This is a genomic window from Sporosarcina sp. ACRSL (assembly GCF_022346605.1).
In the GTDB taxonomy this organism is placed as follows: Bacteria; Bacillota; Bacilli; order Bacillales_A; family Planococcaceae; genus Sporosarcina.
This window is the reverse complement of the sequence record NZ_JAKRNT010000013.1, coordinates 1-57,671: the sequence shown is the minus strand read 5'-3', so window position 1 is coordinate 57,671 and position 57,671 is coordinate 1. Positions and strand designations below refer to the sequence as shown.

Below are 57,671 nucleotides of genomic sequence, written 5' to 3'. Positions count from 1 at the left end.
AAAAACTGAAGGAGCCGTGTCGTTATGAGTAAGGTAATTTTACATGTAGTAGGAACGGCTCAAGACGCCGGTCTGCCACATCCAAATTGCTATTGCGAAAACTGTACGGAGGCCATTAGAAATCCTGCATTTCGGCGCTCTGCAGCGTCTTTAGCAATTGTTTTGCCTGAAGAGAAGGCTTGGCATTTAATAGATGCAACCCCGGATTTTAAAGAGCAGATGGTAAGGGTGCAGATGAAGTACGATCTGCAGGGGCAACTCATGTCGAGCATCTTTTTGACACATGCTCATTTAGGCCATTATCCCGGAATATTATTTTTAGGAAGAGAAGCGATCGGTGCAAACAAGGTGCCGGTCATGGCAGGAACGAAAATGAAGAAGCTGTTGGAAGAACAAGCGCCCTGGAGCCAATTAACAAAGCTTCACAATATTGAGCTTCAAAAATGCGTGATGGCGAAAGGATTGCTGTTTCACAGAATGTCACCGTTACACCTGTTGAGGTCCCTCACAGAAATGAATTTTCTGAGACGTTCGCTTTTTGGATTACAGGGACGAAGAAGAAAGTTTTATACATTCCGGATATTGATCGATGGGAGCAGTGGGACAAGGACATTTATGAAGCATGTAAGGAAGCGGATATTTGCTTACTTGACGGCACATTTCATTCCGCTGAAGATCTAAAAAACATTGGCCGGGATTATCGGGAGATTCCTCATCCACTCATGACAGAAACAATGGATCGATTACAAGATCTGGTGGAACAAACCGAGATTTATTTCATTCATCTTAATCACTCGAATCCCGTGATTGATAGGGAGGGAACGGTTCGGAATGAGCTTGAAATGAAGGGCTTTCATATTGCGGAGGAAGGTATGGAGTTTGTTCTGTGACATTCTGGGTGCCGGAGAAGATTGAAGGGAGTTCAATTCATAGGTGAATTGAACTCCCTTTTATTTAGCTTTTTCTCGCCTGTTTTTTACCGTTCTTTATCATCGTCCCGTTCATTTCGAGCATTCCCCTGAAACTCCTGCGCAAACTCCTCAGTCCGGTTTTCGCCCGGGTTATTCGTGTTGCTGTTCGTGTTCTGGCCTTCTTTGTAAACATCAAAACTATTATGCGTTCTTTCATTCATCGTTTTCTTATTGTTTTTATTCACAGATCCTCACCTCCTACACGTACTATGCACTGCACCGGAAGAAGTATACGCGACTCACCGTAATGAAAAGAAGGGATTTGAATTACATCTGACGAAACATGGATTGTGGGATTTATTGACATTGGGGGAAGCGATATGAATTACGACGTCATTGTAGTGGGAGCTGGACTCGCCGGTTTGGTGGCGACTTCAGAGATTATCAAAAAAGGGAAAAAGGTGCTGTTATTGGATCAGGAGCCGGAATCGTCTATGGGCGGACAGGCATGGTGGTCGTTCGGGGGATTGTTTTTAGTTGATTCGCCGGAGCAGCGGCGACTGGGCATTAAAGATTCGAAGGAGTTGGCTTGGCAGGATTGGCTTGGGAGTGCTGGGTTCGACAGGTTGGATGATGAAGATTATTGGGCGTTGAAATGGGCGGAAGCATATGTGGAGTTTGCTGCAACCGAAAAGAGGGAGTGGCTCAATTCACTTGGCGTCCGATTTTTCCCTGTTGTCGGCTGGGCGGAGAGAGGGGGCTATTTAGCCGAGGGGCATGGAAATTCAGTACCGCGATTCCATATAACATGGGGGACGGGTCCTGGGCTCGTGCAACCGTTCGAGAAGATGGTCCGTGAAGGGATGAGCAAAGGGCTTGTCGATTACAAGCCACGGCATCGGGTGGATGAATTGCTCGTTGAAAATGGAGCGGTTGTCGGCGTTAAAGGATCTGAATTGGAACCGAGTAACGTCGAAAGAGGGGAAACAAGCTCAAGGACCGTCATCGGAGAATTTACATATGAGGCTTCTGCAGTTGTCGTGACGAGCGGTGGGATTGGAGCAAATTTTGATCTTGTCCGGGAAAACTGGCCCACTCGTTTAGGGGAACCCCCGAAACAGATGATTTCAGGAGTGCCAGCGCACGTTGACGGACGGATGCTCGCAATAACAGAAAACGCAGGAGGCCGGATTGTCAATAAAGATCGGATGTGGCATTACACGGAAGGCATACGGAATTGGAGCCCGATTTGGCCCTCCCATGGTATCCGTATTTTGCCTGGCCCTTCATCCATCTGGTTGGATGCAGAAGGGAACCGTTTCCCGGCACCGAATTTTCCTGGGTTCGACACATTAGGTACGTTACAGGCGATCAAGGAAACGGGCTATGACTATTCGTGGTTTATTCTCACCGAAAAGATCATTGAAAAAGAGTTCGCATTATCAGGATCTGAACAGAATCCTGATTTGACAGGGAAAAGCATTAAGAAGGTGCTATCAAGAGTCCTTCCTGGTCCGCCTGCTCCTGTGAAAGCGTTCTTGGATAAAGGTGAAGATTTCATTGTGGCGGATACGTTAGCGGAATTAGCGGAGGGAATGAACCGAGTCGCGGGAAATGAATTAATCGATGCTGAAAAAATCGAGCGACAGCTGCTTGCAAGGGACCGGGAGATGGAGAATACGTTCACGAAGGATTTACAAATTACCGCGCTCCGAGGGGCAAGGAATTATATTGGCGACAAGCTTATTCGGGTTGCAAAACCGCATAAAATCTTAGATCCGAAAAACGGTCCATTAATAGCGGTAAAGCTCAATATTTTGACCCGAAAAACGTTAGGCGGGCTTCAGACGGACTTGTCCGGCCGTGTGTTGAATGAAGCGGGAAATCCTGTACCTGGATTGTATGCGGCAGGGGAAGTTGCTGGTTTCGGTGGCGGCGGTGTACATGGATATCGCGCATTGGAAGGTACCTTTTTAGGAGGTTGCCTTTTCGGCGGTAGGATCGTCGGGCGAACTCTGTCGGAATAAAAGGAGATTTGCTGCATTGTACCGAATAAAAGAGTATGACAGAAAAAAGGGGTAGAGACCATGACAGTTGAACAGTTTTTGGAGGAGCAAAATAAAACGATCCGGGATTTGCATGTAACGAGCGCGAACAGTTCTTGGATGGCGGCGACGACAGGAGAAGACGAATGGAATAAGAAGACCGCAGAGGCGAAGACGGCATTTAATATGTATCTTTCTAATCCGGAACGTTTCGAGCAAGTGAAAAAGTATCTCGCTCAAGATGATTTAACGGCAATGCAACGACGCCAACTTGAAAGTCTCCATACCGGCATGGCGGGTAGTCAAATTCCTGAAGAGGATCTAAAGGAAATGGTCGAGCTCTCGACGGAATTGATTGGCGTCTTCAATACGTTCCGAGCGACGATTGACGGAAAGCAAGTGTCCGAAAATGATGTCCGGGACATTTTGATTAAAAGCAATAATTTGGCTGAACGTGAAGAGGCGTGGCACGCGAGCAAGCAGATCGGAAAGGAAGTCGAGGAAAAGCTTTTGATCCTCGTCAAAAAACGGAACGAAGTCGCGCGGTCATTGGGCTTTGAAAACTATCACCAAATGAGCTTCGAGCACCAGGAACTCGACCGGGATGAAGTCTTTTCCATCTTCCATAAGTTGAAGGAGCTTTCCGATGAGCCGTTCCGTGAAATGAAACACGAGCTGGATAGCGAATTGGCAGAGCGCTTCGGTATTTCAACCGATGAGCTCCGACCATGGCATTACGCAGATCCGTTTTTCCAGGAGGCACCGCCTTCCAAGGAACTGGACTTGGATCCTTACTATGAAGGGAAGGATCTTGAGCAATTGGCAATTGCAACGTTCGACAGCATGGGCATGGACATTACAGATATGCTGGTAAAAAGCGATCTATATCCGCGCGATAAGAAAAATCAGCATGCGTTTTGCACGGATCTCGACCGGGAAGGTGACGTCCGCGTGCTCTGCAATAATGTGCCTTCCGATTATTGGTCCGTCACGACATTGCATGAGTTTGGCCATGCGGTTTATTTCAAATATGTCGACCGTACACTTCCGTTCCTACTCAGAACATGCGCGCATACATTGACGACGGAAGCGATCGCGATGCTTTACGGCCGTTTCGGGAAAGATCCCGCTTGGCTCGAGAAGTATTTAGGGTTGGATAAAGCCGAAGTGGAGGAATTGACACCGCTCATCGAGAAATCATTGCGCCGACAAATGCTCATCGCAGGTCGATGGATCATGGCTTTCACGTTCTTTGAGCGCGAGCTGTACGAAAATCCGGATCAGGATTTGAATAAGCTTTGGTGGAAAATTGTGAAGGACGTCCAATTTGTGAATCCGCCAGAAAACGTTGACTACCCGCATTGGGCAGCGAAAATCCATTTCACGCTCGTCCCGGTTTATTATCAAAACTATTTATTGGGCGAGTTGACGACGTCTCAATTGCACTCCTACATTGAGAACAACATCTCAAAGGACATGTTCACGCCTGAAGTGGGCACGTATTTAATAGACGAGTATTTCAAGCCAGGTGCACTTTATCAGTGGAATGAAAAGATTGAAAAAGCGACAGGCGAAAAGCTGAATCCACAATATTTTATTGATCAATTCGTTATGAAAGCACTCGTGTAAAATCGCCGTTTTGACAATGGGAGGGGTTTGGAATGAAGCTAGCAGAGGCATTGATTGCAAGGGCGGATTATCAAAAGCGAGTCGAGCAGCTGAAAAGGCGGATTAGCCTTAACTTGAAGATCCAAGAGGGTGAAAAGCCTGCAGAGGATCCGAATACGATGTTGGCGGAACTCGACGGCATTATGAAAGAATTGACGACCTTGATTCAGCGGATCAATAAAACGAATTGTTCCGTCCAATTCGATGAAACACGGACGCTTGCGGATGCTTTGGTCGAACGTGACCAGAAGTGGGACAAGCGGTTGACGCTCGCAAAAATTGCAGAGGAAGGATCTATCCGGAACGACCGATATAGCCGCTCCGAGATCAAATTCGTCAGCACCGTGGATGTCGCTGCCATTCAGAAGCAGGTCGACCAATTATCGAAAGAGTTCAGGGAGCTCGACACGAAGATTCAAGGCTTGAATTGGAACATTGATCTGATCTGAAAAGCAAGTCGGTAGCTGCATCGCAAAGGTGAGTACAAACCCCCGCCAACGGGGTAAGTTGGAACTTAATGGTAGGTAGATGGGGCTATACCAATCGGTGTCGAAGCCGTCATGAACAACTGAAGCCCAGTACCGTGACATGTGTACAAGTAGAATGTAATTGTAACGACCATGTGCTAATTTGCGAACGCAGTGAGGGTGGGGTTGGGGGCTTTTTTGAAATGGAAGGGAGTGGGATATTTTGACGGAAGACTTTTATTGTGATGAAGTGTTAAGCGGCAAAACTCCAGTGAACAAAGTGCTAGAGACAGAAAACGTATTAGCCTATTATCATACGAGACCTTTCTATCCCGTACATATTGTTGCCATACCGAAAAAACATATCTCTTCGTTGATAACGTTGGAAGAAAGTGATGATGGATTAATGCTCGATTTGATGGGCGTAATTAAGAAAGTGGCAGCTATGGTGACAGAGGAAAACGGAGCTTGTCGAGTTATTACAAACTTAGGAAATTATCAAGAGTCAAAGCATCTTCATTGGCATATTGTTTCAGGAAAGCCTTTGAGGTGAACCAATTCGGGTATCCCCCGCATGATTGAGTTTTACTATTGAGCTAGTTGGAAAAGGCAGATCAATCTTTCGAAGACCTAAGGGATGTGAATTAAAGTGGATACAACGAAGGGGAAGTTTGCGTTTTACTTCTGGGGAATTCTATTTTTCTTGTTATATTTTAAAATTTTTGCTTATCTATGGGATCGGTGGATTTACATAAGCACTATACCTTACGCGCTTGCAATCTTCGGGATCATTTTGATTGTCATCCCTGCAGCGTTGTTGACCGCAAGATTGCTTGTGCTAAGAATACCGTTGAAGTATCACATGATCGGAATCATCGGTGTCGTGCTGTTTTTTTCGTGGACTATCTATGACGATCATAGGGAAAAAGGTTTGGACGACTTACTCACTTACAACGCTTCAAATTTTGAGGCAATGGATTTCCGTTTCTCCAAATGGCGAACGGAAGAGACGGAACCTGTTGAAGAATTGATAGAATTTCTAAGCCAGTATCGGGTGAAAAAGATGAAGGACTCCGAGTGGGATAGCAATGTCTCAGGGGAAAAAGGATTTCAAGTCATGATTTACTTAAAGGGGAAGACGACAGGCGCCTCCATTTATGAGAATCGAATCATGTCCTTTAACGATCCCGTTTATTATAAAGTTCTTAATGGGCCGATTGATATGGGCTGGATCGATGCGTTCGAGGACAAATATGGGTGCGGACAGTGCAACTAGATGCCCACCCCTCTTTACTCATTTCCTTCATTCACAATCGATCGGTTAATATGGATTGAATTCCATTCCCCAAATGAAAAATAGGTGATAGGGTACTTCTTCGGGAAAAGTTGCGAATGGATTTCACGCACTCCGTACCCTTTTTTATGCAAAGCAAGTGTATTCCCCCGGAGTTCCTGTAAATATAAAAGTTTCTTCTGAAGTGCCACGCGTCCGTCCTTCACATACCCCGCATGGCAGCAAAATAATTCCCCGAAATCATACGACAATGTCTTTTCAATAGAACTGATAATGGTAGGAATGCTCTCATCCCGTAAAATGACTTTCGTTTTTGGGTGCACATATAAGTCTCCGGAAAACAGTTGTCCCGTTTCGTTATTCAGAAAAGCGAGATGATCCTTTGCATGTCCTGGCGTCGGAATGACAGTCCAATCTGCGTTTCTCGATTTGAATGTTTCTCCGATTGGACGAGCCTCAAAAGGGCGACGCGCTCCCCAAAAATATTTCCGGTATAGGGGATAGTATGCTTTTTGGGCACATTCTTCAATCGCCATTTCATTCATGAAAATAGGAAGCCCATATTCTGTTTGCAAGAACTGTGCGCCGCCCGTATGATCTTCATGGGCGTGGGTGATGACGACTTGGTCAATATCTGCCTGGGCAAAAAATGGTTTAAATTCCTCTGCTACTGATTGTGACCCGGTGTCAATTAACACCCCATCCGTTTCAAAACAATATACATTTAATTTGACGCTGTTCAATTGAACAACTCCATTTACAAATCGAACGTTGCTAACTTCATCTTGGGTTGACTTTGTTTTCAGGAACAAGAGCTTCCCTCCTTATCGTTACGTTTACTTACTAGTAGACTATCATAATATGAATGATTATTCATTCACATTTAGCTTAATTAAGGATATTTTCTAGCTTGAATCGAATACAGTATCAAAAGGGGGCATGGGTTATGTCGATTGGAAAAGAGTATTTACGTGTTGTACGGGAACGGTTCGCCATAATGAAAGGGCAAGGCGAAAGGACATTTGCCCAATTGAATGAGGAAGACTTTTATTGGACGATGAACAACGCTTCGAACAGCATTGCTATCCTTATTCAACATGTAAGCGGAAATATGATTTCAAGGTGGACTGATTTTATGACGACAGACGGTGAAAAGCCGGACCGGAATCGGGATGAAGAATTTGAATCGAAACGGATGTCCAAGGAACAGTTGATGGATTGTTGGGAACGCGGCTGGCGCATATTTTTGGATACCCTCGATAACTTGAGCGAATCGGATTTGGAAAAGACTATCTATATTCGCGGGGAAGCCCATTCCGTCATCGACGCGATTGAAAGGCAAATGGCGCATTACGCTGCCCATATCGGACAAATCATGTTCATCGGGAAACAGATTAAAGGAGAGCAGTGGGAAAATCTCAGCATTCCAAAGGGAGGCTCTGACGCGTATTTGGCACAGAAGCTGAAGGGGCAATGAAAAGAGGCGAAACTTCATGAGAGCACTATTGATTCTCATTTTTATGGTTTTACTACTAGGTGCTTGTAATACCGGGCGGACTGCTAACGAAGAGATGCCACTCGTTGGTATTTATAGCTTGGCTCTTGACTCGTTAATGGAAGAAGACACGGCGCTAAATGACAGCATGACATTCATTGCAGTCGATTTGAGTAATTTTGAGGATTTGAATGATATAGATAAACAGGGGATTCTAGACTACTTTTCCAGAAAATATGATGTGGATGTAATGGATGCGACTTTCGAGGAGCTTCGGGAGCAAGGGTATTTTGATGAAGAAATTATGAGGTTGGACGGCGTTCTGTTAAGAATGGAGAAGGTTGACATCTCTACATCTAAAGTTGTTTTCACCGGTTCCAAATACCGCTCCGCTAAGGGTGCAATTGGAATGGAAGTGCTGCTAAGGAAAAAGGGTGACGAATGGAGAGTCACGAAATCAAAAATGATATGGATCAGCTAGTAACAATGCCTGTGAGATGGTGGACTGCCGCTGTTTCATAGGCGTTTTTCTATTGGCTCCTTTATTGCGAAGAGGTCACTCCTTCTAGCGTTTAAAAAACATCCATAATGTTTAGGTCACAAACCATTGGGAATCCTACCATTAGTACATAGTACAGGAGGATAAGATCATGACCAGTCAAAGCAATGGAAAACTGCCGGAGAATCCGGAACCGTTTTGGAGGACAAATGTTGATTTTCCGTCCTTTCCAAGTTTGCAGGAAAACCTTGAAGTGGATGTAATCGTCGTTGGTGCTGGCATTACCGGGATTACATCTGCGTATTTATTGGTGAATGAAGGGTTAAAGGTAGCGGTTATTGAAGCGGATAAAGTGTTGAACGGGACGACGGGACATACAACGGCGAAAATTACAGCGCAGCATGATTTGATTTACGATGAGTTCATTCGAAATATGGGAAGAAATACGGCGAGAATGTATTATGAAGCAAATATTGAGGCTTTGGATTTCGTTAGAAAAACAGTGGAGGAGCATCACATTGACTGTGACCTGACGAACGAAGATGCGTATATTTACTCTGTTTCCGAAAAATATGCCCGCAAAATTGAGAAGGAAGCGCAAGCCTATGAAAAGCTTCATATTGATGGTGGATTAGTCGACGGCATTCCTTTTGACATTGACAATGTACAAAATGTCCTCGTTATGAGGAACCAAGCCCAGTTCCACGTGACCAAATATTTAGTTCACTTGATTGATTTATTCACACAAAAGGGTGGGCGGATCTTTGAGGGTACCGTCGCTGTCAATATAGAAACGGGCGACCGACCTGTTGTGCTGACGCGTGAGGAGAAGCGGATCACGGCGAAGCATGTGTTGATTTGTACGCATTTTCCGTTTTATGAGGGAACGGGTCTATATTCGACAAGGATGTATGCAGACCGTTCATATGCGCTTGCTGTGAAAGCGAAAAAAGAATTTCCTTCTGGCATGTACCTCAGTGCAGATGAACCGACCCGTTCGTTACGTTCCGTTAAGGACAACAATGGCGAGGAATTGGTTCTCATCATTGGGCAGAACCATAAAACCGGTCAAAGCAAAGTGGAGACGATGGAGCATTATAAAACGCTTGAACAATTCGGCGAAGAAGTTTTGGGTCTAGAAAAAGTTGTACACAGATGGTCGGCGCAAGACTTGGTCACATTGGACAAACTGCCTTATATCGGTGAAATAACGGCAGGGAATCTAAATATCCTCATCGCAACAGGATTCCGGAAATGGGGAATGTCCAATGGCACTGCCGCTGCATTGCTAATGCGAGATATGGTCATCGGGAAAGAAAACAAGTTTGAAAAATTGTACACACCATCAAGATTCTATGCGCATCCAAGCTTGAAAAATTTCCTCGTCCAAAACGCAAACGTTGTCGGACAATTAATCAAAGGGAAGCTTGAATCACCGGATACAAGCCCGGATGATCTTGCCAAAGGGGAAGGTAAGGTCGTGACGCTCGACGGGCACCGCAAAGGCGCATATCGAGATGATGAAGGCAAGATTCATATCGTCGATACGACGTGTACCCATATGGGATGCGAAGTTTCATGGAATAGCGGCGACAGGACGTGGGACTGCCCATGCCACGGATCCAGGTTTAAACCGACAGGCGAAGTGGTTGAAGGTCCCGCGGAAAAACCGCTGCAACGATATGATTATCGATTGATTGACAATTTGACGTCTGAGGACTCCGGATATTGAATGAACAACAACCCATCTTGGCCTAGAGCCGGATGGGTTGTTTCTATTAGGTATCTCTTCGATAGACGCAAGGTGTGAACTTCTTCCACTCCTCCTCGAGCTCTTGCCAATGAACAATCTTCCAAGGATTGAAAAACGTCTGGCCGTTTTTATTGAAAAATAACTGTCCATCGATGCAATAGGCGGCGTGTTGAATGATTGCTTCCTCGTTCACCCATACGACGACATCTCCGCCTTTTATAGAATCGTCGACATTGAAATAGCCAGCTTGTGTTAGCTTCCGTGCAAAGGTTTCGCCGTGCACCCACTCGTGGATGATCCACTCTTCCTCCTCGGGATGGAAACTGATGGCATACAATGTGGCTGCGAGACAATTTGCTCCGGGATTCGTCGAGAACGAATTCGCGTACTTTTCCAAGTGGGAAGGCAATTCGGCAGGCGCTGGGGTTGACGTCCATTCATCGTAAAGCTGAGCTGTTCTGCAAATGATCTCCTCTTTAAGTGTATACGGCAGCGCAAGCCACATCATCCTTTGAAGAATGCCAAACCGCTCACCGTCCACTTCAATGATATATTCCTCAGGGAATAAATTATCGTCGGTCAAGTAGGACAGCGGGCCAGCCAACCCTCTTCCCATTACAACTTGCAATTTGAAAAGCGCTTCTTTTTTGTTCCGCGGCATTGAATCGACCCAATTAGGATGCGCGACGATGACATAGTCTATATTTTTCGAGAGGTTCCAATACATATAGCTATTTACCATCTGAATGCTGTTGTAGGATGAATGCTTGAAAAACTCGTTTTTGGGAAACACCAACGTTCCCGATAACTCATTTTCATAGGCGGCCATATCGCTTTCTTTCATGAAAAATAAATCTTTTTCCGGTACATATTTGTCGATCCAGTGATGCAACTGTTCTTGAGTAGGGCGTATTGTCATTTCCATTTGTAAGCACCTTCGTCTATAATTTTCTTATAGTTTACTATAATGCAAGTTATCGATTTATTGAAGGGTTTTCTTCGTTGGGGAACGAATACATACAGGTGGTAACAATTGGGGGTGGAGGTTTGACGTTTGAGGACTTGGTGAATGAGACTGGCTATTTGATTTCATTTGAACAGGTGGGTGTCCCAAGAAATGAAGGGCTCAACTTGCGATTCATTGTGAATAAAGCGAAGAGTGGTTGGCATCTGCGGGTGCACCCACACCCTGATGTGGCCGTGACGACTTACCAAATCGATTTTCCTTATTATGTCACCTTTTTAGTGGCGGTAGATGATCATACACGCTGGAATGACCGGGATTCGTTTAGGGGAGACGCGTTTCGTATTTATACGGAATCGTCATTTATGGCGTATTTGAAGAAAGATTTCTTGTCGCCTAATTTGTCGGTCTTTGATTACCCGGACAAAAAGCCTACCCTATATGGCTTAGCATGCCTTGATCATATCGTTTACGTAGTGTCTTATGTCGAACCAATGGTTAAGGAAATTACATCCAAAATTACGGAAAGGAAGTTATCTAAAATGAATACTGACATTACAACAAAAATGAAAATTAATAAACCGGCAAGTGACGTGTTTGAGGCGATTGCGGATCCTGAGAAAATGGGCGGGTACTGGTTTTCTTCAGGTACGAGCAGAGTAGAACAAGGCAAGACGATCACTTGGCGGTACGAGGAATATGGAGCCGAAGGGGATATCCATGTCTTGAAGGTTGAGGAAAACAAAGAAATTGTCTTCGAATGGGGAGAGACGACAGTCACATTGACATTTGAGGAGACGGAAGGCGCTACTATTATTGTAGTGACCGAATCCGGATTGAAAGCTGATGACCCTGATATCGTTGCTAAAATGTTGGGGCAAAAAGAAGGTTGGGTGTATATGCTCACTTGCATGAAAGGGTACTTGGAAAATGGCATTACGACATTGCGAGCATCCTTGGTTCATTAAATGAATAGATTGCAAGAGAGTATCGAAGCCTGTTTAAAGAACGCGAAGGGGACATGGTCGGTAGCAGTGAAAGATCTACGTGACGACTCCTCGTTTTCGTTGAATGGAAATGAAGCCTTTTACGCAGCAAGCATCATCAAAGTCCCCATCATGGCGGCGGTATTTGCAACGGCGGAAGAAGGAGACATCTGCTTAGGAGACCGTCTGCCGTTGCGAAGGGAAGATATAGTCGGTGGCAGTGGTGTATTGCAGTTCATGTCACCAGGCATCGAATTGCCGATTTATGATTTAGTGACATTGATGATTATCCAAAGTGATAATACCGCAACAAATATGTTGATTGAGTTAATCGGGATGGAAAAGATTCAGGCTTTCATGAACGAACTCGGGATGGAGCAAAGTAAACTTCATCATAAATTAATGATTGTCCAAGCAAATCGGATCCATAGCAATGAAATTACAGCATCTGACATAACTTCTTTATTGACACTTATGGCTCGCGGGGAGTGTGTGTCGCGGCATGCTTCTGAACAGATGGTCCGCATTATGAAGCAACAGCAGCTTTCAAATGGCTTGAAGGACAATTTGCCTGCTACTAATAATCCAATTGTTGGTGCCATTCCAGATTGGGAGATTGCCGGGAAAACGGGCTATGTCGAAGGAATTATGCATGAGTGTGGGCTACTTTATGTGCGTGGCCTTTGCATGGCCGTTACCGTGCTGTCCAAAGGATGTCGGGAAGATGAGGCGCGTGATATGATTGCGCAAATAGGCAGCGATGTGTATTCGTATGCCAGGTGAGGATGCTTCCTCATCTGGTTTTTTCAGTTCTAATCATCGAGATTCGTTCGAATCGGTGATAAACCCTCGAGGGTCGGTGATAAACTGCGTCAAGTCGGTGATAACGCCCGCCAAAGCGGTGATAACATACTTCAAGCCATTATCAAGGACAGTTGCACAGCAGTATATCCTTAAAAGATAAGGCTTATGCGTAATTATGCGAGTTTATGCGTATGTACGGCAATTTATTCGCGTATTCGCGGAGTTATGCGTCAATATCGCGGTTTATGGACTTTTAAAACGTTTTATGCGTGAAATTAAAGATTTATGCGTTTCTTGTAGACGCACGACTAGAAAAGAGGGAAATTAGCGATTTCGGCGAATAACTTTAGTAATAAACATACGAACTGGGGGATTTACATGGGAGAGACAATAGCATTAAAGCCGTTTGAGGCATATGCGCAAGAGTATGTTGGGAAGCATTTGATTCCGGGGGCGATGATCGGCATTGCTGAGGACGGGCAGAGCGTGTATGAAAAGGGATTCGGGTATCGGAATGTGGAGAAGCAGCTGCCGGTAACGGGGGATACGGTTTTTGGGATCGCATCGATGACGAAGTCGTTCACGAGTGCTGGCATCATGAAGTTGCAAGAGGCCGGGAAGTTGTCGGTGCATGATAAAATTGTCGACTATTTACCGGAGTTGAAGGCGTCGGGCGGGCAAGTGGAGCAGATTACACTCCATCATCTCATGACCCATACGGCGGGTTATCCGCCGCTTGCGACGCATGTCTATGCGCGCAAAAATAGCATTGAGCAAGATCCTTCTGCGAAAGATTATGGATTGGATTTGTTGAATAATCCAGGGCCGCATATCGAGACGTATGACGAAATGCTTGCCTTCATGGCGACCGATGATTTTGAATGGCTCGGCGAACCGGGGCGCTTTTACAGTTATTCGAATGACTCGTATGGACTGCTCGGTGTCATTATTAGCAGGGTTTCCGGACAGCCTTATGAGGAGTTCATTGAGGAAAACATAGTAAAGCCAGCAGGCATGACCAACAGCTTTTTCGATATGCGGCTGTTGGAAGAAAAAGAAGACGTGACGACTCTTTACATGAAAGCGAAAGACGGTTCGCATGTATACGAAGCACCTCTTTGGTGGGATGCGCCGTCGATGCGCGCGGTCGGCTATTTGAAATCAACGGCAAATGACATTCTCCGATACTTGGAACTGTATTGGAATGAAGGCGTCGTCGATGGCGTCCAGATATTATCGAAAGAAAGTGTCGCGCAAATGATTCACCCTCATATTGAGTATGAGCCTGGCAGATGCTATGGCTACGGGCTAAGGATCGTTCCAGATTATTTTGGATCGACGTTGATCAGTCATGGGGGCGGATTAAAAGGGGTTTCTTCCTATATGTGCGCCATTATCGAGAAGAAAAAAGCGGGCGTCATTTTGACGAATGTATCGGATGTGCCAGCAGGCGATTTGTTGATGAGTGCCATGAATGTGATTGAGGGAAGGGACTTTCATGCTTCTTATGTGACTTTCGAAAAGAAAGAAATTGCGGAAGAGGAATTGCTGAAATTTGAAGGGATTTATACGTCCGTCGAAGGAATGCACGTAAAAGTTACGCGTCAAGGGAACGCGTTATGCGTTGAATCGAATGAAGTTGTGAGAAAGCTGACTTATATCGGAAACAATGTATTTACAGAGGAAAATGAAGGCATCTTGCAGTTCATTGAAAATAAAAACAGGGACATTGAGCGGATTGTTTACGGCGGAAGACATATTATGAAAGTGGCCAATTCAACGCTCGCATAACGAAACACGTCAGAGAGTGGGGAGTTTACCCACTCTCGTTCATTTTAAAAATAAATAGAGCCACGAGGGAAGCGTAACATTCAACTAGGGCAATGTCATGGGCAGAGGCGTTTCGATTACATAGTATAACATCATCAAAGTATTTTGGAGGTGTGGAAGAATGTCGGATAAAGTCGTCGGTGTTGGATATGGTGGAGGTTTTACGCTGATCGTCGTGTTGTTCATTCTTTTAATAATTGTCGGCGTTGCATATGTAGATGGAGGATTCTACTATTAGAATGAATTGTTTGTAAATAAATAAAACGGGAACACATATGAAGTGCGATTTTATTCCAAAAAGTAAGAAAAGTGGAGGCCGATGTAGTCGTGGCCTCTCTTTTTTTTATGTACTAATTTTGTCAATTGCCTTCGATGGATTTTATGTTATTATGGTCAAGTCGGGAAAAAAACCATGACATTTTCGTACTTATTTGACAATGTGGGAGAATATCAAGATTTTTTTGTTTCGTATATAAACAACCGAATTGTCGAATAACTAAAGTGATTACGAAAATAATTTTCGGGAAGATATAAGAAAATGGTATTTATTTGCTCCGCGCACTAGTTTATGCATCCAGAGAGGGGGAAAACCGCTTTGAAATTCTTGATATTCATTGCGGCGTTACTTGTTATTCTTTTCCTTGCGTACATCGTAAGCAACGGTAAAAAGAAGATTAAAATTAGACCAATATTGACGATGATCGTCTTGCAGCTCATTTTTGCATTCGTCTTATTAAATACGGAAGCCGGGCTATTTGTCATTAAAGGCGTGACGTACGTATTCGATAAGCTTTTAGCATATGCCGCTGAGGGAATTAACTTCGTGTTTGGCGGAATGGTTAACGAAGGCGCAAGTACATTTTTCCTAAATGTCTTATTGCCGATTGTATTTATTTCAGCGTTAATCGGGATTTTTCAATACTTTAAAATCCTCCCGATCATTGTTCGATTCATCGGGTCGTTGTTAAGTAAAGTGAATGGCCTCGGGAAATTGGAATCCTTCAACGGAGTTGCTTCCGCAATTTTTGGACAATCCGAAGTGTTCATCTCCTTCAAAAAACAGCTTCCGCACATTCCGCAACATCGGTTGTATACGATGTGTACGTCTGCAATGTCGACGGTATCCGCTTCGATTTTAGGGGCTTATATGACGATGATCGAACCAAAATACGTCATAACGGCACTTGTTTTGAATTTATTCGGTGGATTCATTATTGCAAATCTGATTAACCCTTATGAAGTGTCGCCCGAAGAGGATATTATTGAAGACACGAATGAAAGAAAGCAGTCCTTCTTTGAAATGTTAGGCGAATATATTATGGATGGATTTAAAGTGGCGGTCGTTGTCGGCGCGATGCTGATCGGTTTCGTTGCTTTGATCGGCATGGTGAACAGTATATTCGAAGGGGCAGTTGGGGTTAGCTTCCAGACAGCACTCGGATATGTCTTTGCACCATTCGCTTTCTTAGTCGGTGTACCAGCATCGGAAATGGTACAAGCTGGTGCAATCATGTCTACGAAGTTATTGACGAATGAGTTCGTCGCAATGATTAACTTAGGTGAAATTAGCGGTACTCTGTCTGACAGAACAGTCGGCATCATTTCCGTATTTCTCGTGTCATTCGCCAACTTCGCTTCAATCGGAATTATTTCCGGTGCGGTGAAAGGCTTGAATGAAGAGAAAGGGAATACCGTTGCTAAATTCGGTCTTAAGTTGCTTTACGGAGCCACGCTAGTTAGCTTATTGACAGCAGCAGTTACGGGAATCATGCTGTAATACAAACCATATGAATGACTACAATGCCAGACTCCGATGTAATGGGGTCTGGCTTTTCTATTGAGTTGGGTTAATGGAAGTGGGTTCTCCAAAACGGTATCATGGAAGTGTAATCGAATGGGCGATATCAATGAAATTTAGGGGAGTGAGTCTTTTGATACATGATCGTGCGAAGAAATTTAACGGCATCCCGCTATCAGTCCTTGACCTTGCGCTGATCAACGAAGGAAGCAGTGCTGCACAATCGTTTAAAAACAGTGTCGATTTAGCCCGGCATGCCGAAAATTGGGGATTTAATCGTTTTTGGTTCGCCGAACACCATAATATGCCCGGCGTCGCTAGTTCTGCAACATCCGTCATTATTGGGCATGTGGCGGGTGCAACGGAAACGATCCGCTTAGGGGCCGGGGGTGTCATGCTTCCAAACCATGCTCCGCTCGTCATCGCAGAGCAATTCGGTACGCTTGATGCGCTGTATCCTGGCAGGATTGATCTCGGGCTTGGGAGGGCTCCGGGAAGCGATCAGGCAACCGCTTATGCGTTACGGCGTACATTGCATAGCAGCGGCAACGAATTCCCGCAGCAACTGGCAGAGCTGCGCGCGTATTTCGAATATGATCCTTCGGCCCGTGTCCGTGCGTTTCCGGGAGAAGGGCAGGATATTCCAATCTGGCTTCTCGGATCAAGCGATTTCAGTGCGCGACTTGCGGCGGAGCTAGGACTTCCATTTTCATTCGCCAGCCATTTTGCACCTACCTATATGATGCAAGCGCTCAGCCTGTACCATCGTAATTTCAAGCCTTCGAAGGACCTTGAAAAACCATATACAATGCTTGGTGTCACTCTTATTGCAGCCGATACCGACGAAAAGGCACATAATATTGCCACGTCTCAGCAACAGCAATTCCTTGACATTCGAAGAGGAGTTACGACGCAGTTCAAGCCGCCTATCGATGATGTGGATTCGGTATGGTCCGATTTTGAAAAAGCAACCGTTGCAGAGTTATTGGAATGGCCTTCAATGATTGTCGGCAGCCCTGAAACGGTCAAGCAAAAGTTGGAAGCCTTCGTGGAAATGACGAAAGCGGATGAATGCATTATTAGTTCTGGAATCTACAACCATGAAGACCGTCTCCGTTCCTATGAGATTCTTGCTGACATGATGGAATGAAGCAGTAGTCAAATGAATAAAATAAGCCAAGGTTTACCCGACGCTTGGCTTTTTTCGTTTCTCTAGCTGATCGATTATTTTCGTTCCGACGAGGTCGCCAGTAACATTCACCATAGTTGCTCCCATCCCGACGAGGGCGTCGATGGCGGTTAGCAATGCGACTGCTTCCATCGGTAAGCCGAGTTGGACGAAAACCGTTGCAATCATGACGATGCCTGCGCCTGGAACACCTGCTGTGCCGATGGAGGCGAGCGTTCCGATTAACACGACCATAACCATGTCTGAGAACGTTAGCGGGGTGCCTACGACATTGGCGGCAAAGACGGCGGAAACGGCGATACGGATTGCGGCTCCGTCCATATTGATTGTTGCACCGAGCGGTATGCTGAAGCCGTATAAACTTCTCGAAATACCCATGTTTTTCGCAGCTTCCAATGTAAGGGGCAAAGTGCCCGTGCTGCTTTGGGTTACAAAAGCCGTGAGCATTGGCGTTCGTGCAAATTTGAAAAACGATCCCGGCTTGACTCCGACGAGAAGCAGGAAAATGATGTACAACCCGATGTGTACGAGCAACGCTAAATAAAAGACAACAATCATGCCGCCTAAGGAAAGGAGCGTATCGATTCCCTGGCTTCCGACTGTATTCGCAATGATTGCGAAAATACCGATTGGCACATATTGAAGAATCACCTTCAAAATGATGAGAGACGCTTCATTCAAAGCTGTAATTATCGTCAATAAGGAGTCGCCTAATGCGCTATGCTTCTCGGAGGAACGCATGGCAGTAATTGCAATTCCAAAAGCGAGTGCAGTGAAAATGATGCCGAGCAAATTCATTTCCGTAAAGGCAGTGAAAATATTGGACGGTACAATATCGAGCAGGACTTTCATGATGCCTGGATTCTCCGGGACGTCGAATGTTTCATTCCCAGTAAGTTGCATTCCGCTTCCTGGCCGAAAAATACTAGCGACGATGAGCCCGACAACGATTGCAAGCGCTGAAGTCAAAGTGTAATAGATGAACACTTTACTGCCCATCCGACCTAAATTGGCAATATTCGTCTGATTCACGCCGACGATGAGCGTAAAAAGGATAAGAGGGATAATTAGAAAGGTGAGCAATCGGAGAAGCAGATCGCCGAGAGGTACTAATACGGCCGCTTGTTCTCCTAATAGAAAACCTACTACAATCCCAAGAACTAGGGCGACCGATATTTTTAAGATTAACGAAGCACGGAAATAGGCTCTAAATATGTTTCTCATCACGAAGTCTCCTTTTCGGAATCGGGTGTAATGAATGAATTCCGAATGCTATGTATACAGTGTGGACTGTGTGTCTCGTCAAAATACATGCTTTTGAAAAGGGAAGTCGCTGCAAGACGTCGAAAGAATAGGTGGAAAGGGGGATATGCAATGGTACAAGTACAACAAACTGAAAATGTAAATCGGAAGGAATTTAGGGAGGCTCCTGTGACGACGGTGTTTAAGAAGTTTGGAAATCGTAAGGACGTCTCACTCGTCTTCGGTGACCCGATCGAAGCCGGTTTAACGAAAGTGGTACCTGTAGCGAAGTTGCGTTATGCACTCGGAGGCGGAGGAGATGGCAACGGCGCTGACGGCGGTGGGGGAGCATTTTTAGTTCAGCCTCTTGGTGTCTATGAAATTACTCCAGAACAAGTGAAATTTAAACCGATCCGTAACAATTGGCTAGTCGCCGGTTTGCTATTGGTCTTAGGCCTTTTCTTCTTTTTAGGAAGGACTACGAAGAAGAAAAGGTAAAAGGAAGGGCTCTTGTCAGTGGATAAGAGTCTTTTTTTTCGTCACTCCGGCTGCGCCCTACGCTTTTGTTTTATTCGACGATAAATTCTGATAATACACTTCCAACAAGTTCTGAAGTATGTTAACATTCAGAAGAGAATACTATTTTTAGTAGAATAATGGGAATGAGGAGGAGAAGGGATGTTGAATGTAACAGAAAATCGATTTGCCAACTACCCTCAACAACCGCATGGGGGAAAACTGGTCGACAAAGTGTTAACGGGGCAGGAAAGGGAGGACGAGCTGCAACGTGCTAGGACGCTTCCTACAATCATGGTCGACTTGGAGGCGGTCATTACGCTTGAAATGATTGCGACAGGCGTCTTGTCTCCGAATGAAGGATTCATGAATGAAGTCGACTATAAGTCCGTGCTGAATGAAGGTCGTTTGGCGAATGGTACGGTTTGGCCGGTTCCGCTCAGCTTTGCGCCGATCGGCAACCGCAATAAGGAAGTCATCCAAACGCTATCCGTGGGGGACGAAGTAGCGCTTTCGGATGAACAGAACGAACCAGTGGCAATTTTGAAGATTGACGATATTTTTGCGTACGATAAAGAATATCGGGCATCCCACCTTTTCGGCACGACCGATCGGAATCATCCTGGTGTGGACGCGATTTACAGACGGATGGGGGATGTCGCACTCGGAGGGCCGATCAAGTTATTGCGGCGAGTCGATTGGGGGCCATTTGAAAAACTCCGTTTGGAACCGAAAGATACGTGGCATGAGTTTTATGAAGTAAAGAAATTTAAATCTGCTGCTGGTTTTATTACCGGGGCAAATCCATTGCATCGAGGCCATGAATATATCCATAAAAATGCACTGGAAGAAATCGACGGATTGCTCCTGCAACCGTTAGTCGAAATGGCAAAACGCGAATATACGCGTCATGAATTCCGGATGCTCTCATACCGGAGCGTACTCGATACGTATTATCCGAAAGGACGGTCAATCCTCGCTCCACTTAGGGTGACGTATATATTTGCCGGCCCGCGGGAGACAGTGCTACATGCATTAATTATGAAAAACTACGGCTGTACGCATGCATTGATCGGGCGAGATCACGCAGGAATCGATGATTATTACGATAAGTATGCGAGCCATAGTATTTTTGATCAGTTCAAACCGGAAGAGCTTGGTATTGACGTGCGGTTGTTCCATGAAGTCTTCTACTGCACACGTTGCGATGCTCCTGCGACAGAGCAGTCTTGTCCGCATGACAACCAATACCGGATCAATATTTCCGGTACTGGCATCCGTGAAATGCTGCGCCACGGCATTATGCCACCAAAAGAAATTGTCCGTCCGGAGTCTGCACGGATTGCCATCCAAGGCGTTCAGCCAAAAGGCCTTGATGAATTTGGAAGCGCTATCTCACCGGCAGGGAAGGTCATCAAGAGCATGTTCCCATTCTATTTGGAACGGACGAGGCTCGGAGGAAAGAAGCGGAGCAAGCCGTTAACAGTGGAGGAATTGACGAACGACGACCTAGAAATGGTCAATTTAGACGTCCGTGCGAATGCCGACCGAATCTATCGGGAAATCTTCGATGAATATACGAGTGTGGGTGACACGAATCGTGGCATGCAGCCTGAATGGGTAATGGATGCGAGGGAATCATTGCAAACACAGCAGCGGATGGTCATCCAAGACTTGGAGGAAAAAGTGAAACAGGCGCCAGAGACCGCTTCGGATGAATTTATGTATCAGGACAAAGAAGAAGCACAACGCGAATTGGAAGTGGCGAAGAAAATCCTTGACGACATTCCGAAAGTGCTCCGCGCAGCTGATTTCGACTATCGTACGTGGAATGTCCTGCCGTATAAACGATACCGCGGTAGTGACGAGCCGAATGAATAACATATATGATTAATGTAAGCTTCCCGTTTGTATAGCGGGAAGTTTTTTTACGTAAATATGGAGGTTTCTGTGTCAATGTTGGTGATTTATTATCACTTGCCGCGGTTTATGATCACTTACCAGGGTTTATGATCACCTGCACGGTTTTATGATCACTTGCCGCGGTTTATGGTCACTTGCACGGTTTTATGATCACTTACCGCGGTTTATGATCATTTGCCCGGTTTTATGATCACTTACGCTGGGGAACCGACTTTTTTATGTGGAAACCTTTCCCTTTTACATTGCAACACGATGTACCTCGTGTTACGATGTTGGTAAAGAGGTGAATGATGTGGATCAAGAAATGATGAAAGGAAGCATTGATTTAATTCTGCTGACGCTCATTGCGCAGCGGGATATGTATGGGTATGAAATCGTCAAGGTGTTGAAAAGAGTCAGTGATGATACGTATGAAATGAGTGAAGGGACGCTCTATTCTGCATTGAAACGACTGGAGAAAAAGCAATGGGTCGACTCTTATTGGCAGGAAACGGATGCGGGCAGGAGAAAGTATTACCGTTTAACCGATGAAGGCGGCGTCGCTTTGGAAAGCAAGCGTGAAAACTGGGAGTGGATGAACGCACTCGTCCGGAAAAGCTCGGAAGGTTTGTTATGAGACACGCATTCGAACGTTTTGTCGAAGGGATTGTTCGGGAAACCGACAGCAATCGAGAGGAACGGAAAGATTTGTATGAGGAATTACTCTCTCATTTGGAGTGTTCATTTATAGATTACCAAAAACAAGGATTTTCGGAAGAGGAGGCTATGCGAACCGCCATGACAAACTTCGGAGAAGAACGGGAGATTGGCAAACAACTCCAACAGGCGATGTACCCATATCGGAGGGAAATGATGCTCTCGCTTTCGGTTGCATCGCTGCTATTTGCGTATGTCGTTTACATATGTCAGTTATTTGTCATGGGGGATGCGCATATTCCTTGGTTGATTGTCGCGGTCCTCATTAGCACTGCTTTACTTGTTACGACTGTGCGACCGGTTTCATCATTGAATCGCCGGTTATGGGTGAACAGCTTGCTCCTGACTCATATATTGACCTACTTTTATGGCTTGTTATTGGCGACCGATGTGTATCATCCCATTTCCATCGGGTTGACGATCATTGCTGGGCTCATTCTCATCCTAGCAATCGTACTCGTTTACCGGACGACGATTTACGATTATTCCTCGAAACGCCAACCGTTGGTGAAAGATGCGAAACGAGTTCATTTCGTCAATATAACAACGGGCATTTTCATTGTTCTCGTTACACTGTTTTTCTTATGGTCGTTTCTATTGTTTAGTGTGGGAATGTCGCCAAGAGTATTTATACTCTTCATTCCTCTTGTCATCTGGATTATCTCGTATGCAAGCCAAATGCATTTACTCTCGAGACAAAAGAAAAAGTGGGCGTATACGATTCTGTTTATCCAAACCGCGGTTATATTATGGGCCGTCGGATTTTTGCTATTGGGAGCTCTAGGAGGGTTGGCATGAATAAATCATTCAAATTCCTGATCGGAGGTATTGGCTTCGTTACGATCGTTTTCATCGCACTAGGATTCATGTTTGCTAAAGATGAGCATGAAAAGCAAAATGGATTGACCTCCATTTATGATGTCTTGGCGGATGGTTCCATTGCATATGTCGCTTTTGAGGATGGACAGCCAGGAATTTATTTTACCGGGAATGAAAAGCCCGTTGTCCAAAAGCCTGTTGACAAAACAATTTTAGAAATCAGCTTCTCGAAAGACGGGAAAAAGCTTGCATATGTCGTGACGAAAAAAGAGATGAGTTCTGAAAGTGAAAGCGCAGTACATCTATTGCAGTTGGATACGCTTGAGGATCGGCTTCTATTTCAAGATACGGGGTTGATTACTGAACTGGCGTTTGACCCGAAAGATTCGGAGATGCTCTTTTATTTGCATGCAGCGACGTTTACGAATTATTCACCAATCGCGCGTGAGCATCCGCATGATTTTGATGTACATAGTTACCATCTCGGGGATCAAAAACGTACGAAATATACCAATCTGAAAAAATATAGTATGAGGTCTTTGCAAGTGTCTCCGACCGACGAAACGGTTTATGTCCAAATGGATGACGATGCAAATGTCCAAACTGCGGAGGATGTATATGCATCTAGGCAGCGCATTTTTGAAATTCCGCTACATGCGCCGGACCAACAATCAGTCATTAGCAATCCGGTAGGAGAGGAAGACATTTATGACTTCTTACTGTTGCCAGAAAGAGAAGAAATCGTCTACCAAGCTGTTGCTGGAACGGGACCGAACGGCATTTTTGAGTATGAATTATTCACCTTCAACTGGAAAACATACGAAACGAAGCAGTTGACGAGTTTGAAGGAACATACAGCGAAGCCTAGACGGGGGCCGGACAACCGAATTTACTTTTTAGTGGATCGTAATTTCGGCGGCCGAGAGCCAGTTTATCAACTGTATCGCATGTCCGAAGAGGGGAAAGACATCGAGGAAGTGTTGCTACACTAGTGCTGGAAACTTGGGCAGTCTCCAGCACTCCCTTTAGAAAAACGAATGAAACGGTATATAGGATTCTTTTATACCGTGGATCATTGCTTTTTTGATAGAGGATTGGCTTGTAGGTGTTGCGCGAAACGGGATTTTGTACTTCTTCGCACACTCCTTCGCCAACCCGCTGCTTCGATGGGATGAATGCTCACTTGCTGAAATGATCAAGTCCTTATTTCTCACAGCTGCTTTAATGCGGCTTTTGCTTTCGTCTCCACTAAAAATATCTAACGAAAAATTTCCGCAGTCCGCAAGTGGCTGGAAATCAGCACTCCGAAAATCAGCTCCGATAATAACGATCTTTTTATTTTTGAGTAGGTTCAATTCAATATCTGTCCATAAATTTTCTTTCTTTACAGTGCTTTCTTTGTAAAAACTAGCCGGTTTCGGATCAGGTTTCGCCAATTCACTCGTCTCTTCTGGGTAACACCAGACGACACGAAAGGAGAGAGGGTCCGTTTCATGATAGGCGATGGTCACAACGCTTCCGTCTGTTAGTCTAAAACTATCAATATCTTTTTGACTAATTAAAAATTGATAAGGAGACTCTCCATCTAGTTTAATTCTCGTTAATCTCCCATTTTCAATCTTTTGATCTGCCACTAATAAACCGTCTGAAGTCTTTGTAAGAACACAATAATCGATTTCAATTCGATTGCATTCATGCTTCGTTACACTATTTTTTCTTTTAATGAAAACTAAATCTTTCAAACTATCCCCGATCGCTTCGATATAATCCCCATGCTCAAACCCATGTATCCGAACAATCTTTTCCGGGACGTACACGTCTCCATGCTTCCCTTTCAAGATTCCTCCTTTCAATTTTCGTTCCATTGGTGTGCCGAGATGGGCATCGTCAAAACTGCTTGTGACGATCATTCTCTGCGATGATTCATTGCTCGAACTACCTATATCTTCAGGTTTCTTCTTTTCAGGTTCCGCCGAAGCATTAATCGAAGGAATGGATCCCCATAACGTTAAAGAGAGTTGGATGAAATCAAATAGCTGATTGACCCGCTCCCTTGTTTCTGCAACATTGTCGTCTGTCATATTATGGATGCATTGAATGAGTTCATCTGAAATTTGCTTCACCTTTTCACTCCTTTACGAAAATTATAATACAGTTTTCAGAAGATGCCGATAAAAAAGATTCGACAGAATTCTCATTGCGCATTATGTAACAGCATAAGAACTTGAAAAAATTTCAAGCAAACTCATTGTGTAAATAACAATTTATATGTTAAGCTATTTCCTGTTTTGAATATCTTAAATTGAAAATGAAGGAGATAGATAGATGGCAGCAGTTGCAGCCAACGGCCCGGAGAAGAAACTGAAGTTGTTTCATCTGACGTGGCCGATTTTTCTTGAGTTATTTTTGTTTATGTTGATGGGGTTGGCGGATACTTTCATGTTGAGTGCGTTGTCGGATGATGCGGTATCAGGTGTCGGGGCTGCGAATCAATATGTCATGATTGCCATCCTTGTATTGGAAGTGGTCGGAAACGGGGCGGCCATCGTTGTTTCACAGTATTTAGGTTCACGGCGATATATTGAAGCAGCGAAGATTTCAGCGCTTGCCGTGTCTTTGAATCTTTTGGTTGGACTCGGCGTTAGCGGCGTGTTCATCTTGTTTACGAGCAGAATGATGGAAGCGATGAATTTGCAAGGGGACGTACTCGCACATGCAGAAGCGTATTTACTCATCGTCGGTGGCGGGATATTCCTGCAAGCAATCATCAATTCACTCGCCGCGGTCATTCGTGTGCATGGGTTTACGAAACAGACGATGTTCGTATCTCTCGGCATGAACATCATCCACGTCGTCGGGAACTATGCGCTCATCTTCGGAAAGTTCGGCATGCCAGCATTAGGCGTGCAAGGAGCAGCCATTTCATCTGTCGGGAGCCGGGTAATTGCAATGTTCGTCTTTTTCTGGCTGCTGTATCGGGTTCTTGAATATCGTATCGAATTCCGTTATTACATTACATGGTCGAAGGAATATATCAAAAAGATTTTGCATATCGGGCTGCCTTCAGCATTCGAGCAGATCCTTTATCAGGCGTGCCAAATCGTCTTCTTGTACTATGTCACTTTCTTAGGGACAGAAGCGCTCGCTGCAAGGCAGTATGCGACGAATATTTCGATGTTCAGCTATTTGTTCGCACTAGCAATCGGACTTGGAACATCGATTATCGTAGGCCGGCTCGTCGGCAGCGGTGATAAGGACGAAGTGTACCAGCAAGTTTGGTCGTCGTTAAAACGGGCGCTCGTCTGTACAGTCGTCTTGGTGGCGCTCGTCATGACGTTCCGTTACCCGCTCATGCGTCTCTTCACCGAAAACGAGGAAATTATCCAGCTCGGAGCATCTGTCTTGCTGTTATCTTGTTTGCTGGAAACCGGCCGGACGTTCAATATGGTCATCATTAACTCGCTCCGAGCTTCGGGCGACGCAAAATTCCCTGTACTGATGGGGGCCATATCGATGGTCATGATGAGTCTTCCGCTCGGCTACTTCTTCGTGTTCATCCTTGATCTTGGGCTAGTCGGCGTTTGGCTCGCTATCATTATGGACGAATGGACGCGAGCCATCGTCATGTCGTTCCGTTGGAAAAGTCGTGCCTGGGAAAGGTACGCCCTCGTGGAACCTGCGGATCCGAAAGTGGAACCGAAACCGGAAGTTGTGTGAACGAACAAGAAGGCCTCTCACAGTAAAGTGAGAGGCCTTCAGCCTGTTGACAAACGCTCGCATCCGTTGTTGCTCGTGTCGCTCGTCCGCTCATGAACCCAAGTTCTATTCGCGTCTTCGCTCCACTTCGCGCCTAGGCTGACAAGCGTTTTCAATCAGGCTGAGGAAATCCTATTTTCCATCACCAAAAAAAGAACGGGAGTAAAGCAAAGCTTGCAATTGCGCCAATTGCTATGCCCGCACCGAATGCAAAAGCACCTCCGCCATAGTATCCGTATCCAAATCCTCCTAATCCTCTTCGGCGACCGAATGGTTCCAAAAATACTCTACCGCCCCTAACACTTCGAATGATCCCTCTGTGAGTTCGTCCATCATGAGTTCCGATCACAACGGCTCTTCCGATATGTCTAGTGCATAAAGCGTGATAACGTTGAACTGACATCGTATTGTCACCCCATTTCAATGAACATATAACATCATATGTTAGTGATTTTTCTTCACGGAGGACAAACACACCAGTGCATTTGTTTATAAAGTGAACTTCTTTCAGAAGGTTTTAATTATGATAATTTTGCAATCCTGGTTGATGGGAGTTCTAATAAGTCCCCTGCATGTAATTCTGTATCCTTCAAAAAGTTTTGTACTAAATAATAGCCAACACAGTATCCTGCCATATGTGGATAATCACCCAAACCATATAGTACTTCTTCGTGGGTATCGCTTTCTTTCAGATGATTCCTATTTGGATATACATAATCCTTCCATAATTTAGCCAATTGTTGTTCGGAATAAAGTGAAGTCCAAATAGAGGTGGAAATCTTTCCGAACCTTTCCTCGACGGCCATTTCTGCCAACCCTTCAAGAATGATTGTATCTAACAGTGTGTACTCTTTTTCTCTTTTGAGAAACTTGTTCAACCGGCATACATGATTGTATTCATGTGTCAATAATGCTTTGATTTCAGTTTCCGTATTAAGGGGAGAAATAAATAAAAACAGCTTATCGCCATAAGATAATCCCGACTTTCCATTGAATTCATCAATTAACTGTTTATTGTCCGAGTCTGACGGGAAAATAAAGACAGGAACAGAAGGGCCGTTCCAATCGCTTCGTAGTCGCTCCAATTCTTTTGCGGAGATTTCCCATGTATGATTGGCGTTTAACAGTTTACCAAGCTCTTTTCCTTGTTCTGAAGAGAAATACATACCGTACATCGTTAAATGATCATGAATTTCCAAAGCGGAAGCTGTAGGGAAGTATTGGGTTAAATACTGACACACTTTCCAAGGGTCTCCTTGTGATTCCGCTATCCAATTGTCTGTGCGGACAACCGTCATGCTTCGACACCCCTTTTTCATTATCATATTCTTGTAACGAGTGGAAGGTACAACTATTCAATACCTACTAAGTTACTATGCAATATAGGAAATGATTTGCTATAATCTACTAAACTAACGAACATGAAGGAGCTGAATGTTTTGCGTGTAGTGAATAATATCTCCGAATTGATCGGCGACACGCCTTTAGTAAAGTTGAATCGCCTTCCCGATCAACAAGGCGCGGACGTGTATGTGAAACTTGAATATTTTAATCCGAGTCGAAGCGTCAAGGACCGGGCGGCATACAATATGATAATCGAGGCGGAAAAAGCAGGTTACTTACATCCGGGGGATACCATCATTGAACCGACATCAGGAAATACAGGGATTGGAATCGCAATGAATGCTGCTGCACGGGGCTATAAAACGATTATTGTCATGCCCGATTCCTCGACAATCGAGAGGATCAATATTTTAAAAGCGTACGGTGCAACTGTCGTGTTGACGCCGAGCGATCTAAAAATGCCTGGTGCCATTGAAAAGGCAGAGGAAATTGCGGCGGACATTCCAAATAGCTTCATACCAATGCAATTCGAAAATGAGGCGAACCCGGATATTCACCGGCATACGACAGGACCTGAGATTGTCAAAGCAATGGAATCCTTGAACCGTAAATTAACGGCATTCGTCTGTACGGCAGGTACGGGAGGCACCGTTACAGGTACAGGTGAATATTTAAAGGAATACGACAGCACCATTACGGTCCATATTGCTGAACCTGCAGGATCCCCGGTACTGTCAGGCGGGAAGCCTGGGAAACACAAGCTTGTTGGAACAAGTCCGGGATTCATACCCCCGATTTTAAACACATCCGTCTATGATGAAATTTTCAAGATTGAAGACGAGGATGCTTATGAAACGGTCCGGAATTTGGCGGCGAGGGAAGGTTTGTTGCTCGGCCCTAGCGGAGGAGCTTCCGTATACGCTGCTATGAAAGTAGCGAAACGATTGACTCCGGATGATACAGTTGTCTGCATTGCACCCGATAACGGCGAACGATATTTATCAAGTGATTTATTCTCTTCATAAAAGAGCTTCATTTTCATAAAATTAATTCCGACTAAATAAATATGAAAAGTAGAGGTGTGAAAAGTGTATGTCACAATCAATGGAGTTGAAAAGAGTTTTCTTAATGAAAAAAGGGAAAAGGTACTAGTGCTGGACGACATTGATATCGAAATGGAAAAAGGAAGCTTTGTCTCCATCGTCGGACCTTCCGGATGCGGCAAGTCGACGCTCCTTTATATGATTGCCGGGCTTGAGAAGGTGGATAAAGGCAGCATCCGCATTTCTGGGAATGAAGTGACAAAGCCAGGCCCTGACAGGGTAGTCGTTTTCCAAGAGGCGGGCCTTTTTCCATGGCTGACCGTATTGGAAAATGTGAAATATGGCTTGCTGCTGAAGAAGATGTCGAAACAGGAGGCCGAGGCAAAAGCGATTGAAATGTTGAAAATGGTGCACTTGAGCAACTATATCCATTCCTATCCGCATCAACTTTCAGGTGGGATGAAGCAACGGGTGTCCATTGCGAGGGCGTTAGTGATGGAACCTGATATTTTATTGATGGATGAACCTTTCTCTGCACTTGATGAACAAACGAGGATGGTACTCCATAAAGAATTAATTGAAATTTGGAAAAAGACTAAAGTGACAATCTTTTTTGTTACGCATAATATCCGGGAAGCCGTTTTATTATCGGAAAAAGTGATTGTCTTCGGCACTAGACCTGGGAAAGTGAAAGAAATTATTCCCGTTCCGACATCTAAGGATGGGGTTTTGCCTGATAGTGTGACATTGCATACAGAGCAGCGGATTTTATCCATTTTGGAAGAAGAGATCGAAAAGGTGTTAAAGGAGGAAATGGGTGATGACTACAGCTTTAAGACGAATCATCTTCATCGCAATGATAGCGGTGATATGGGAAGTCACATCTAGACTTTCGGTATTGCCGGAATTCATGTTTCCCCGTTTAACACAAGTATTAGAAACGCTATTCAATGGGCTCGTGAACGGGCAGTTTTTAGCGGCGATCGGGAAAAGTTTGAGCCGATTGCTGACCGGTTTTGCCATTGCAATCGTTTTAGGCCTTATCATGGGCTATCTCATCTGGCGCTATAAGTTGGTCGAAGATACACTGGGCTTTCTCGTTACCGCGTTACAGTCCATACCAAGTATTGTTTGGTTCCCGCTCGCCATCATCTGGTTCGGGTTGAATGATATTTCCATCCTGTTCATCGTTACGATTGGTGCAACATGGACGATGACCGTAAGTGCAACGAGCGGATTTCGGAATGTGCCGACATTATACAAACGGGTCGCCAAAACATTCGGCTCGTCGGGGCTGCATTTCATTCGCACCATCATATTGCCGGCATCCGTTCCGCAATTAATATCCGGCCTTCGTATTGCTTGGGCATTTTCATGGAGGGCGCTGATGGCAGGGGAATTGCTTGGCTCAGGCGGTGGGTTAGGTCAACTGCTTGAAACAGGGCGCTCTCTCGGTCAAATGGATCTCGTCATCTCGGTCATGATCATCATCGCGATCATCGGGACAATTATGGATAACGTCGTGTTCTTGCGTTTGGAGCGTTCTGTGCAGAAAAAATGGGGTCTGACATGATCCGAATCCAAAGGAGAAATGGATAATGAAGAAGTCATTGATCATTACAGTTTTGGGTGTGTTAGTAGCTGGAGTACTAGCTGCATGCGGCAATTCGTCTTCATCTGGTAACCAATCAGTGAAAATCGGATACTTCCCGAACTTGACGCATATAGCTACGATTGTCGCTCTTGAGAACGGTTATTTTGAAGAGGAATTCGGGGAAGATGTAACAATCGAAACAAAGACAGTGAGCAACGGCGGTCTCTTCATGGAAGCGATGACGACCAAATCGATTGACGTAGGTACAGTCGGTCCCGGACCACTGCTGAACTTCTACGTGAAAAACCCGAGTTTTCGCTTGATTTCAGGTGCGGTGAATGGCGGAGCTGTCCTCGTCGCTAGTGACGGTGGCGGCGTTTCGAAACTAGCGGATCTCGATGGCAAAAAAGTCGCCATTCCGGTTATCGGAAGCACACAAGACGTCATGCTTCGTAAAGCGTTGAAAGAGGTTAATCTTGAAACGACTTCGAATGGCGGTACAGTTGAATTATTCGCAGCTGCACCGGCAGATACCGCTACATTGTTTGTCCAAAACTCGGTCGATGCCGCGGCGACCCAAGAACCGTGGGGGAATATCCTTGAAACGCAAGCAAATGGCAAGCTCATCCTCGACTGGGATGAATTTGCATGGGGGAAGGAATCTACGAACACAGTCGTAGCGGCAAGTGATGAGTTCTTAAAGAATAAAGAGTTTGCCAACGCTTATTTAAATGCACATAAACGGGCAGTCGAGTTCATCCAACAAAACCCGGAAGAAGCCCAAGACTTGGTTATCAAGCATATTCAAGATCTGACAGGCAAGGAAATCAGCGCAGAAGAAACGTCTGCCGCATTCGCAAAGCTTGAAGTCACGACAGAGGTGAATGAGCAAGTCATTCAAGAAATGGCGGATATTAGCAAAGAAGCGGGATATATAACGAGTAGCGATATTGAAGGGATGATTGATCTTTCCTATTTACAGGGGGAGTAAGATAGCTTGCAAGTAGACAAAAGGGTTGGAAATCAAAACGATTTCCAACCCTTTTATTAGTATTGCATGTTCTTTGCTTTGCCACTTCCCATTCTTTGAGAAACAACAGCGCATAAGAACGCTATGACAACAACTATACTACCGATAGCCGGCATGCTCGTGACCGAATTTGTATAGCCTAATACGAGCCCGCCGATCCCCGAGCCCATCGCAATCCCGACTTGCAAAGCAGAATTGTTAAGGCTTTGATGGATATCAGACGAAACAGGATCAGTCTCGATAATATAATCCTGTTGGGGCGGCGATTGAGCCCAACTTAATGCACCCCAAATCATCAAAATGACAATGAAGAACGGGAATGAGAATGTGAAATAGGGCAATACGAACAGAACCAAAGCAAAAGTGCCGATAATAATGAGAATGCTCTTCTTCGATCCAATCCAGCTTGCAAGATTCCCCCCGAGTGCTCCGCCACCGACGGCTGCAATCCCGAAGAGGAAATAGCAAATGCTGATCCAGTACTGGTTCAAGTTCAAATTCATTTCCAAGAATGGCGTTAAGTATGCATAAACTGTGTAATGGCCTGCCAACATGAACATCGTCGCCAAATGGGCAAAGACGATTTTTTTATTGGCCAACGCTTTAATTTGCACAGAAAGTGGCTGAACATCCCCGGTTGGAATTTTATCAAGGAATATGGAGATAAGTAAGAATGAGCCGATCGAAAGAACAGCGATCCCTAAAAAGACGCTCCGCCAGCCAAACACATTCGTAATAAGAATCCCAAGCGGCACGCCTAACACGAGGGAAGAACTGATTCCCATAACAATATAACCGAGTGCCTTCGCACGGTGAGTCGCATCAACTATCCGTGCGGTAATCGTCAAGGAAAGGACGATGAGAAGCGCCGCACTCATCGAAGTGATAATGCGGGCAATCATAACAAATGTGAAAGTTGGGCTGAAATAGGTCATAATATTGCCGACAAAAAAGACTGCCATGGCTACTAAATATAACTTTTTCCGTTCGATTTTTGTGGTGAATGACATTAAAACGGGACCGGCAATGGCAAACACAAGCGCGTAAACCGTTATGAGCTGCCCTGCGGTTCCGATTGAAACATCCAAATCATCTGCGATAATCGGCAAAATGCCGCCTACGATCAATTCAACAAGCCCGACAGTTATTGTTGAGATGGCAAGGATGAAAACTCTAAAGTCCATAGGTATTCCTCCTGTTGGTCATGTCTATAGTGTGAACTTTCTAAGAAAATAAAAACTCCCAACTCCAAAGTAAGTTCCTTTGTAGTCAGGAGTTCATGGTTCCTGGTAGAGACCCTCAAACCATATTATTGAGGTTATACATTTAGGTTTAGCGTATGAAAATTTCCATTTAATCAATTTAACATGGTCAATGAATTATATCAAGAGTAATTTACTTTTCATGGCTTAGTATGGTTACATATGAAGTAATCAAATTCATTTTTGGAGGAACGAAGATGTATGATCCGACCGTTTTTGACAATCTAAAAGTCGCACTTGAAAACCGGGTGTATGATCTCGATACGATCGAACGCGAAATAAGGATCACTAATCGATCGGATCAAATGGATTTTGCTGTTCTGTCGAGAAGGTTCGCTATACAGTTCACACTTTTTCATTTAGAAGACGTGTCTGCTGAAATCATTTTGAAGGCATCCCTAAATGATTTGGCGGATGAAATATTGGAAACTCCTGGGGAAAATCCAGGTTGTTCGTTGTCATTGCGCTTCCAAAAGCATGTCACACATGAAAAGGAGCAATGCGATCTTATCGAAGAATCATTGAGTGATATTTGGGAAAATGAAGTGCTCGTCACGCAAACATTGAGTTTTATGTACGGAGAAGAGAAGTCCGGTTACATGAACCAAATAGAAGTTAAATTCAAGACGAAAATCAATGAGGAGAATATGCGGGAAATTCCTGGTTTTTTACATAGCGTTCTCGACGCGTTGCGTGTACTGCACGCCGTTTAACGGTGAAAAAATTTTGCTTACACCCTATCCCGATTCAGGAAATCGCTATATAATGAAGGACGTATGCTTTCTAATATGATTGATGAGCGCATTATGCGTATTTGGAAACGTTTATGCGCTGATTTTGCGATTTATGCGTCGTTAGCTGGATTTATGCTCGAGTAAACCGATTTATGCGTATTTCAACGGTTTTATGCGTAATTCCTCGGATTTATGTGGATTTTATCTTTAACGAAGGAATAGGTGTACAATATATGAGTTTATTAACAGTATCTAATTTAAGTCATGGGTTCGGCGATCGAGCAATATTCGATAATGTGTCGTTCCGTTTATTGCAAGGGGAACATATTGGACTAATCGGTGCGAATGGGGAAGGTAAATCGACGTTCATGAACATCATCACCCGGAAGCTTGAACCGGATGCCGGGACAGTCGCATGGGCGAAGCGGGTGCGCGTTGGCTATTTGGACCAGCATGTCGTGCTGCAGCAAGGGATGAGCATCCGTGATGTATTAAGGACTGCATTTCAATATCTTTACGATTTGGAAGCGGAAATGAATGCCCTTTTTGCAAAAATGGGTGAAGTCGATGCGGATGAGCTCGAAAAGCTGCTCGAGGAAACAGGGCAGATGCAAGATGAGCTGACGAACAATGACTTTTACATCATTGATTCGAAAGTGGATGAGGTGGCGAACGGACTTGGCTTGGATGAATTCGGGCTCGAACGTGATGTCCACGATTTAAGCGGTGGGCAACGGACGAAAGTGTTGCTCGGCAAGCTCCTCCTTGAAAAGCCGGATATTCTGCTCCTTGACGAGCCGACGAACTATTTGGATGTCGAGCATATTGAGTGGCTGCGCAATTACTTGCAGAACTATGATAATGCGTTCATCCTCATTTCGCATGACATTCCGTTCCTAAACAGCGTCATTAATTTGATTTATCATATGGAAAACCAGCAGATCACTCGTTATCCAGGCGATTACGATGAGTTTTTACGTGTTTACGAAATGAAAAAGCAGCAAGTGGAGGCTGCATACAAGAAGCAACAGAAAGAAATCGCCAATTTGAAGGATTTTGTGGCGCGCAATAAAGCGAATGCCGCGACGAGCCGGATGGCGATGTCTCGTCAGAAGAAGCTTGATAAGATGGAGATCATTGAACTCGATGCAGAGAAGCCGAAGCCGCAATTCGATTTCAAGCTTGCCCGTACGCCAGGGCGTTATTTATTCGAAACGAAAGGCCTCGTCATCGGGTATGACGAACCGCTGTCGAGAGAGCTCAATTTGACGATGGAGCGGGGGCAGAAGATTGCACTTTCCGGAGCGAATGGAATCGGGAAGACGACGCTCTTGAAAAGCATCCTCGGAGAAATCCCGTCTCTTGCGGGTTCTGTAGAACTTGGCGACCATCTGGAAATCGGGTATTTCGAGCAGGAGATGAAAACAGAATCGAATCGCACTTGCTTGGAGGAAGTGTGGGATGAGTTCCCGCATTTCACGCAGTATGAAGTGCGTGCAGCCTTGGCACGATGCGGCTTGACGACGAAGCATATCGAGAGCAAGGTGAAAGTGCTGAGCGGGGGAGAACGGGCCAAAGTCCGCCTCTGCAAACTCATCAACCGGGAAACGAATTTGCTCGTACTCGACGAACCGACGAATCACCTCGATGTCAATGCGAAGGCAGAATTGAAGCGTGCGTTAAAGGAATATAAGGGCAGCGTTTTGCTCATCTCGCATGAGCCTGAGTTCTATGAAGGCGTTGTAACGGATGTGTGGAACGGGGAAAACTGGACGACGAAAATGTTTTAATGAAAATAAGAGTGAGGCACCCGAGCGATTTGACGGGTGCCTTTTGCATATTTCTTTTTACTGATTTTCCCTATGAAGTTCCTCTGTCAATTCTTCGATGATCTCTTCCCGGCGTGCATTCTTTTGTTTGATAGAAGCGAGCTCTGCGCCTTCTGCTGTTTTTGCTGCTTGAGTCGCAGCGAACTTGTTGCTAACCGTCTTATTCAATCGCTCTTCCTTATCGGCTCGGTCATTCGGTCTTGGGGTGATTCCCGGCATGGGTATTCCTCCTTTCATTCCATAACATAGTTTTTCCAAATGACTCATAAATATGTATAACCTAGTAGTCTATTTGGAATTTGTCATATATAATACCTTTACGATAGAACGGGGGCGGAAGTCGATGGAATTGGAGCAAGTTGTTCATTCACCGGAAGCACAACGGCAACTGTATAAGCGCTCATTGATTGTTGTCATCATGTCACAGGTTTTTGGCGGGGCGGGACTCGCAGCAGGCGTAACCGTCGGAGCACTTATCGCGAAAGAGATGCTCGGCGGTGAAACCTATGCGGGCGTGCCTGCAGCATTGTTTACACTCGGCTCTGCGCTTGCCGCCTTTTTGGTCGGCCGCATTTCCCAAAGATCCGGACGGCGATATGGTTTGTCAATCGGCTTCATCGCCGGAGGGATTGGTGCGATTGGTGTTATTCTTGCTGCCGCTTTAGGCAGTGTGTGGTTATTGTTCGTTTCATTGTTCATTTATGGTGCGGGAACGTCGACGAATCTGCAGGCGAGATATGCTGGAACGGATTTGGCGAATGAAAAGCAACGTGCGACGGCAATCAGTATCGCAATGGTGTCGACTACGTTTGGTGCTGTTGCAGGTCCTAACTTGGTGACGCCGATGGGTGACGTCGCGCTTGTCCTCGGCATCCCGGCTTTAGCGGGTCCGTTCATTTTAGCGGCGGTCGCGTATTTACTAGCAGGTTTTACGTTTCTTCTATTTTTAAGTCCTGATCCGTTTCTAGTAGCGAAAGCGATAGCCGCCGAGCAAGAGAAGCTTGTTCAGCAAAAGTCGAAGAACGAAGATCATTTAGTGCAAAGTACTACAAGTCGCGTCGGTGTTTTGGCAGGTGCATCGGTGCTCATTTTAACCCATTTCGTCATGGTGGCCGTCATGACGATGACGCCTGTCCATATGCAAAATCATGGAAGCGGCTTGTCAGCTGTCGGAATGATTATCGGTTTCCATATTGCCGCGATGTATTTGCCGTCACTCGGGACCGGAGTATTGGTTGATAAGCTGGGTCGAACATTGATGGTCATCGCTTCAGGCGTCACGCTTTCGATTGCCGGATTGCTGGCGGCCTTTGCTCCGGGAGAATCGTTCTTCTGGCTTGCAATGGCGCTCATATTGCTAGGACTAGGTTGGAACTTCGGCTTGATTAGCGGCACGGCGATTATAATTGATTCAACCGATATGAAGACGCGGGCAAAAACGCAAGGCACTGTCGACGTCTGGGTAGCACTTTCGGGCACGGCGGGCAGTTTGCTATCCGGCGTCATCGTCGCTTATTCCAGCTATGCCGTCTTGGGCTTCGTCGGAACGTATTTATCATTGCTTCTCATCCCGCTCATCATTTGGGTTCATGTAAAGGGGAAAAGCAAGCAGTTTGCAGAAGTTATTTAAGGGTTTAAATGAAGCAGGCAACCAAATTTTTCGGTTGTCTGTCTTTTTTTATTTCGGACCCCCTTAAAAAACGAGCGCACTTCGAATAACTAGTATGTCCCAAAGTGGACAACAACTTAGATGAGGTGATGGATATGCAAAAGAAGTGGAAGAAAACAGGAGCGGCATTGCTAATCGCTGGATTGACAGTTACGGGGACAGGCTATGCGCTTGCAGATGAAAAAGGGCAAGTCATCGATTTGAGTAATCTTGGTAAAGAAACATCGACTGATGAAGTAGAAAAGGTAATTGTGGACAGCCCGGTGAAAGAAGTCGTTGTAGTAGAGGCAGACAAAATTGCTAATACAGATGCAGAGAAAGAAGCTGACAAAGACACTGCTAAAGAAGTAGATAAAGAAGACAAAGCAACTGAATCCGATGAAAACGAACTACCTAAAATTCCGGAAGGCTATACGGCAGGAAATCTTACTGCTCTAGCAAAAGCATATGAGCAGGCTGGAAGTCCAAATGCAAAAGCGGCTATTAAACGCAATATGGAACGTTCCATTGCAAAATGGGAAAGCAAGCAGCAAGTAGAGGAAACACCTGAAGTAGAAGTGAAAGAAGAAGAGCCTGTGACGGAGGATACGGTAAAAGAACCGGTGAAAGAAGAACAAGAAGAGAAGCCGGCTAGCGTGAAAAAGAAAAATCCTCAAGCAGAATTGAATGCAAAACATAAAGAGCAACGAGACCAATTGAAAGCTACTCAAAAAGCGGAACGCGAAGCATTGAAGGCAGAGCGTAAAGCTGCTAAGGAAGAACGTAAAGCTGCAAAAGAAGCGCAAAAGCAAGAGAAGAAAGAAAAGAAAAACAATAAGAACGATTAATTTACCATAGTTTACTGCTTTCCATTTTCCGTTGCCATCATTACAATCAAAGCAATTGGATTTATGGGAACGGAGGGTTTTGAAATGCTTTTGTCCATCCTACAAGGGATTTTCAACAAGAAGTCTGATACGGCATTGAATGAGCTTGTACGGAAGGCGAAGAACGGCGATGAGAAGACGATGGACGATCTTCTCATCGCATTTTCTCCGTTCATGAAAAAAACGGCTTCTTTCGTATGTAATCGATTCATAGACGAAAGTGATGAGGAATTCAGCGTGGCAATGGTCGGATTTCACGAGGCACTGCTCCGATTTGAACCGGAAGAAAAAGCGTCGCTTACGACATTTGCCCATTTGATCATGAAGCGGCGGCTCATCGATCATATGCGAAAGGAATCGATGAGGAATCAAAACATTCTTTTAACAATAGATGATGATGGGGACGAGAAGAACCTCGATTACGTTTTTGACGAATCATCGATTTTCTTCTATTCGGAAGAGCAGCGGGCCGCAGCACGCCGTGAAGAGTTGGCGGACTACAGCAAGTTGCTAAAAGATTACGGGTTGTCATTCAAGGAGCTTGCCGAAGTATCACCAAAACATGCCGATTCACGTAAGACCGCTTTTCAAATCGCTCAAATCATAGCGGAAACGCCCGAGTTTTATAAGCATCTTACGGAAACTAAAAAACTGCCGATGAAGCGGTTAATAGAAGTCGTTGAAGTGTCAAGGAAGACGATTGAAAGAAACAGGAAATACATTATAGCGGTCACATTGCTACTGAAACATGATTTTACATACTTACAGGACTACGTAAAAGGGGAACTCATATGATGCGAACATATAGAGGCGTCGTTTCCGAAAAGAAAACTACATATATGGTGTTCCTGACAGAGAACGGTGAATTTCTGCGAGGAGTTCCGATTGGAGATCCGCCAGAGATTGGGGAGGAAGCCGAATTTACGCTCGTTGCTCCGTCCGTTATTGGAAAAGCAAAGCCGCGGGTTGTCGGTGCGGTATTCGTTGCCGCAGCTCTTCTCTTTTTCGTTCTGTCATCATTAATCCCTTTAAATGACAAAGTGATGGCGTATGTACAACTGGAAGCGGGAACGGCAATGGAGTTCGGAGTGAACCGGAAAGGCAATGTCATTTCCTTGCGTTACTTGAATGAAACGCCGGATAAAACCGGCTCTCTAAAAGAGTGGGAAGGCTATCCTCTCTCAGCCGTTCTAGACATGGCGGTATTGAAACTAGCTGTCCATGATTCAAAAGTGGTCGTAACAACTATCTATCCGAGTAGTGAAAGTAAGCAGGAGGCAAGTCAGGTGATCGGCGGAGCTGTCCAAGAAGTAAGTAGTAAACACCGTGAATTAAACTGGCAAATCGATGAAAGTACATTTGAGGAACGTACAGTAGCGGATGAGCAGAACATGTCAATTCATCAATTCAAATCATCTCAAAATGATAAAGCGATTGAAAAGCCGATGGGAAATCAATCTGAAAAGCCTTCAGAAAAGCCAGTAGGCAATCAATCTGAGAATCGATCTCAAAAACCTGTAATTGAAAAACAGCCTTCAGAAGAAACGAAGCCGACTACGTCCACGCCGGTGCAAGGGCAGAAATCGCAAACGGGGCCACCTCCTCACGCTTCGCCAAAGCAAAACGGAAAGTCGGAAGAGAAATCTAAAGGTCCGAAAAAAGAATGGAAAAATCCTCGTGCAGAGCAAAATCAGAAGAATAAAGAGAATAGCGAGCGTCCAAATCCTGCGGCTGACAAGGAAAACGGTCCTCATCCTTCGTCGACGAATAAAAACAACAAAGAGGGACAAGGACCTCCTTCGAAAAATCATAAAGAACATCAATCCAAAGAGAAAAATCCCGAATCTATAAAATAAAAGAGGCTGCTACAGGTAAAAACTGTAGTAGCCTCTATCATTGTTACGCTAATCGCTCATAAATCGTTACAAGTGATCATACTTCGTGCTTACGACATTATACTTCTTTCAAAATCGCCTCGACGGTCGATTCGACTTCCGCGCGGTTCATCTTTTCTTGTCCGCCGTGCATCGCACCAATTGTCCGTTTGGCAAGCGCGAGCGGGATTTTGCAGAACAGCAAGATGTTTTTATTTGAAATGGATTCGATATATGCATCCGCTTTTTTCAAATTCACTTCTGCATACTCGAATAGGTCCTGCCTGTCCCATCCATCGGGTAGGAAGCGGACGCCACGCTCCGCATCTTCCTCCTGATTGCGCAACATATTTACCGCCTGCAATCCACGACCATACCCGATTGCCAAATCCCGATCTGTTTTCGTACCGTCATACTGTTCCCAAATATCGGAAAGCATCACACCGACGAGACCTGCGACATAATATGTATAGTCGTCTAAATCCTCTTTCGTGTCGATCAAGAAATTCCTTCCAACCCATTTTGCCATCCCATCCGCCATAATGCTTGTCGACTCTTTCACTTTGGCGACAATATCGGCAGGACATACGGCGAGCCAATCGCCAAGACGTAACGTCACTTCAGGCAACAGGTTTTCAAATGGTTTGAGAAGATCCCGATAAGCATCAGCATCAAACAGTTCACTCTGCAGCAATTTGCTCGTTGACCGTAACAGATGCTGCTTACTATCCGGATGCAATTCTTCATGATCCTCGATTTCATCTATCGCGCGCATGCATAAATAAGCGGAGCCAACGGTCTTCCGCAACGTGGGATTCAACATCTTAATAGGTATGTAAAATGTTCTGCTCGTCAGTTTCAATACATGCATCGCTTCTTTATGCAATTTAGCTTCGTTCATCAATGGGGGTCCTCCTTCATTTCTGGACGCAGTTCTTATTAAATATCATACACTATTTAACGTTAAACTTTCCAACGACATTATTGTCAAAACTATTAAAGAATGAATTATTTTCAAAATATCCATTGACAACGATTAATTGGAAATGGTATCCTCAGGAAGTAACATATACTAAAACTTGAAAGGGAGGTACGGAAAATGAAAAATGCAACTAAATGTAATCATAACTTCATAATGAATCCGTGCCTGGCAATACTTTCATTCTAATTGGAGACGAATGAATGGCATGGTATGCCGTTCTTTTCTATAAGCACACGCTTATGTAAAAGGCGTGTGCTTTTTTGTGTCTTCTTTTAAAGGAAAATTCGGTTTTTTCACGCTTTGCGTGTAAAAATAAGGTGAAACTTCAATCAGTGATGGTTTTCCACTGATTGTTAGTTGAACCAATCGGGCATTTACTGGCTGTTGTACTCCCACTGTGTCAGTTAAGTGGAGCTCTTACAGCCAGTTAATGCGGGATAAATACAAAATGAAAAGGAGTGTCATCGATGATCAATGTAGAACAGCGACGAAAAGTAATGAAAAATGGGGCGCTAGAAAGTGGATAGCGAACCGGATTGTGAGTAAATGATTCAAAAAAAGAAAAGGAGGAAAAACAGGATGATTAATCAAAATGCACAATACAGACCAAACGAAAAAACCAATACGAAAAAATTAATGGAGTGGGAATCTCCAAACCAGATGGGTGTCAAACATGGCGACACAACAGGTGAACGCCGATTGTAATTCTCGTTTAAGGTTCCTCTCCAAGAGGAGAATATGATAATGTATACAATTGATAGAGAAGTCGTTCAACGACATATGGAAGATATGCGACAGGAAATCGAACAATACCGTCTAGGGCAGAAGGCGCTCAAGCGGAAAAGGAAGGAACGAAACCGCGTTCCGTTCTGGATGATTTTCTTTAGCTTCACAAATTAATAAAAGGAGCGTTCCCAATCATTAGGGGACGCTCCTTTTTAGTATAAGCAGATTTATTCAAAAGATATCTCGATTGTGAGATGATAACAATCGTCAAGAAAATGCGCTAGCGTAAAATTGGAATTCATACTGTTCCAGTATTAAGTTCATGCTAGTCAATAAAGCAAAGCGAAAGGAGCACAACAACATGACAATTAGAGTAAAAGCAATTATAGGTAGTAACAGCCCTACTTCATACAACTTGAAATTAGTTGAGTACTTACGAAAAAAATACGCGGACAAGCTCGAAATCACGCCTGTTTTCATTAATGATGTCGACATGTTTTCTGTTGAATTAGAAAGCAACCAACCAGATAATGTTAAAGATTTCTTGGACAACGTAAGGGATTCAGATGCAGTCGTATTTGCGGTTCCTGAATACAACTTCTCCATTCCAGGAGTACTGAAAAATGCAGTCGATTGGCTATCACGAAGCAACCTTGCAATTAAAGACAAACCTGCGTTCATCATCGGTTCTTCCATGGGCGTGTTGGGAAGTGTACGTGCTCAAATGCACCTACGTGAAATCTTATCAAACCCAATGCTCTCTCCTGCGCTATTGCCGAACAATGAAGTGTATATCGGTTCAGTCCATGAGAAAATCGACGAGAATGGTCAGTTGACAGACCAAGCAACAATCGACTTCTTGGATAACGTAGTTAACAACTTCATCGAGTTCTATTCGAAAAGAGAAGCTCTAGCTAAAGTTAACGCTTAATGAAAAACCGTCTCGTTTACGTAACGAGACGGTTTTTCTTATGGAAGAATGGCAAATGATCTAACAGGAAAGCCTGATGCTTTTTCAGGTTTTGCAACGATATTGAAGATGATAGCACCTTTGGCGGGCACTTTATCTAGATTTGCCATCAATTCAATCTGATAAGTATCTTGTTCAAGGACGTAATATTCGCCTTCCAATTTTCCTTTCTTACGGAAGTCAGCGGCAGAGTCGGTGTCGTATGTTTCGTGGCCTACCGCTTTCACACCCCGTTCTTCGAAGAGGAATTTCAAAGCGTCCAATCCCCATCCAGGAATTCGGTTGTTGCCTTCCTCGTCTTTATTGTTAAACGCCTCGTGATTCGGCCAGCGTTTGCTCCAGTCCGTACGCAACGCAACGAATGTCCCTTCTTCAATTTTCCCATGGACTGCTTCGAAATCTAGTATGTCCTGTACTCCAAAAGTGAAATCGTTATCGGCTTCGGCTTCCTTTGATTTATCGATAACGACTAGCGGAAGAACCAACTCTTGCAGCTCCAACTCATCCAAGTACCGGGTGTCGGGGACGAAATGGATAGGGGCGTCGATATGTGTACCATACTGACCCGGGAATGAAAACTTCTGTGCAAAGAAGCCGTCATCATGGGTGAAGAGCGTTTTAAATTCCGCATCGTCAAACATGAAGAAGTGTGGCGAATCCGGACCAAATGTATGGGTCAAATCCACCCATTCCTTACTTTTCAACAATTGAAGTGCCGCGTGTATTTCATTCACTGTTTGTATTGACATCCTCATCACTCTCTTTCCCTCTATTTTAGTTTTGGCCAACCGCAGTTTTTTCGGCAGCGGCTAGTAAAGCTTGCTTGAGATCCGCAATGATATCTTCAGCTTCCTCCAACCCGACAGAAAAACGCAACAGCCGTTTATCTACACCACGTCTTTCACGCTCTTCCTCAGGAATGTCCGCGTGCGTTTGGGTCGTCGGGTACGTGATCAGGCTCTCGCCTCCTCCGAGACTTTCTGCAAATGTAATGAGTTGTAAACTTTGCAAGAACGGATCAATCCATTCACTGCCTCGTAGCCTGAACGAAATCATCCCGCCTTTTCCTGCGTACAGGACGTCATCGACAAGCGGCTCGCTTTCCAAATAGGAGACGAGTTCTTTCGCATTGGCGTCATGTTGTTTCATTCGTACGTGCAACGTCTTCAGTCCACGGATGACAAGCCATGAATCGAACGGAGAGAGCGTAGCGCCAATTGCATTATGGTTTTCACCTAGACGGTTACATAAATCCTCTCCTTTTGCGACGACGAGCCCCGCAAGGACGTCATTATGCCCGCCGATATATTTTGTCGCACTATGAACGACGATATCAGCTCCCAATTCAATCGGGCGTTGGTAGTACGGCGTTAAAAACGTATTGTCCACGATGACAAGCAAGCCATGCTTTCTTGCAAGTTCTACGTGTTTCTCGATATTAATGTTTATCATGAGCGGATTTGTCGGTGTTTCGATGAAAAGTGCTTTCGTGTTTTCGGTAATTAACTTTTCCGTTTCCTCGACGCTCTCAAAAGATGTATACGACGTTCGGATACCATATATGTTCGCGTATTGGTTGAACAATCGGTATGTACCGCCGTAAATGTCGTCGGGCGCAATCAGTTCGTCCCCCGGCTTGAACAAGGAAAGGACGAGTTGGATCGCAGCCATCCCTGAACTGCATGCATAGCCGCGGTCGCCGTTTTCTAAATCAGCAATGCCTTCTTCGAGAATCGTCCGCGTTGGGTTTTTCGTCCGTGTATAGTCGTATCCTGTAGACAGCCCGAGCCCATCATGCTTGTAGGCGGTGGAAAAATGAAGGGGAGGATTCACTGCCCCGGTTCTTGGATCACTCTGATTTCCTAGTTGTACTAATTTCGTGTTAATACTCTGCTTTGTCAAGTTGCCCATCTCCTTTGTTCTATTAAAAAAGAGGCCTCTCCAATTAAGAAGAGCGCCTCCAACGTAGTTGAAATCAATCTTCTTATCTTCAAGACGTTACGCCTTTTGGAATTAGCACCATACCAGGTTCGGGCTGGTTGCTGAGACTTCATCGGGCCAATCCCTCCGTCTCTCTTGATAAGAATCAAAATATAGTATTGTTAGAAAATATTTATCTTAATTTATCATGTACTTGGCTAGAATGCAAGATGTTTCGGAAACTAGTGGGGACGACCATTTGCTATAATGATGCATATTGAGGAGGGATTCCATTGGCTTGGCTTTATGTTTTATTGGCAGCAATCGTAGAAGTCTTTTGGGTGATCGGGCTCCGTTACTCCGATACAGCGCTCGAATGGGCAGGGACTATCGTTGCGATTATCGTCAGTTTTTATGCAATTATTAAGGCTTGTGAAAAGCTTCCGTCCGGCACGGTCTATGCGGTGTTCACCGGTTCGGGGGCGGCGGCGATCGTCTTGATCGACTTTCTGTTTTTTCATGCGGAGTTTTCTATCGCAAAGGTGATCTTTATCACGATTATCATCATAGGAGTTATTGGGATCAAAATGACGACGGTTGAATCAGAAGAGTCGGAAGGGGGCGATTGAGATGGCTTGGGTTTATTTAGTCATTGCAAGTTTTGGAGAAATCTTCGGCGTCATGGCTATCAATCTTTATTTGCAAAAAAGGTCGTTGCCACGTCTGTTGCTCATTGTCGTGACATTCTCGGTAGGTTTTTGGTTTCTGTCACTCGCCATGCGCGATATACCGATGGGGACAGCGTATGCAATTTGGACTGGACTCGGTGCAGCTGGCGCGGTATTGATGGGGATCTTGTTTTTCAAGGAAGCGGCAGGCTGGAAACGGATTCTGTTCCTTTGTTTGATTATCGGAGGAGCGGTCGGATTAAAGTTATTTGGTTGACGAATGTTGGACTGAAATAGTTTCCAATTTGGTTTATGATGGTGGGAGATTATCAATTCATCTTAAGGGGGAGTGCTGTGGCGAAACAATATGATTTTACGGAAGGACCGCTTGGGAAACAGCTTGTCTTCTACTCGGCTCCAATCATTCTTACGAATTTGCTGCAAGTATCGTATCAATTCATCGATAGCTTATGGGTTGGAAATCTCATCGGCGCCGATGCGCTTGGAGCTGTAGCGATTTCAGGGACTGTCGTGTTCACCGTCCTTTCGTTTGTCATCGGGTTGAATAATGCAGCACTTACAATCCTGTCCCAACAAAAGGGAAAGGGAAGCGAGGCGGGACTTCGCAAGTATTTGAATGCTTTCGTCGTCTTGCTTGGAATCATGTCCGTCGTCTTAAGTGTTGCGGGCTTCTTTTTAGCAAAACCTATCCTAACATTGCTTGGAACACCTGATTCAATGATTGAAATGGCGACGTCATATTTGCGAGTCAATTTTTTCGGGATTGTGTTTCTCTTTGGATATAATTTTATCAATACGGTATTACGGTCTGTGGGCGATTCGAAGACGCCCATCTATTTCGTTTTGACGGCCGTATTATTAAATACGGTGCTTGATCCGATTTTCATTGCCGTCTTCGGTTGGGGCGTCCAAGGAGCTGCGATTGCAACGATTGTCTCTCAAGGAGTCGCTTTTGCGACGGGTGCCATTTATACGATGAGGAAGAAACTCATACCGTTTTCAAAGCCGTACATTCCTGCGAAGCGGGAAGTGCTCGATATTTTGAAATTAGGTATTCCTGCGGGCTTGCAAATGAGTGTCGTTTCGGCCGGGGTTATGGCGATAATGAGCGTCGTCGCTTCGTTTGGCCCAGCAGTTGTCGCGGGATATGGGGCTGCGCAGCGGCTCGATAGCTTGATCATGCTGCCGGCACAGGCGATCGGAATGGCTGTGAACAGTATGGCAGGGCAAAATATTGGGGCGGGGAAATGGGATCGTGTCCATAAGATCACGCTCATCGGCTTCTTTTTCAATCTCGCCATTATGTTCGTCATTGCAGGTCTCATCGTCGCTTTTGCGAACAGGGGTATCCGACTCTTCATATCTGACGCGGATGCTGTTCGGTTTGGTGCAGACTATTTGAAGACAATTGCATTTTTCTATCCTTTTTTAAGTATCAATTTCGTTTTGAATGGCGCGGTCCGTGCGTCAGGAGCGATGTTTCAAGTGCTTGTGCTCAATATCATTTCCTTTTGGGTTTTGCGATACCCCGTCACTTATTTCCTCTCTGGCATTATGGGGGAGAAAGGGATTGCCTATGGGATCGGCATAAGCTTTGTCATTAGCAGCGTCATTGCTTTCCTTTATTACCGGTATGGTAAGTGGAAGCAAGCGGAGGCCATTGGAGAATGAACGCGAGCGATGCGCTTATTGTTAGTGATGGTTTAATTTTGGGTATATACTAGTACCGACAGAAGATATCGGAAGAAGGAGATTTGGCATGAGTTCGAAATATGTAGATGACAGTTTAGCATTACATACAGATCTTTATCAAATCAACATGGCGGAATCCTATTGGGCGGATGGCATGCATGAAAGGAAAGCGGTTTTTGAGCTTTACTTCAGAAACTTGCCATTTGGGAACGGTTATGCGATTTTTGCCGGACTTGAGCGAATCCTCGATTATTTGAAGGATTTCCATTTCAGTGAAAGCGACCTGCTTTATTTGAAGGAAGAGCTCGGCTATAAAGACGACTTCCTCGCCTATTTGAAGGACTTGCGCTTCACGGGCGATGTCTATTCGATGAAAGAAGGAGAACTCGTATTTGGGAATGAACCGATTCTCCGTGTAGAGTCGACGCTGGCGGAAGCTCAGCTCATCGAAACAGCGCTTCTTAATATTGTCAATTTCCAGACACTCATCGCGACAAAGGCAAGCCGCATTAAACAAGTCGTCAAAGATGAAGTCGTCATGGAGTTCGGAAGCAGACGGGGACATGAAATGGACGCGGCAGTCTGGGGAGCTCGTGCAGCTGTCATCGGCGGGGTCGAGGCAACGAGTAATGTGCGTGCCGGTAAGAGATTCGGCATTCCAGTTGCAGGAACTCATGCACATTCAATGGTTCAAGCATATCGTAGTGAATATGAAGCGTTCCATTCATATGCAAAACGCCATAAGGACTGTGTGTTTCTCGTCGATACGTACAATACGCTTAAAATTGGAGTTCCGACCGCGATCCAAGTCGCGAAGGAGCTTGGCGATCAAATCAACTTCATTGGCATCCGCCTTGATAGCGGAGATATTGCATTCTTGTCGAAAGAAGCACGACGCATGCTCGATGAAGCCGGATTCCACGATGCCAAAATCGTCGTTTCGAATGATTTGGATGAATATACAATTTTGAACTTAAAAGCACAAGGGGCGAAGGTCGACTCGTGGGGAATCGGAACGAAGCTAATCACCGCTTACGATCAACCAGCTCTCGGTGCAGTCTATAAAATCGTCGCGATTGAAAATGAAAACGGTGAAATGGAAGATACGATCAAAATTTCATCCAGTTTCGAGAAAGTGACGACGCCGGGTCGGAAAAAACTCTATCGTATTATCGATCGGGAAAACGGCAAGGCGGAAGGCGACTATATTACGATGCATGACGAAGACCCGACAAAAGAGGATCGAATCAAAATGTTCCATCCCGTCCATACATTCATCTCCAAATTCGTTACGAATTTTGATGCCGTCAACTTGCATACGAAAGTCGTCGAGGGAGGAAAAATCATTTATAAAAATCCTACGTTGAATGAAATGCGCCAGTATGCCAACGATAACTTAGGATTGTTATGGGATGAATATAAGCGTTCATTGAACCCGGAAGAATATCCGGTCGATTTGAGCCAAAAATGTTGGGACAATAAAATGCGCAACATCCGTGAAGTGCAAGAAAAAGTGGATGCATTTGATGCATTTTAAAGGAGGAGGTTCGAAAAATGACTTTCCAACAACAGGTCATTGCAGAGCTGAAAACGAAGCCGTCAATTGACCCGCAAGAGGAAATCCGCAAATCAATTGATTTCATGAAAGAATACGCGATGAAAAACTCTTTCGTGAACGGCTTTGTCCTCGGCATTTCAGGTGGGCAAGATTCCACTCTCGTCGGCAGGCTCGCGCAAATGGCTGTCGATGAACTGAACGAAGAAAACAAAACGGATCGGTATAAATTCATTGCCATCAGACTTCCTTATGGAAAGCAGTTCGACGAAGATGACGCACAAGATGCCCTTGACTTCATCAAGCCGACGTTGCTCTATACTGTCGATATTAAGGACGCGGTCGATGCGAGCGAACAGGCATTGGCGAAAGCGGGAATCCTTATTTCTGATTACACGAAGGGCAACGAAAAAGCGCGGGAACGAATGAAAGTCCAATACGCAATTGCGGCTGCACATAGCTGTGTTGTGCTGGGCACCGACCATGCTGCGGAAGCGGTGACCGGTTTTTATACGAAATTTGGCGACGGCGCAGCTGACCTCATGCCAATCTACCGATTGAATAAAAGGCAAGGCCGTCAATTAATGAAGGAGCTTGGGTCTCCCGAGCATCTGTATACGAAAGTGCCGACGGCGGATTTGGAAGACGATAAGCCCGCTTTGCCCGACGAAGTCGCGCTTGGGGTCACTTATGAGGAGATCGACGACTTCCTCGAAGGGAAGCAAGTGTCTGATAAAGCACTCGAAACGATTGAAAAACACTATAAACGATCGGAGCATAAGCGTCATTTGCCGATCACTATTTTCGACGATTTTTGGAAATAAGAATTGACGATAAGTAGAGGGGAGCTTTATGTTTCCGCCTCTACTTTTTTCTGTTAAATTTACTGTGTTGTACCTAGTCGAAGATTGCGGTATTATGAAGTTACATTTTGTGAATTTTTGGACATGTTTATAGAGAGAAGCTGGAATGGGAGGAAGAAGAATGCAAAATGCACAAGTTATCGACAAAGTTCTTGCGAATATAGATAAGGTAATGATCGGCAAACGGGATATTGCGGAGCTAAGCGTTACGGCCCTGCTTGCCGGCGGACACGTTCTACTTGAAGACGTCCCCGGTGTCGGGAAGACGATGATGGTGAAAGCGCTAGCGAAATCGATTGGCGCCTCGTTCAAGCGTATCCAGTTCACGCCGGATTTACTGCCGTCGGACGTACTTGGCGTTTCCATTTACAATCCGAAGGAAATGGAATTTGAATTCAGGCCTGGTCCGATTGTCGGCAACATTGTATTGGCGGATGAAATTAACCGGACATCCCCGAAGACACAAGCTGCTTTACTAGAAAGTATGGAAGAGTCGTCGGTCACTGTCGACGGAGAAACGATTCGAATTCCACAACCGTTTTTCGTCATGGCAACCCAAAACCCGATTGAATACGAAGGCACTTACCCGCTGCCGGAAGCACAGCTGGACCGGTTTCTTTTCAAATTGAAGATGGGGTATCCAAAACGGGTCGAAGAGATCGAAGTGCTATCGCGAGCGGAAAAATCGGTGCCGCTCGATCATATCGAAACTGTCCTCTCGATTCAAGAATTGGCGGAACTCCAACGAGCGGTAAAAGAAGTGAATGTCGACCATACGATAAAAACCTATATTGTCGATTGTGCATCGGAAACACGTAATAACCCGCATGTCTATCTCGGAGTCAGCCCCCGTGGCTCGCTAGCGCTCATGAAGTCATGCCAAGCCTATGCACTCATAAAAGGGCGAACGTATGTAACGCCTGACGATGTGAAATACTTGGCTCCTTTTGTATTCGGCCATCGGCTCATCCTCAAGTCCGAAGCGAAGTACGAAGGGATCACTGCGAATGAAATCGTCGAACGGATCTTAACGAGAATCAGTGTGCCGATCGACCGGGTCGGATTGAAATGACAAAAGGGAAAAGACTGCTATCGATGACTGGCCGCTTCGTTTTCATCGTCGGCCTATTCTTTTCTGTCTATGTTTTCGCTATGTTTCAAGGGGGCAAAGTAAGCTGGACGATTTTTTATATGCTAACTCCCTTTCTTTTATATTCCATCACTCTATTTGCCTATCCGATGAATAATATAAAAGCAGAGCGCATCCTTCGAACGAAAACGATTAAAAACGGGGGGAAGCTCGTCGTGACGGTTAAACTTTCACGGACGGTTCCTTTCCCCTTATTGTATACAGCTGCAATTGAAAAATGGACGGATCCCGCTATGAACAGAAGAGCGAAGAATCGCACAAGGCAGCTCTTCTTGTTCGGTTTCAAAAAAAGTGTGGAATTCTCCTATGAAATCGATAAGCTTCCAAGAGGAGAGCATATTGTAGAAGGCGTCGAAATCGAAGTCTCCGATTTTTTTGGATGGATCCAAAAACGTGCTTTCATAGAGTTGAAGGATGCTATACTCGTCTATCCGAATACGATTTCGATTAAATATGCACCGATAAACGCCCAATACGACCGTGGATCTCTCATTTCCCCGTTTTCACTCGTCAAGGATACGACGATGGCAACCGGGGTGAGGGATTACCAGGCGGGAGACCGGGTGACTTGGATTCATTGGAAATCATTTGCCCGCACGCAAAATCTAATGACGAAGGAATTTGAGGACCGGCAATCGGAGGATCTCATCGTGCTGCTTGACGGCAGGGATTCGGATCTGTTTGAGGAGCAAGTTGAACTGGCAGCATCGATCGTTGAAGAAGCTGCCCACCATCACGCGAACATCGCCTTTGCTTCCGCCGGGGCGGAGACAGTCGTATTCCCATTCATCCATTCTGCAGACCAGCTGCACAATGTTTTCGTTCATTTAGCTAAAATTCAACCTGTCCCACCAGACGCGATGCAGCCATTGGCGTATTCATCACTTACAGCAGCTGCTGGCAGCGTCGTCTTAGTGACGTCAAGCCCAGATTGGACATTCCTTCAATCAGTAATGGCATTTGTGAAAAACACGAAGGCGGTTATCTGTTTTGTAATTGTTGACGGGGAAGGCGTGATACCTCCTCAAATCCAGGAGCAAATTAGATTTGCGAAAGCGAAAGGAATTACGGTTCATGCACTGAGCAATAAGCAGTTTTCGGAAGCTTTTAAGGAGGTGGCTAGTTGATGAATGAAGGAAGGACGGATATGCGCGTCCTCATACTCATGTATATATTGGCGTTTCTGCTGCTCTGGGAATGGCTATTGCCTGTTGTTAAATTGACTGATACGGATTATATAGCCGTCTTCCTTTATTTCATCGCCATTTCCTTTTTATTCGGATTGCTGAAGATGCGATGGTGGTACTCCGTGCCATTAAAAATCATCTATTTGTTTTGGTCGCTCCATTATATGTTTTTTAAAACCGCTATTTTCTCCAAAGAAACAGTCGTTTTACTCAGTAAAGATCTATACTCGAATGTCGGCATTATTGCGGCTTGGTATTGGGGGGACATTACGAATCCATTCCGGACAGTCCTCTTTTTCGTTCTGTTGTGGATGACAATTTACTTGATTCGCCATTGGATCGAAGTGCGGAAAAGCATTCTACTTTTCTACGTAATGACGGTCGTATTCATCGCTGTTTTAGATACGTTCAGCTCGTATTCTGCAGACGGGGCAATTTTTAGAATTATGGTATCTGGACTGTTATTAATAGGATTGCTGACGATTTCCCGCATATCCGAACGACATGGACGAAAGATGGGCACCGGAATGTTTGCCACTTTTTCAGTTCCATTATTGATCGCCGTCATAGGCAGCAGTGCTTTCGCGAACTTCATGCCGGACCGGGGGCCTGCCTGGCCAGATCCTGTCCCTTTCTTAAAATCAGTCGTGCAAGGGGAAGGAATCGGAAATGGCAGCGGTAGCCTCGTTTCGAAAAGTGGGTACGATACGGACGATTCGAGGCTAGGGGGCGCATTCGCGCAAGATAATACGGTCGTTTTTAGGGCGGCTGTCCCTAGAAGGCAATATTGGAAAATCGAAACGAAAAATACGTATACGTCAAAGGGATGGATACAGCAATCCGTTGAGTCGATGCCAGTCAATATTATTCCGGGCACATTACTTGCGAATGAAAGTGCGGACGCACAACTTGAAGATAGCCAAGTGTTAAGCGCTGTAATCAATATGAATGAACAATTGCCGTATCTCGTTTACCCATATGGTACAACAAAAATCCATACGAGAACGGATGTCGTTTTGCAGAATCAAGTGGAGACCGGCCAATTTTGGGTCATGAAAGACGGGGAGAATACGGAACTGGATTCGTTCGGAATCGATCTCGTCGAGCAACGATACAGTTTAAAGGCGCTGCGAGAAACTTCAATGGATGATTATGCATTGGAATCAATGGATTTCTCCGAATTCTTGCAGCTGCCCGAGCAATTGCCAGATCGCGTCCGCGAGTTGGCGCTCGATATTACCGGGAAACAGGAAAGTGTCTATGAAAAAGTGAAATCAGTAGAGCGGTATTTTGCAAGAAACGGATTCGTTTACGACCAACAAAACGTCGCCGTGCCGAGAGGGAATGAAGATTATGTAGATCAATTCCTATTCGATACGAAACGGGGATATTGTGATAATTTTTCAACGTCCATGGTCGTCATGCTCCGTGCATCCGATATTCCCGCACGTTGGGTGAAAGGATTCGCGCCGGGTGAAGCGAAACAGAACTCAAGAGGCAGGACGGAGTATGTAGTGACGAACAATGAAGCACACTCATGGGTAGAGGCTTATATTCCGGGGTTCGGATGGATGCCTTTCGAACCGACGATTGGTTTTTCCAATATGACCGGCATCGAGTATGACCTTGAACTAGATGTGAGCGATCCGGAGGCACCTGAAATGGAAGAGCGTGAGGAGCCCGAAGTCGACCGGGCGGAAACGGCTGCTAAGAAAGAGGAAGAGCAAAGTATCGCAGCGTTCTTCAATAAGACAGGCGACTTCCTACGTGAAAATGCTTGGGTCGGATTCAGTAGTGGTGCACTATTGTTATTCATTTCCTGGATCGTATATAAGCATCGCGGGAAGTGGATTCCTAAACTTTTGACAAGTATGTACCGGAAGCGGAAAGCGGATTGGGAGCTATACACGAAGCAATACAAAAGCTTATTGAAACAGCTGGATCGATTCGGCTTTAAACGGAAAGAAAGCATGACGTTATCGGAGTATGCGAAAACGGTGGATGAATACTTCGGAGGCCGTAAAATGGGATTGCTCACGGAAGCGTATGAACGCGGCCTATATGGCGGTTATACAAAGCACGACGAATGGGCAAGCTTGCAGGAAATATGGGAAGATTTAATCAATAGGGCTACTTGTTGATTTTTGTATATCGGAAGCGTAAGATTAACAAAAAGAACACCGATATGCCCTCATATATATCCGATAATATGGTTCGGATGTTTCTACTAAGTCACCGAGAATGACTTGTCTATGAAGGCGGGACAGCCATGTCTGTTTCTGCCAGCAGTAGAACGTTTAGACGCGTGGAAAGAAGGACTTTCTTACGCGTCTTTACTGATTAGAGGCAACGGAAACTAAATGAAAGAGGTGGATCAATTGTCGACAGCTCCTTTATTGATCGAACAGGAAAAAATTGTTGTGCTCGATTACGGCAGTACATACAACCAACTGATTACACGTACGATCCGTGAGTTGGGAGTTTACAGTGAATTGCATCCTCATACGGTCACTGCGGAGGATATCAAAAAAATGCACGCTGTCGGAATCATCCTTTCCGGCGGACCAAACGGTACTGATTTCGACATCGACGCTGACATTTTCAATCTGGGCATCCCTGTACTCGGCATTTCTTCCGGGGCGGAACTCATCTCCAATCAATTCGGTGGGAAGTCCGGAGCAAAAAATGTTTCTGATGTTCAGGACATCAACGTAACGACAGCTTCAAAACTGTTTACCGGACAAGCTGAAAAGCAATCCGTCCTAATGGGCAACGGAAATGCGATCGCTGAAGTACCTGCAGGATTCGCTGTTGTCGCAACTAACGAGGACGGCGGAGTAATCGCATTTGCGAATGAAGAAAAAAATCTTTATGGCGTTCTTTACCATCCGGAAGCTGGACAATCAACTGAAGGAAAAGAGTTGCTCCGTCAATTCGTCATCAACATTTGTGCGGTGACGAATAGCTGGACAGTACAACGTTTCATCGACATCGAAGTTGAGAAGATTCGTTCTCAAGTCGGCGAAAGGAAAGTCCTTTGCGCACTGAGTGGCGGCGTCGATTCATCCGTTGTAGCGGCGTTAATTGACCGCGCAATCGGAGATCAGCTTACGTGCATCTTCGTTGACCACGGTCTGCTACGTAAAGGCGAAGTGGAAAGCGTTGTCGATACGTTCAGCAATCAATTCAATATGAACTTCATCAAAGTCGATGCTCGCAAACGGTTCTTGGACAAGCTCAAAGGTGTCACTGATCCGGAAGAGAAACGGAAAATCATCGGCAATGAATTCATCTATGTATTTGACGAGGAGTCCGCAAAACTCGAAGGAATCGACTTCCTTGCACAAGGTACGATTTATGCGGATATTATCGAAAGCGGAACGGCCACAAAAGAAGTGATCAAATCCCACCATAACGTCGGGGGACTACCGGAAGACATGGACTTTGAATTAATCGAGCCGTTAAAAGCATTGTTCAAAGACGAAGTGCGCGCGGTTGGAGCAGAACTTGGATTGCCGGCAGACATCGTTCATCGTCAGCCATTCCCAGGACCAGGCCTCGGCGTTCGGGTACTCGGAGAAATCACGGAAGAGAAGCTTGAAATTGTTCGTGAAGCTGACTGGATCCTTCGCGATGAAATCGCAAAAGCGGGGCTGGATCGGGAAATCTGGCAATACTTTGCCATCCTACCTGACATCCGCAGCGTCGGCGTAAGAAATGAAAAACGTTCCTACGACTATGCAGTAGGATTGCGTGCTGTTCATTCAGTAGATGGCATGACAGCTGACTGGGCTCGCATTCCTTGGGATGTACTTGAAAAAATCAGTACACGCATCACATCTGAAGTCGACCACGTAAACCGGGTTGTCTATGATATTACAGGAAAACCACCTGGCACGATCGAGTGGGAGTAAACTATATAACCGCATCGTATATCTTTGGGGATATGGCCCAAAAGTCTCTACCGGAACGCCGTAAATGTTCTGACTACGATGATTGAATTAAAGGCGAAAATCGTTTTAATTTGATTGTCATGGGGAAGTATACGGGTATTCGTATACTTCCTTTTTGTTATTGATTATCAAAAAAGAGTTCCGACCTGATGACGCTTGCATTACGTATTTATACTAATAATTTATGAGGGACGGTTATCATGAAGAAATATTTTGAGTTTGAAAAGCTTGGAACGAACTATCGGCGTGAGATTGTCGGAGGAGTGACCACATTCCTCGCGATGGCATATATTTTGGCTGTCAATCCGCTCATGCTTTCATTAGAAGGGGTACCTGATCTTCCTGATGCGATGCGCATGGATAAAGGCGCCGTTTTCGTTGCAACAGCATTGGCTGCAGCTGTAGGCTCACTTTTCATGGGCTTGATTGCAAGATATCCTATCGCTTTGGCTCCAGGAATGGGATTAAACGCGTTTTTCGCATTTACGGTTGTACTCAATTACGGAATTCCGTGGCAAACAGCTTTAACAGGCGTATTATTCTCTGGAATCATATTTATTTTCTTATCGTTGTCTGGATTACGTGAAATTATTATTAACGCTATACCAGCACCATTAAAACTTGCGGTTGGAGCGGGTATTGGTCTATTTATAGCTTTCCTCGGTTTCCAAAATGCGGGTATCATCGTTGGTGATCCAAATACGCTCGTTGCTCTTGGTGATTTGAGTAAAGCAACTACATTGCTTGCAATCTTCGGTTTAGTCGTCACCGTTATCATGATGGTACGCAAAATTAAAGGAGCTATCTTCTATGGAATGATTTTGACAACCATATTAGGAATGATCGTCAATTTGATCGATGTTCCCTCTAAGGTGGTTGACAAAGTACCGTCCGTTGCTCCAACATTTGGTGCTGCATTCGAAGCGATCTTCAACAACTCTGCGTCATTGATGACAACTCAATTCCTAGTTATTGTTCTTACGTTCTTATTCATCGACTTCTTTGATACAGCAGGAACACTCGTAGCGGTAGCCACACAGGCAGGGTTGGTAAAGGATGAAAAATTACCGCGTGCCGGAAAAGCATTGCTTTCGGACTCAATGGCAACAGTGACAGGTGCAATTTTCGGAACGTCGACGACGACTTCATATATCGAATCGACTGCTGGTGTAGCGGCTGGTGCCAGAACTGGATTTGCTTCCGTTGTGACGGGTCTGCTTTTCCTAGTCGCGTTGTTCTTCTCTCCATTATTATTTGTCATTACACCTGAAGTGACAGCCCCTGCGCTTATTATCGTCGGCGTGCTGATGGTATCGACATTGGGGAATATTGAATGGACAAAATTTGAAATTGCCGTTCCTGCCTTCTTCACAATCATTACGATGCCACTGACAGCGAGCATCGCTACAGGAATAGCAATTGGTTTCATATTCTACCCAATTACAATGATATTGAGCGGAAGAAGAAAAGAGATTCACCCGATCATGTACGGTCTCTTCGTCATCTTCATCCTTTATTTCATTTTCCTGAAATGAATTTAAAGGAAAGTGATGCCTTCGTAATTGAAAGGAACGGTTTCCTATGGAGCCGTTCTTTTTTTGTTGGATCATAGAGATGAATGAGTGAATAGTATAGAGAGTATTTACGTTGCAGCTTCTTATAATGGCATTTGGTTAGTGTGTTTGATAGTAGTCGTGAGCGTATGTATTATAGTAGAAATAGAACTTGAAAAAATAATGCTGTAAAACTGTTGACACTTTGAAAACCATTTGGTATAGTAGTAAAGCAGTCGGGAGCACGACAAGAACCGACAGCGAAAAGCAACAAACATGAACCTTGAAAACTGAACAGCAAAACGTCAACAAATAAAGTCTTGAAGCCGACCCCGTCGGCGAACAGACAAAACGAATCTACGGATTCAAAATTGACATCTTAAATGATGCCAGCAAGAAACTCGAGCTATTCGAATTTCTCTATTATGGAGAGTTTGATCCTGGCTCAGGACGAACGCTGGCGGCGTGCCTAATACATGCAAGTCGAGCGGATTGAAGGGAGCTTGCTCCCTGATATTAGCGGCGGACGGG

At 45.0% G+C, this 57,671-nt stretch carries 57 protein-coding genes, 1 rRNA gene and 4 riboswitches (1 of these 62 running past the window's edge); of the genes, 46 read left to right on the top strand and 12 right to left on the bottom strand.

Features of this window, described 5'->3' with window-relative positions; all coding sequences use genetic code 11:
* Positions 1–28, top strand: partial view of a Na+/H+ antiporter NhaC gene (gene nhaC, locus MHZ92_RS17895; RefSeq protein ID WP_239433078.1) — the 3' end only. Its footprint begins 1,391 nt before the window's first position; only the last 28 of its 1,419 coding nucleotides appear in the window; its start codon lies off the left edge, out of view; it ends in the stop codon at positions 26–28.
* Positions 29–443: 415 nt separating this feature from the next.
* Entirely contained in the window at positions 444–890 is a 447-nt protein-coding gene (locus tag MHZ92_RS17890; protein ID WP_239433077.1) for an MBL fold metallo-hydrolase, read from the top strand.
* 86 nt (positions 891–976) lie between these two features.
* Here the strand turns inward: MHZ92_RS17890 and MHZ92_RS17885 are convergent, their stop codons facing one another.
* Complete coding sequence (locus MHZ92_RS17885) at positions 977–1,156, bottom strand: hypothetical protein (RefSeq protein WP_239433076.1); 180 nt, start codon at positions 1,154–1,156, stop codon at positions 977–979.
* A 135-nt stretch (positions 1,157–1,291) separates the two neighbouring features.
* Between MHZ92_RS17885 and MHZ92_RS17880 the strand changes: the two genes are divergently transcribed.
* The 5 genes from MHZ92_RS17880 (at position 1,292) to MHZ92_RS17860 (ending at position 6,367) form a co-directional block, all read left to right on the top strand.
* Positions 1,292–2,938 (top strand): FAD-binding dehydrogenase, encoded by a 1,647-nt coding sequence (locus MHZ92_RS17880; RefSeq protein WP_239433075.1) that lies wholly within the window; start codon positions 1,292–1,294, stop codon positions 2,936–2,938.
* Between the two features lie 60 nt (positions 2,939–2,998).
* On the top strand, positions 2,999–4,585 hold the full coding sequence (locus MHZ92_RS17875; RefSeq protein WP_239433074.1) for a M2 family metallopeptidase: 1,587 nt from the start codon (positions 2,999–3,001) through the stop codon (positions 4,583–4,585).
* A gap of 32 nt (positions 4,586–4,617) precedes the next feature.
* Positions 4,618–5,073, top strand: coding sequence for a DIP1984 family protein (locus MHZ92_RS17870; RefSeq protein ID WP_239433073.1), 456 nt, complete (start codon positions 4,618–4,620; stop codon positions 5,071–5,073).
* 238 nt (positions 5,074–5,311) lie between these two features.
* Complete coding sequence (locus MHZ92_RS17865; protein WP_239433141.1) at positions 5,312–5,644, top strand: HIT domain-containing protein; 333 nt, start codon at positions 5,312–5,314, stop codon at positions 5,642–5,644.
* Between the two features lie 96 nt (positions 5,645–5,740).
* Positions 5,741–6,367, top strand: a complete 627-nt coding sequence (locus tag MHZ92_RS17860) for a hypothetical protein (RefSeq protein ID WP_239433072.1) — start codon at positions 5,741–5,743, stop codon at positions 6,365–6,367.
* A 14-nt stretch (positions 6,368–6,381) separates the two neighbouring features.
* Here MHZ92_RS17860 and MHZ92_RS17855 read toward each other — a convergent pair whose 3' ends face one another.
* Positions 6,382–7,197: an MBL fold metallo-hydrolase gene (locus MHZ92_RS17855; protein ID WP_239433071.1), complete on the bottom strand. Its 816-nt coding sequence runs from the start codon at positions 7,195–7,197 to the stop codon at positions 6,382–6,384.
* A 134-nt stretch (positions 7,198–7,331) separates the two neighbouring features.
* Here MHZ92_RS17855 and MHZ92_RS17850 point away from each other — a divergent pair, with 134 nt between their 5' ends.
* From MHZ92_RS17850 to MHZ92_RS17840, 3 genes are all read left to right on the top strand, one after another.
* Positions 7,332–7,862, top strand: coding sequence for a DUF1572 family protein (locus MHZ92_RS17850; RefSeq protein ID WP_239433070.1), 531 nt, complete (start codon positions 7,332–7,334; stop codon positions 7,860–7,862).
* Positions 7,863–7,878: 16 nt separating this feature from the next.
* Positions 7,879–8,361, top strand: coding sequence for a peptide ABC transporter substrate-binding protein (locus MHZ92_RS17845; RefSeq protein WP_239433069.1), 483 nt, complete (start codon positions 7,879–7,881; stop codon positions 8,359–8,361).
* 169 nt (positions 8,362–8,530) lie between these two features.
* Positions 8,531–10,111 (top strand): FAD-dependent oxidoreductase, encoded by a 1,581-nt coding sequence (locus tag MHZ92_RS17840; protein ID WP_239433068.1) that lies wholly within the window; start codon positions 8,531–8,533, stop codon positions 10,109–10,111.
* Positions 10,112–10,157: 46 nt separating this feature from the next.
* Here MHZ92_RS17840 and MHZ92_RS17835 read toward each other — a convergent pair whose 3' ends face one another.
* Positions 10,158–11,057 (bottom strand): hypothetical protein, encoded by a 900-nt coding sequence (locus MHZ92_RS17835; RefSeq protein ID WP_239433067.1) that lies wholly within the window; start codon positions 11,055–11,057, stop codon positions 10,158–10,160.
* A 581-nt stretch (positions 11,058–11,638) separates the two neighbouring features.
* Between MHZ92_RS17835 and MHZ92_RS17830 the strand changes: the two genes are divergently transcribed.
* The 6 genes from MHZ92_RS17830 (at position 11,639) to MHZ92_RS17805 (ending at position 17,664) form a co-directional block, all read left to right on the top strand.
* Positions 11,639–12,064 (top strand): SRPBCC family protein, encoded by a 426-nt coding sequence (locus tag MHZ92_RS17830; protein WP_239433140.1) that lies wholly within the window; start codon positions 11,639–11,641, stop codon positions 12,062–12,064.
* Positions 12,065–12,865 (top strand): serine hydrolase, encoded by an 801-nt coding sequence (locus MHZ92_RS17825; RefSeq protein ID WP_239433066.1) that lies wholly within the window; start codon positions 12,065–12,067, stop codon positions 12,863–12,865. It abuts the gene before it with no gap.
* A 399-nt stretch (positions 12,866–13,264) separates the two neighbouring features.
* Entirely contained in the window at positions 13,265–14,677 is a 1,413-nt protein-coding gene (locus tag MHZ92_RS17820; protein ID WP_239433065.1) for a serine hydrolase domain-containing protein, read from the top strand.
* Between the two features lie 160 nt (positions 14,678–14,837).
* The gene (locus tag MHZ92_RS17815) at positions 14,838–14,954 is read left to right on the top strand and encodes a YjcZ family sporulation protein (protein ID WP_239433064.1); all 117 of its coding nucleotides are present in this window, start codon (positions 14,838–14,840) and stop codon (positions 14,952–14,954) included.
* 357 nt (positions 14,955–15,311) lie between these two features.
* Positions 15,312–16,493 carry a NupC/NupG family nucleoside CNT transporter gene (locus MHZ92_RS17810; RefSeq protein WP_239433063.1) on the top strand — a complete coding sequence of 394 codons (1,182 nt, stop codon included), beginning with the start codon at positions 15,312–15,314 and terminating at the stop codon, positions 16,491–16,493.
* A gap of 154 nt (positions 16,494–16,647) precedes the next feature.
* A complete protein-coding gene (locus MHZ92_RS17805) occupies positions 16,648–17,664 on the top strand; it encodes an LLM class flavin-dependent oxidoreductase (RefSeq protein ID WP_370644778.1) in 1,017 nt (338 codons plus the stop codon).
* A gap of 33 nt (positions 17,665–17,697) precedes the next feature.
* Here the strand turns inward: MHZ92_RS17805 and MHZ92_RS17800 are convergent, their stop codons facing one another.
* Positions 17,698–18,927 (bottom strand): dicarboxylate/amino acid:cation symporter, encoded by a 1,230-nt coding sequence (locus tag MHZ92_RS17800; RefSeq protein WP_239433061.1) that lies wholly within the window; start codon positions 18,925–18,927, stop codon positions 17,698–17,700.
* A 150-nt stretch (positions 18,928–19,077) separates the two neighbouring features.
* Here MHZ92_RS17800 and MHZ92_RS17795 point away from each other — a divergent pair, with 150 nt between their 5' ends.
* The 5 genes from MHZ92_RS17795 to MHZ92_RS17775 all read left to right on the top strand — a co-directional run bounded on the left by MHZ92_RS17795 (position 19,078) and on the right by MHZ92_RS17775 (position 23,891).
* Positions 19,078–19,443: a hypothetical protein gene (locus tag MHZ92_RS17795; RefSeq protein ID WP_239433060.1), complete on the top strand. Its 366-nt coding sequence runs from the start codon at positions 19,078–19,080 to the stop codon at positions 19,441–19,443.
* Positions 19,444–19,623: 180 nt separating this feature from the next.
* Complete coding sequence (locus MHZ92_RS17790; RefSeq protein WP_239433059.1) at positions 19,624–21,342, top strand: sulfate adenylyltransferase; 1,719 nt, start codon at positions 19,624–19,626, stop codon at positions 21,340–21,342.
* Between the two features lie 334 nt (positions 21,343–21,676).
* The gene (locus tag MHZ92_RS17785; protein WP_239433058.1) at positions 21,677–22,000 is read left to right on the top strand and encodes a PadR family transcriptional regulator; all 324 of its coding nucleotides are present in this window, start codon (positions 21,677–21,679) and stop codon (positions 21,998–22,000) included.
* Entirely contained in the window at positions 21,997–22,878 is an 882-nt protein-coding gene (locus tag MHZ92_RS17780) for a permease prefix domain 1-containing protein (protein ID WP_239433057.1), read from the top strand. The genes MHZ92_RS17785 and MHZ92_RS17780 overlap by 4 nt, the downstream gene beginning before the upstream one ends.
* Positions 22,875–23,891, top strand: a complete 1,017-nt coding sequence (locus tag MHZ92_RS17775) for a hypothetical protein (RefSeq protein ID WP_239433056.1) — start codon at positions 22,875–22,877, stop codon at positions 23,889–23,891. The genes MHZ92_RS17780 and MHZ92_RS17775 overlap by 4 nt, the downstream gene beginning before the upstream one ends.
* 33 nt (positions 23,892–23,924) lie before the next feature.
* Here MHZ92_RS17775 and MHZ92_RS17770 read toward each other — a convergent pair whose 3' ends face one another.
* The gene (locus MHZ92_RS17770; RefSeq protein WP_239433055.1) at positions 23,925–25,022 is read right to left on the bottom strand and encodes a DUF2325 domain-containing protein; all 1,098 of its coding nucleotides are present in this window, start codon (positions 25,020–25,022) and stop codon (positions 23,925–23,927) included.
* A gap of 202 nt (positions 25,023–25,224) precedes the next feature.
* Between MHZ92_RS17770 and MHZ92_RS17765 the strand changes: the two genes are divergently transcribed.
* Complete coding sequence (locus tag MHZ92_RS17765; protein WP_239433054.1) at positions 25,225–26,616, top strand: MATE family efflux transporter; 1,392 nt, start codon at positions 25,225–25,227, stop codon at positions 26,614–26,616.
* 181 nt (positions 26,617–26,797) lie between these two features.
* Here MHZ92_RS17765 and MHZ92_RS17760 read toward each other — a convergent pair whose 3' ends face one another.
* Together MHZ92_RS17760 and MHZ92_RS17755 are read right to left on the bottom strand one after the other, a co-directional pair.
* Entirely contained in the window at positions 26,798–27,058 is a 261-nt protein-coding gene (locus MHZ92_RS17760) for a hypothetical protein (protein ID WP_239433053.1), read from the bottom strand.
* Between the two features lie 118 nt (positions 27,059–27,176).
* Positions 27,177–27,953, bottom strand: coding sequence for a DUF2268 domain-containing protein (locus MHZ92_RS17755; protein ID WP_239433052.1), 777 nt, complete (start codon positions 27,951–27,953; stop codon positions 27,177–27,179).
* 141 nt (positions 27,954–28,094) lie between these two features.
* Between MHZ92_RS17755 and cysK the strand changes: the two genes are divergently transcribed.
* The 4 genes from cysK (at position 28,095) to MHZ92_RS17735 (ending at position 31,627) form a co-directional block, all read left to right on the top strand.
* The gene (cysK, locus tag MHZ92_RS17750; RefSeq protein WP_239433139.1) at positions 28,095–29,024 is read left to right on the top strand and encodes a cysteine synthase A; all 930 of its coding nucleotides are present in this window, start codon (positions 28,095–28,097) and stop codon (positions 29,022–29,024) included.
* A 63-nt stretch (positions 29,025–29,087) separates the two neighbouring features.
* A complete protein-coding gene (locus MHZ92_RS17745) occupies positions 29,088–29,930 on the top strand; it encodes an ABC transporter ATP-binding protein (protein ID WP_239433051.1) in 843 nt (280 codons plus the stop codon).
* Positions 29,863–30,615: an ABC transporter permease gene (locus tag MHZ92_RS17740; protein WP_239433050.1), complete on the top strand. Its 753-nt coding sequence runs from the start codon at positions 29,863–29,865 to the stop codon at positions 30,613–30,615. Before MHZ92_RS17745 ends, MHZ92_RS17740 begins: the two co-directional genes overlap by 68 nt.
* 25 nt (positions 30,616–30,640) lie before the next feature.
* Positions 30,641–31,627: an aliphatic sulfonate ABC transporter substrate-binding protein gene (locus MHZ92_RS17735; protein WP_239433049.1), complete on the top strand. Its 987-nt coding sequence runs from the start codon at positions 30,641–30,643 to the stop codon at positions 31,625–31,627.
* Between the two features lie 56 nt (positions 31,628–31,683).
* Here MHZ92_RS17735 and MHZ92_RS17730 read toward each other — a convergent pair whose 3' ends face one another.
* Positions 31,684–32,850 (bottom strand): MFS transporter, encoded by a 1,167-nt coding sequence (locus MHZ92_RS17730; protein ID WP_239433048.1) that lies wholly within the window; start codon positions 32,848–32,850, stop codon positions 31,684–31,686.
* Between the two features lie 62 nt (positions 32,851–32,912).
* A riboswitch (purine riboswitch) is annotated at positions 32,913–33,012 on the bottom strand.
* Between the two features lie 68 nt (positions 33,013–33,080).
* Here MHZ92_RS17730 and MHZ92_RS17725 point away from each other — a divergent pair.
* Positions 33,081–33,641: a hypothetical protein gene (locus tag MHZ92_RS17725; RefSeq protein WP_370644777.1), complete on the top strand. Its 561-nt coding sequence runs from the start codon at positions 33,081–33,083 to the stop codon at positions 33,639–33,641.
* A 254-nt stretch (positions 33,642–33,895) separates the two neighbouring features.
* The gene (locus MHZ92_RS17720; protein ID WP_239433047.1) at positions 33,896–35,452 is read left to right on the top strand and encodes an ABC-F family ATP-binding cassette domain-containing protein; all 1,557 of its coding nucleotides are present in this window, start codon (positions 33,896–33,898) and stop codon (positions 35,450–35,452) included.
* 57 nt (positions 35,453–35,509) lie between these two features.
* On the opposite strand, the gene MHZ92_RS17715 is transcribed toward MHZ92_RS17720, so the two are convergent.
* On the bottom strand, positions 35,510–35,710 hold the full coding sequence (locus MHZ92_RS17715; RefSeq protein ID WP_239433046.1) for a small, acid-soluble spore protein tlp: 201 nt from the start codon (positions 35,708–35,710) through the stop codon (positions 35,510–35,512).
* 124 nt (positions 35,711–35,834) lie between these two features.
* Between MHZ92_RS17715 and MHZ92_RS17710 the strand changes: the two genes are divergently transcribed.
* The 4 genes from MHZ92_RS17710 (at position 35,835) to MHZ92_RS17695 (ending at position 39,882) form a co-directional block, all read left to right on the top strand.
* Entirely contained in the window at positions 35,835–37,121 is a 1,287-nt protein-coding gene (locus tag MHZ92_RS17710; protein ID WP_239433045.1) for an MFS transporter, read from the top strand.
* Between the two features lie 134 nt (positions 37,122–37,255).
* Positions 37,256–37,987 carry a hypothetical protein gene (locus tag MHZ92_RS17705; protein WP_239433044.1) on the top strand — a complete coding sequence of 244 codons (732 nt, stop codon included), beginning with the start codon at positions 37,256–37,258 and terminating at the stop codon, positions 37,985–37,987.
* An 84-nt stretch (positions 37,988–38,071) separates the two neighbouring features.
* Positions 38,072–38,821, top strand: coding sequence for an RNA polymerase sigma-I factor (sigI, locus tag MHZ92_RS17700; protein ID WP_239433043.1), 750 nt, complete (start codon positions 38,072–38,074; stop codon positions 38,819–38,821).
* A complete protein-coding gene (locus MHZ92_RS17695; RefSeq protein ID WP_239433042.1) occupies positions 38,821–39,882 on the top strand; it encodes an anti-sigma-I factor RsgI family protein in 1,062 nt (353 codons plus the stop codon). Before sigI ends, MHZ92_RS17695 begins: the two co-directional genes overlap by 1 nt.
* 97 nt (positions 39,883–39,979) lie before the next feature.
* On the opposite strand, the gene MHZ92_RS17690 is transcribed toward MHZ92_RS17695, so the two are convergent.
* Positions 39,980–40,804 carry a squalene/phytoene synthase family protein gene (locus MHZ92_RS17690; protein ID WP_239433041.1) on the bottom strand — a complete coding sequence of 275 codons (825 nt, stop codon included), beginning with the start codon at positions 40,802–40,804 and terminating at the stop codon, positions 39,980–39,982.
* A gap of 657 nt (positions 40,805–41,461) precedes the next feature.
* Here MHZ92_RS17690 and MHZ92_RS21465 point away from each other — a divergent pair.
* The 3 genes from MHZ92_RS21465 (at position 41,462) to MHZ92_RS17680 (ending at position 42,539) form a co-directional block, all read left to right on the top strand.
* Positions 41,462–41,587, top strand: coding sequence for a hypothetical protein (locus MHZ92_RS21465; RefSeq protein WP_255723641.1), 126 nt, complete (start codon positions 41,462–41,464; stop codon positions 41,585–41,587).
* A gap of 39 nt (positions 41,588–41,626) precedes the next feature.
* A complete protein-coding gene (locus MHZ92_RS17685) occupies positions 41,627–41,782 on the top strand; it encodes a hypothetical protein (RefSeq protein ID WP_239433040.1) in 156 nt (51 codons plus the stop codon).
* A 187-nt stretch (positions 41,783–41,969) separates the two neighbouring features.
* A complete protein-coding gene (locus MHZ92_RS17680; protein ID WP_239433039.1) occupies positions 41,970–42,539 on the top strand; it encodes an NADPH-dependent FMN reductase in 570 nt (189 codons plus the stop codon).
* Positions 42,540–42,577: 38 nt separating this feature from the next.
* Here the strand turns inward: MHZ92_RS17680 and MHZ92_RS17675 are convergent, their stop codons facing one another.
* Complete coding sequence (locus tag MHZ92_RS17675; protein ID WP_239433038.1) at positions 42,578–43,327, bottom strand: cyclase family protein; 750 nt, start codon at positions 43,325–43,327, stop codon at positions 42,578–42,580.
* 25 nt (positions 43,328–43,352) lie between these two features.
* Entirely contained in the window at positions 43,353–44,480 is a 1,128-nt protein-coding gene (locus tag MHZ92_RS17670) for a methionine biosynthesis PLP-dependent protein (protein ID WP_239433037.1), read from the bottom strand.
* Between the two features lie 79 nt (positions 44,481–44,559).
* A riboswitch (SAM riboswitch) is annotated at positions 44,560–44,664 on the bottom strand.
* A 127-nt stretch (positions 44,665–44,791) separates the two neighbouring features.
* Here MHZ92_RS17670 and MHZ92_RS17665 point away from each other — a divergent pair.
* The 11 genes from MHZ92_RS17665 to MHZ92_RS17615 all read left to right on the top strand — a co-directional run.
* The gene (locus tag MHZ92_RS17665; protein WP_239433036.1) at positions 44,792–45,127 is read left to right on the top strand and encodes a DMT family transporter; all 336 of its coding nucleotides are present in this window, start codon (positions 44,792–44,794) and stop codon (positions 45,125–45,127) included.
* Between the two features lies 1 nt (position 45,128).
* Complete coding sequence (locus tag MHZ92_RS17660) at positions 45,129–45,443, top strand: DMT family transporter (protein ID WP_239433035.1); 315 nt, start codon at positions 45,129–45,131, stop codon at positions 45,441–45,443.
* A 77-nt stretch (positions 45,444–45,520) separates the two neighbouring features.
* Positions 45,521–46,858, top strand: a complete 1,338-nt coding sequence (locus MHZ92_RS17655) for an MATE family efflux transporter (RefSeq protein WP_239433034.1) — start codon at positions 45,521–45,523, stop codon at positions 46,856–46,858.
* Positions 46,859–46,946: 88 nt separating this feature from the next.
* Positions 46,947–48,416, top strand: coding sequence for a nicotinate phosphoribosyltransferase (locus MHZ92_RS17650; protein WP_239433033.1), 1,470 nt, complete (start codon positions 46,947–46,949; stop codon positions 48,414–48,416).
* Positions 48,417–48,433: 17 nt separating this feature from the next.
* A complete protein-coding gene (gene nadE, locus MHZ92_RS17645) occupies positions 48,434–49,258 on the top strand; it encodes an ammonia-dependent NAD(+) synthetase (protein ID WP_239433032.1) in 825 nt (274 codons plus the stop codon).
* A 160-nt stretch (positions 49,259–49,418) separates the two neighbouring features.
* Positions 49,419–50,369: an AAA family ATPase gene (locus tag MHZ92_RS17640; protein ID WP_239433031.1), complete on the top strand. Its 951-nt coding sequence runs from the start codon at positions 49,419–49,421 to the stop codon at positions 50,367–50,369.
* Positions 50,366–51,574, top strand: coding sequence for a DUF58 domain-containing protein (locus MHZ92_RS17635; RefSeq protein ID WP_239433030.1), 1,209 nt, complete (start codon positions 50,366–50,368; stop codon positions 51,572–51,574). The genes MHZ92_RS17640 and MHZ92_RS17635 overlap by 4 nt, the downstream gene beginning before the upstream one ends.
* Positions 51,574–53,775 carry a DUF4129 domain-containing transglutaminase family protein gene (locus MHZ92_RS17630; RefSeq protein WP_239433029.1) on the top strand — a complete coding sequence of 734 codons (2,202 nt, stop codon included), beginning with the start codon at positions 51,574–51,576 and terminating at the stop codon, positions 53,773–53,775. The genes MHZ92_RS17635 and MHZ92_RS17630 overlap by 1 nt, the downstream gene beginning before the upstream one ends.
* Before the next feature lie 30 nt (positions 53,776–53,805).
* A riboswitch (purine riboswitch) is annotated at positions 53,806–53,907 on the top strand.
* Between the two features lie 87 nt (positions 53,908–53,994).
* On the top strand, positions 53,995–55,548 hold the full coding sequence (gene guaA / locus MHZ92_RS17625; RefSeq protein ID WP_239433028.1) for a glutamine-hydrolyzing GMP synthase: 1,554 nt from the start codon (positions 53,995–53,997) through the stop codon (positions 55,546–55,548).
* A riboswitch (purine riboswitch) is annotated at positions 55,543–55,644 on the top strand. Its footprint overlaps the gene before it by 6 nt.
* Before the next feature lie 143 nt (positions 55,645–55,787).
* Positions 55,788–57,122: an NCS2 family permease gene (locus tag MHZ92_RS17620; RefSeq protein WP_239433027.1), complete on the top strand. Its 1,335-nt coding sequence runs from the start codon at positions 55,788–55,790 to the stop codon at positions 57,120–57,122.
* Between the two features lie 440 nt (positions 57,123–57,562).
* Positions 57,563–57,671: ribosomal RNA gene (locus tag MHZ92_RS17615) — 16S ribosomal RNA — on the top strand; the annotation flags it as partial.

Coding starts and splice junctions, on each gene's coding strand:
- MHZ92_RS17710 (WP_239433045.1), top strand. CDS start 35,835: ATGGAATTGGAGCAAGTTGTTCATTCACCGGAAGCACAACGGCAACTG.
- MHZ92_RS17790 (WP_239433059.1), top strand. CDS start 19,624: ATGTTGAATGTAACAGAAAATCGATTTGCCAACTACCCTCAACAACCG.
- MHZ92_RS17675 (WP_239433038.1), bottom strand. CDS start 43,327: ATGTCAATACAAACAGTGAATGAAATACACGCGGCACTTCAATTGTTG.
- MHZ92_RS17775 (WP_239433056.1), top strand. CDS start 22,875: ATGAATAAATCATTCAAATTCCTGATCGGAGGTATTGGCTTCGTTACG.
- MHZ92_RS17740 (WP_239433050.1), top strand. CDS start 29,863: ATGACTACAGCTTTAAGACGAATCATCTTCATCGCAATGATAGCGGTG.
- MHZ92_RS17715 (WP_239433046.1), bottom strand. CDS start 35,710: ATGCCGGGAATCACCCCAAGACCGAATGACCGAGCCGATAAGGAAGAG.
- MHZ92_RS17680 (WP_239433039.1), top strand. CDS start 41,970: ATGACAATTAGAGTAAAAGCAATTATAGGTAGTAACAGCCCTACTTCA.
- MHZ92_RS17800 (WP_239433061.1), bottom strand. CDS start 18,927: ATGAGAAACATATTTAGAGCCTATTTCCGTGCTTCGTTAATCTTAAAA.
- MHZ92_RS17695 (WP_239433042.1), top strand. CDS start 38,821: ATGCGAACATATAGAGGCGTCGTTTCCGAAAAGAAAACTACATATATG.
- MHZ92_RS17835 (WP_239433067.1), bottom strand. CDS start 11,057: ATGGAAATGACAATACGCCCTACTCAAGAACAGTTGCATCACTGGATC.
- MHZ92_RS17845 (WP_239433069.1), top strand. CDS start 7,879: ATGAGAGCACTATTGATTCTCATTTTTATGGTTTTACTACTAGGTGCT.
- MHZ92_RS17730 (WP_239433048.1), bottom strand. CDS start 32,850: ATGGACTTTAGAGTTTTCATCCTTGCCATCTCAACAATAACTGTCGGG.
- MHZ92_RS17890 (WP_239433077.1), top strand. CDS start 444: ATGCGTGATGGCGAAAGGATTGCTGTTTCACAGAATGTCACCGTTACA.
- MHZ92_RS17780 (WP_239433057.1), top strand. CDS start 21,997: ATGAGACACGCATTCGAACGTTTTGTCGAAGGGATTGTTCGGGAAACC.
- MHZ92_RS17725 (WP_370644777.1), top strand. CDS start 33,081: ATGGTTACATATGAAGTAATCAAATTCATTTTTGGAGGAACGAAGATG.
- MHZ92_RS17705 (WP_239433044.1), top strand. CDS start 37,256: ATGCAAAAGAAGTGGAAGAAAACAGGAGCGGCATTGCTAATCGCTGGA.
- MHZ92_RS17880 (WP_239433075.1), top strand. CDS start 1,292: ATGAATTACGACGTCATTGTAGTGGGAGCTGGACTCGCCGGTTTGGTG.
- MHZ92_RS17870 (WP_239433073.1), top strand. CDS start 4,618: ATGAAGCTAGCAGAGGCATTGATTGCAAGGGCGGATTATCAAAAGCGA.
- MHZ92_RS17640 (WP_239433031.1), top strand. CDS start 49,419: ATGCAAAATGCACAAGTTATCGACAAAGTTCTTGCGAATATAGATAAG.
- MHZ92_RS17795 (WP_239433060.1), top strand. CDS start 19,078: ATGGTACAAGTACAACAAACTGAAAATGTAAATCGGAAGGAATTTAGG.
- MHZ92_RS17755 (WP_239433052.1), bottom strand. CDS start 27,953: ATGACGGTTGTCCGCACAGACAATTGGATAGCGGAATCACAAGGAGAC.
- nadE (WP_239433032.1), top strand. CDS start 48,434: ATGACTTTCCAACAACAGGTCATTGCAGAGCTGAAAACGAAGCCGTCA.
- MHZ92_RS17840 (WP_239433068.1), top strand. CDS start 8,531: ATGACCAGTCAAAGCAATGGAAAACTGCCGGAGAATCCGGAACCGTTT.
- sigI (WP_239433043.1), top strand. CDS start 38,072: ATGCTTTTGTCCATCCTACAAGGGATTTTCAACAAGAAGTCTGATACG.
- MHZ92_RS17765 (WP_239433054.1), top strand. CDS start 25,225: ATGGCAGCAGTTGCAGCCAACGGCCCGGAGAAGAAACTGAAGTTGTTT.
- guaA (WP_239433028.1), top strand. CDS start 53,995: ATGAAAGAGGTGGATCAATTGTCGACAGCTCCTTTATTGATCGAACAG.
- MHZ92_RS17830 (WP_239433140.1), top strand. CDS start 11,639: ATGAATACTGACATTACAACAAAAATGAAAATTAATAAACCGGCAAGT.
- MHZ92_RS17685 (WP_239433040.1), top strand. CDS start 41,627: ATGTATACAATTGATAGAGAAGTCGTTCAACGACATATGGAAGATATG.
- MHZ92_RS21465 (WP_255723641.1), top strand. CDS start 41,462: ATGATTAATCAAAATGCACAATACAGACCAAACGAAAAAACCAATACG.
- MHZ92_RS17815 (WP_239433064.1), top strand. CDS start 14,838: ATGTCGGATAAAGTCGTCGGTGTTGGATATGGTGGAGGTTTTACGCTG.
- MHZ92_RS17825 (WP_239433066.1), top strand. CDS start 12,065: ATGAATAGATTGCAAGAGAGTATCGAAGCCTGTTTAAAGAACGCGAAG.
- MHZ92_RS17620 (WP_239433027.1), top strand. CDS start 55,788: ATGAAGAAATATTTTGAGTTTGAAAAGCTTGGAACGAACTATCGGCGT.
- MHZ92_RS17875 (WP_239433074.1), top strand. CDS start 2,999: ATGACAGTTGAACAGTTTTTGGAGGAGCAAAATAAAACGATCCGGGAT.
- MHZ92_RS17760 (WP_239433053.1), bottom strand. CDS start 27,058: ATGTCAGTTCAACGTTATCACGCTTTATGCACTAGACATATCGGAAGA.
- MHZ92_RS17635 (WP_239433030.1), top strand. CDS start 50,366: ATGACAAAAGGGAAAAGACTGCTATCGATGACTGGCCGCTTCGTTTTC.
- MHZ92_RS17735 (WP_239433049.1), top strand. CDS start 30,641: ATGAAGAAGTCATTGATCATTACAGTTTTGGGTGTGTTAGTAGCTGGA.
- MHZ92_RS17850 (WP_239433070.1), top strand. CDS start 7,332: ATGTCGATTGGAAAAGAGTATTTACGTGTTGTACGGGAACGGTTCGCC.
- MHZ92_RS17660 (WP_239433035.1), top strand. CDS start 45,129: ATGGCTTGGGTTTATTTAGTCATTGCAAGTTTTGGAGAAATCTTCGGC.
- MHZ92_RS17650 (WP_239433033.1), top strand. CDS start 46,947: ATGAGTTCGAAATATGTAGATGACAGTTTAGCATTACATACAGATCTT.
- MHZ92_RS17720 (WP_239433047.1), top strand. CDS start 33,896: ATGAGTTTATTAACAGTATCTAATTTAAGTCATGGGTTCGGCGATCGA.
- MHZ92_RS17630 (WP_239433029.1), top strand. CDS start 51,574: ATGAATGAAGGAAGGACGGATATGCGCGTCCTCATACTCATGTATATA.
- MHZ92_RS17820 (WP_239433065.1), top strand. CDS start 13,265: ATGGGAGAGACAATAGCATTAAAGCCGTTTGAGGCATATGCGCAAGAG.